Below are 43949 nucleotides of genomic sequence, written 5' to 3'. Positions count from 1 at the left end.
GGCCGACGTGGAGCGGCGTATCGCCGTAGGGAGCAGCGCCGAGCGGGGGGTGTACGACGCGTTCGCCTCGTACCGCGCTCTGCTTGCCAACGCCGGGGAGTATCTGGCGGGGCGGGTCGCGGACCTGGACGACGTGCGGAACCGTATCGTCGCCCGGCTGCTGGGCGTGCCGATGCCCGGGGTGCCGGACAGTGACGAGCCGTACGTCCTGATCGCCCGTGACCTCGCCCCCGCCGACACGGCGTTGCTCGATCCGACCCTGGTGCTCGGTTTTGTGACCGAGGAGGGCGGGCCGACCAGTCACAGCGCGATTCTGGCGCGGGCGCTCGGGGTGCCGGCCGTGGTGGCGTTGCCGGGGGCCGTCGAGTTGGCCGAGGGAACGCTGATCGCGGTCGACGGGAGTACGGGCGAGGTCCATGTGGAGCCGTCGGCCGGGCGGCAGGCGGAGCTGGAGGAGGCCGCGGCGGCGCGGAAGGCGGCGCTGTCGGGGGTCACCGGGCCCGGCGCCACCTCGGACGGGCACAAGGTGCCGCTGCTCGCCAACATCGGTGGGCTCTCCGACGTCCAGGCCGCGGTCGAGGCGGGGGCCGAGGGGGTGGGGCTGTTCCGTACGGAGTTCCTGTTCCTGGACGACAGTGAGCGGGCGCCGTCGGAGGAGAAGCAGGTCGAGGTGTACCGGTCGGTCCTGGAAGCGTTTCCCGAGGGCCGGGTGGTCGTGCGGGTGCTGGACGCGGGGGCGGACAAACCCCTGGCGTTCCTGACGCCGGCCGATGAGCCGAATCCGGCGCTGGGGGTGCGGGGTCTGCGGAGTCTGCTGGATCACCCGGACGTGCTGCGGACGCAGTTGACGGCGCTGGCGAGGGCGGCCGAGGGTCTGCCGGTGTATCTGGAGGTCATGGCGCCGATGGTGGCGGACCGTGCGGACGCGAAGGCGTTCGCGGACGCCTGCCGTGCGGCGGGGCTGCACGCCAAGTTCGGTGCGATGGTGGAGATTCCGGCCGCGGCGCTGCGGGCGCGGTCGATTCTCCAGGAGGTCGAGTTCCTTTCGCTGGGGACGAACGACCTGGCGCAGTACACCTTCGCCGCCGACCGGCAGGTGGGGGCGGTGGCGCGGTGGCAGGACCCGTGGCAGCCGGCGCTGCTGGATCTGGTCGCGCTGTCGGCCGAGGGTGCCAAGGCGGAGGGCAAGAGCTGCGGGGTGTGCGGGGAGGCGGCGTCGGATCCGCTGCTGGCGTGTGTGCTGACCGGGCTCGGGGTGACGTCGTTGTCGATGGGCTCGGCGTCGATTCCCTATGTGCGGGCGACGCTGGCGAAGCACACGCTCGCGCAGTGCGAGCGTGCCGCGTCGGCCGCGCGGGCCGCCGACTCCGCCGAGGGTGCCAAGGCCGCGGCGCAGGCGGTGCTGTCCGGCGAGTGACGGAGAGGAACTCCTGGGGGCTTTCCGCCGTGGTCCGGCGGGAAGCCCCCTTCGGCGTTCAGTGGTGGGTGTCCGTGGTGTCGATGCCCAGGTCGTAGCCCGCGCGGTATTCGACGCCGGATTCCGGGGAGAGTGGCTCTCCGGTGTCCGCGTCCGTGCAGTAGGCGCTGAAGACCTCGGCCTCGGTGAGGGGGACGAGGTGTCCGTGCAGGAGGCGCCAGCCGTGGAGGCGGTCGGGGGTGTCGGGTGCTGTCGTACGGAGCACCACTCCTCCCGGTCGTTCCAGCGCGATGCCCGCGGCGAGGACCGAGACGAATTCGGCTCCTTCCGCGGGGTCGACGGCGGCGGAGGTGTCGCCGGTGTGGTCGGCCTGGAGGGCGGCCAGGAGTTGTTCGTCGGCCGCGGGGACGCTGCACACCATGTGGTGGGTGCCGGGTCCCGCCGCTTCGAGGAGCGCGAACAGGAGGCGGGATGCCCGGTCGAAGGCCGCTCGTCCGATGTCCTGGCCGCAGTCCGCGCAGTCCCCGAGGTCGGCGAGCAGCGCGGTGACGTACTCCCAGGTGGCCTTGCGGACCGCGGTGTTGATGAGCAGCGGGACCAGGGTGTCGAGGGGCTGGCCGGTGTAGGCGACGGCGGCGCCGGTCGCGGGGATGGTGGCGGTGAAGCGGCTGCGGCTGGCGGTACTGTCGGGGTCGTGGCCGCCGGCCGCGCAGAACTCCGCGTATTCGTCGGGGTCGAAGAGGGCGACCGTGGTGTGGACGCCCTGGGCGGTGAGGGATCTCAGCAGGGCTTCGATCTGCCGCAGGTAGGTGGCGTGGTCGTCGAAGGTGAAGGTGTCGTACCGCCGCATCGCGGTGAAGTCCTGCTCGTCGGCCAGCAGGCCGACGGTGCTGGGGACTTCGCGCCGCAGCCGGCGGCGCCGGGTGCGGTCGGTCTCGGTGTGCTTGCTGTGGTCGGTGTGCGCCATGACTCCCCCTGAGCGCTGTTGATCATTGCTCACTCAGCGTAATCGGGGGGTCTGACAGCGGGGCGTCCGCCGGGGCCGTCAGCGGCGCTCGCGGGCCAGGTCCGCGTAGAAGTGGAGGAGTTCGACGTGGTCGACGGATCCGGCGTTGACGGCCTGGTCGAGGCTCGCGCCCTGGAGGAGGCGTTTGACGGGGACCTCGATGCGCTTGCCGGTGAGGGTGTGGGGGACGCCGGGGACCTCGATGATCTCGTCGGGGACATGGCGGGGTGAGAGCTCCTGGCGGATGGTTGTCGCGATGCGGGCCCGCAGTCCGTCGTCCAGCCGCTGTCCTTCCGCGAGGTGGACGAAGAGGGGCATCCAGTAGCCACCGTCCGGTTCTTCGACGCCGATGACCAGGGATTCGCGGATCTCGGCGAGACGTTCGACCACTTCGTAGATGTCGGCGGAGCCCATCCGGACGCCCTGGCGGTTGAGGGTGGAGTCGGAGCGGCCGTGGATGACGACCGAGCCGCGGTCGGTGAGCGTGATCCAGTCGCCGTGGCGCCAGACGCCGGGATAGGTGTCGAAGTAGCTGTCGTGGTAGCGGCTGCCGTCGGGGTCGTTCCAGAAGCGGACCGGCATGGACGGCATGGGCCGGGTGACGACCAGTTCGCCGACCTCGTCGGTGAGGGGACGGCCCTGGGGGTCCCAGGCCTGGAGGTCCGTGCCGAGGCACGCCGCCTGGAGCTCGCCGATGTGGACGGGCAGGGTCGGTACGGCGCCGGCGAAGCAGCTGCAGATGTCGGTGCCGCCGCTGACGGAGGCGATCCACAGGTCGTCGCCGGCCTCGTCGGCCAGCCAGCGGAAGCCGTCGGGCGGCAGGGGTGATCCGGTGGTGGCGACGCAGCGCACGCGGGAGAGGTCGTGGTCACGGGCGGGGTGGACGTCCGCCTTGCGGCAGGCCATGACGTACGCGGCGGAGGTGCCGAAGAAGGTGGCTCCGGTCCGGTCGGCGACGCGCCACTGGGCGTCGACGGCGGGGAAGCCGGGGCTGCCGTCGTACAGGACGATCGTGGTGCCGGTCAGCAGGCCGCTGACCAGGAAGTTCCACATCATCCAGCCGGTGGAGGTGTACCAGAAGAGGCGGTCCTCGGGGCCGAGGTCGCAGTGGAGGCCGATCTGCTTGAGGTGTTCGAGCAGGATGCCTCCCTGGGACTGGACGATGGCTTTGGGGAGGCCGGTGGTGCCGGACGAGTAGAGGACCCACAGGGGGTGGTCGAAGGGGACCTGTTCGAAGACCGGCGGTGCGGGGTCGGTGTCGATGTCAGCGTCGGCGTCGGCGTTCTCAGCGGTCCGCTCGACCAGGGCGGACCATTCGAGCGTGCCCTCGGGGGCCGGGGTGCCGAGCAGCGGGACGTGGACCACGGCCCGGACGGTGGGCAGTTCGCGGCGGAGTTCGGCGACGGTCTCCGTACGGTCGTGTTCCTTGCCGCCGTAGCGGTAGCCGTCGACGGCGAACAGGACGACCGGTTCGACCTGCTGGAAGCGGTCGAGGACGCCGCGGGCGCCGAAGTCGGGGGCGCAGGAGGTCCAGACGGCGCCGACGGCGGCGGTGGCGAGCAGGGCGGTGACGGCCTGCGGGATGTTGGGGAGGTAGCCGCTGACGCGGTCCCCGGGGCGTACGCCGAGGTCGCGCAGCGCGGCGGCGAGCGCGACCACCTCGCCGCGCAGTTCGGACCAGGAGACGGAGCGCTGTTCCTGTGTCTCGTCCACGTGCACGAGCGCGGGGGTGTCGGCGCGGGCCGGGTCCATGGCGGTGCGCAGCGCGTGTTCCGCGTAGTTGAGGGTGGCGCCGGGGAACCACTCGGCGCCCGGCATGGTCTCCGCGCCGAGGACCCGTTCGTACGGGGCGGTGAAGCGTACGTCGAACCAGTCGGCGAGCGCGGTCCAGAACGTGTCGAGCTCGTCCACGGACCAGCGGTGCAGCGCCGCGTAGCCGCCCTCGGCCGGGGCTCCGTACCGTTCGGCGGCCCACGTCTGGAAGCGGGTGACCCCGGCGGCGGCGATCCGTGCGGGGTCGGGCTGCCAGAGCGGTGCGGGGCTGGCGGCTGTGGTCATGTGCGGCTCCCGGTCTTGACGCGGCTCACAGGGACGATGCCATGTGATCGTCTTTCGCACCAGATGTCGTTCTCTCCCCGTCGACGGGGGCGGACGGGTGCCCCCACCTCGGGTGAACGGAAGTTGAACGAACGCCTTCCCGTGGCGGGCGAGTGGCAGGCTGAGCAGCATGGACGGTCGTGAACTGGTGCGTTCGATGAAAGTGGTCGGGTCGGTACAGGGGCTCCGCTCGGTGCGGTCGGCCTGGCGGCAGCGGCGTACGGATGCGAGGGCGCTGCCGGTGCGCGGCGCCGAGCGGGCCAGGGTGCCGGGGCAGGCGGCGGGGGCGCGGCCCGGGCCCGGCGGGGGTGTCGTGCGGTTCGCGCGGGCGGAGCTGCGGGTGTGCGTGACGGTGGGCGGTGCGGTGTTCTGGGGGTGGGACGGCGCGGAGCCGCTGCCGTCGTACGCGCTGGCGGGTTCTCCGCCGGATCCCGACCCCCGGGCGGTGCTGGAGCCGAATACGGACGGCGGCTGGCGGGTGGTGTCGGAGCGCGTGATGGTGACGGTGTCGCGTCACGGCGGGGTGGAGATCCGTACGCCGGGCGGGGTGGTGCTCCGCCGTGAGCTGCCGCCGCGCTGGTGGGAGCCGGTCGCGGGGGGTGTGGCGCGGTGGGTGCAGCGGACGGAGGTGGCGGCGGACGCACGGTTCTTCGGGTTGGGCGGGCGGGCGCGGGGGCCGCGGCTGGCGGACGGGACGTACCGGCTGTGGAACACGGACCCCGGGGGCCGGTTCGGTCCCGAGGACGATCCGCTGTACGTCACGATGCCGGTGCAGCTGGTGGTGGCGGACGCGGGGACGCATCTGGCGTTTGTCGACAACTCGTGGGACGGGCGGGTGACCCTGCGGGAGGGTGAGGAGGGCGCGGGCTCGGGGCACGACCGGCCGGGGACGAGCGAGCTGCGGATGGACGGCGGGCCGCTGCGGTGCTGGGTGGTGATCGGCACGCCGGCGCGGGTGCTGCACGGCTGGACGGCGCTGACCGGGGCGCCCGTACCGCCGCCGGCCTGGGCGCTGGGTCCGCAGCACGCGCGGTGGGGGTTCGGCAGTGAGCGGGAGGTGCGGCGGATCGTCGCCGGGTACCGGGAGCGTGGTCTTCCGCTGTCGGCGGTGCATCTCGACATCGATCACTACGACGCGCATCAGGTCTTCACCGTGGACCGGGAGCGTTTCCCCGATCTGCCGGGGCTGGCCGGGGAGTTGCGGGCGGAGGGGGTGCGGCTGGTGTCGATCGTGGATCCGGCGGTGAGGGCGGCGGCCGGGAACGCGGTGTACGAGAGCGGGCGCGCGGCGGACGCCTTCGTACGGGACGCGCGGGGCGGGGAGGTCCGGGGCGAGGTCTGGCCGGGTGAGTGCGTGTATCCGGACTTCACGGATCCGGGGGTACGGGAGTGGTGGGGCGGCCTGTACGCGGAGCGGCTGGCGCAGGGGTTCTCCGGCGTGTGGCACGACATGAACGAGCCGGTGTCCTTCGCGCCGTTCGGTGACACGACGCTGCCGCGCTCGGCCAGGCACCGGCTGGAGGGCAGGGGCGGTGACCACCGGGAGGCGCACAACGTCTACGGGCTGGAGATGGCGCGGGCCGGTTTCGAGGGGCTGCGGAAGCTGCGCCCGGACGAGCGGCCGTTCCTGTTCTCACGCTCGGGCTGGGCGGGGATGCAGCGGTACGGCGGCACCTGGTCGGGCGATGTGGCGACGGGCTGGCCGGGGCTGCGGGCCTCGCTGGCGCTGGTGTTGGGGCTGGGCCTGTGCGGGGTGCCGTACTCGGGGCCCGACGTCGGTGGTTTTGACGGGAGTCCGACGCCGGAGCTGTATCTGCGGTGGTTCCAACTGGGTGCGTACATGCCGTTGTTCCGTACGCACGCGGCGATCGACGCGGGGCGCAGGGAGCCGTGGGAGTTCGGCGCGGAGGTGCTGGAGCACGCGCGGGCCGCGCTGGCCGAACGGGAGCGGCTGCGGCCGTACTTCATGACGCTGGCGCAGCTCGCCCGGCTGACGGGGGCTCCTTATGTGCGGCCGGTGTGGTGGGGGGCGCCGGAGGACCGGGCGCTGCGGGACTGCGAGGACGCGTTCATGCTGGGCGACGGTCTGCTGGTGGCGCCGGTGCTGGCGCGCGGGGAGGACCGGCGGGCGGTGCGGCTGCCCCGGGGGCGGTGGTACGACACGGCGACCGGGAAGGCGTACGAGGGGCCGGGCCAGGTGTTGATCGACGCGCCGCTGTCGCGGGTCCCGGTGCTGGCGCGGGCGGGTGCGGTGATACCGGTACGGGGCGGGGACGGGGCGGTGGAGCTGGAGGCGTGGGCCCCGGCGCCCGGGCGGACGGGGGGCGGGCTGGTGATCGGCGATCCGGGCGACGGCTGGGGTACGGCGGAGGTGGAGCGGTACACCTCGCGGCTGGTGGACGGCCGGGTCCGGGTGGAGCGGGTGACGGACGGGGGGAACGTGGAGCCGGAGCGGACCGTACGGGTGCGGGGTGTGGCGTCCGGGGGGTGAGGGTCCCCGGGGCGGCCCGGTGAATGGACGGGGCCGCCCCCGCCCCGCGTGGGTCAGCGGCGGGGTCCCGTGTCGTAGCGGCCGGCGAACCAGGACCGTACCGCCTCGGTGTGGAGCGGGAACGCCAACTCCGCCGGGGCGCGCAGCAGATGCCAGCCCGTCGTCTCGTCCGTGGCTGCGGACGGGGGCAGTTGGCCGGCGGGCCGCCCGGGGAGCAGGCCGAAGACCAGGATGTGCCCGTCAGGGGAGCTGAGCGTGTCGGCCAGCCGTACGTCCTCCTCGGCCGCCTCGATGCCCGTCTCCTCCCTCAACTCCCTTACGAGGGCGTGCTGCCAGGCCTCGCGGTGGTCGATGAACCCGCCGGGCAGGGCGACTCCCCCGCGCATGGGTTCGATCGTACGGGTGATGACCACCAGCGCCCGCCCCCCGGCGTCCGTCACCGGGAGCAGCGCGACGGCGACGGGCAGCGGATTGCGGTAGGCGGTGACGCCGCAGACCTCGCAGGTACGGGGCCAGCCGGCGTCCGCCGGGTACGGCGCGCCGCAGCTGCCGCAGTACGCGTTCATCGGAGGCTTCTTCTCGGGCTCGGACACGCGCGGACTGTATCCGATCACCCTTCCGCCGTTCCCGGGAACCTGATAGATGAAAGGGCTCATGAGCCCTCTTGTGTCACTCCTGCGGGTGCTGACCGCCTCCGCCGTCGCCCTGCTCGCCCTTCCCGCGCAGACGGCCGGCGCCGTCACCGAGCCCCGGGCTCCGGAGGAGTTCGTGGCGCTGCGCTCGGCCGCGCCGACGATCATCCAGGAGATGCGCTACAGCACGCCCCACGACTTCATGGGGGTGCCGGTGGACGGTTACCGGCAGCCGGTCTGTCTGGTGACCCGGCCGGCCGCCGAGGCGCTGCGCCTGGCGCAGCGGAAACTGCTGCGGCAGGGCTACTCGCTGAAGATGTACGACTGTTACCGGCCGCAGCGGGCCGTCGACCACTTCGTCCGGTGGGCGGAGGATCTCCAGGACGAGGCGATGAAGGCGGAGTTCTATCCGCGCGTCGACAAGTCGCGGCTGTTCGAGGACGGTTACATCGCGGAGAAGTCCGGGCACAGCCGGGGGAGCACGGTGGATCTGACGCTGGTGAAGCTGCCCGCGCCGCCGACCCGGGCGTACGTGCCGGGCGAACCGCTCGTCCCGTGCTACGCCCCGCAGGCGGAGCGCTTCCCGGACAACTCCGTGGACATGGGCACGGGTTACGACTGCTTCGACACGCTCGCGCACACCGACGACCCGCGGATCCAGGGGGTGGCGCGCGCCAACCGGCAGCTGTTGAAGAGCACGCTGGCGGAGGTCGGGTTCACCAACCTGCCCGAGGAGTGGTGGCACTTCACGCACCGGCCCGAGGTCTTCCCCGACACCTACTTCGACTTCCCCGTGGCGTGGCGGTCGGTGGCCGGGTCCTGACGGGCGTACGACTCGCCGGCGTGCCCGTACCCCGGTGGTCGGGGGTACGGGCCGCTGTGCCCGGTCCGGGTGACCCGGGTCAGGTGACGGCGTGTTCGCGGTGGCGCTGCGCGCGGTTCAGCGCGTGCTCCACGACCGTCACGAGGACTTCCTTGACGGATTCCCGCTCGCGCGCGTCGCACATCACCAGCGGGACCTCGGGGTCGAGGTCCAGCGCCGCGCGGACGGTCTCGCCGGGGAAGCGGTCCGCGCCCTCGAAGCAGTTGACGGCGACCGTGAAGGGGATCCCGCGCCGTTCGAAGTAGTCGACGGCGGCGAAGGAGTCGGCGAGGCGCCGGGTGTCGGCGAGGACCACCGCGCCGAGGGCGCCCTGGGCCAGCTCGTCCCAGAGGAACCAGAACCGGTCCTGGCCCGGGGTGCCGAACACGTACAGGACCAGGTCCTCGCGGAGGGTGATCCGGCCGAAGTCCATGGCGACCGTGGTGGTCGTCTTCTCCTCGACGCCGTCGACGTCGTCGACGGGCCGGCCGGCCTCGCTGAGCCGCTCCTCCGTACGGAGCGGCCTGATCTCGCTGACGGCGCCCACCAGGGTGGTCTTGCCGACCCCGAACCCGCCGGCGACCAGGATCTTCAGTGTGACCGGGTCGACCGGGCGGGGCCGGTGGCTAGTGCGCCCGAGGGTCATGGCTCTCTTCTTCCCCGGAGGGGTGGGTGCGGTTCGGATACATCGTGGGTCCCAGGTGGTCGGTTGACGTGCGTCAGAGCGCCCTCAGGCCGTCGATCACGTCGCGGAGGATGCTCACGTCGGGCAGTTCGGCCGGCGGGACGGGGCGGGTGACATGGACGATCGCGTCCTCGACGAGGTCGCCGACCAGCACCCGTACCACCCCGACCGGCAGGTCCAGGCTCGCGGAGAGCTCGGCGATCGACTGGGGGCTGTCGTTGCAGCGGTCGACGATCTCCACATGCTCGGGTGAGAGCATCTGGTCCCGGCCGGGGTCGTCCGCCTTGGGCTCGGGAATGACGATCGCGATCAGGTCGAGCCGGTGGCGGGTCGCGGTGCTGGTACGGCCGCGCGTCATGGCGTACGGGCGTACCACCGGTCCGGCTTCGCCGTCGAACCAGTGCTGCGCGTCCTGATCTTCGTCACTCATGTCGGCCCCCACTCACCCTCCGGCGGGCAGACCGGACCGCGGCCTCGTGGCGAGGTGGACGCCGACCCGCTTGACCATCAGCGTCATCTCGTAGGCGACCTGGCCCACGTCGGAATCGGCGTCGGACAGGACGGCCAGACAGCTGCCGTCACCGGCGGCGGTGACGAAGAGGAACGCCTCGTCCAGCTCCACGACGGTCTGGCGGACGCTGCCGGCGTCGAAGTGCCGGCCGACGCCCTTGGCGAGGCTGTGGAAGCCGGAGGCGACGGCCGCGAGGTGCTCGCCGTCCTCCCGGGTGAGGTCCTTGGACGTGCCGGTCGCGAGTCCGTCACCGGAGAGCACCAGGGCTTTGCGGATACTGGCGACCCGTTCGACGAGCTCGTCGAGGAGCCAGTTGAGCTCTCCGGCGCCGTCCCGGTCGGCGGAGTTGCGTGCTGCGGCGTTCGGTGCGGTCATCGACCGTCCCCCTCCGATGTGGTTCTGTCTGTCTCGCCGGGGCCGGTGGTCTCTTCGGCGTCGTTCTGCCGGCGACCACGCTGCCAGCCTCGCTGGAGCGAGGCCATACGGTTGCGTACTTCGTCCGCGTCCCGCTCGCCGTCCTGCCGGCCGGTGGGCGCCTGTCCGGGGACACGCTCGGGAGCGCTGTCCCTCAGCTGGGGTGCGAGGCTGGCCTGCCGTACGCGGCGGGGCAGGCCGCCGAGAAGGTCGGGGGCCTCGTCGGTCGTGTCGGTCCTGGCGGACCTGTCCGTCCTGGCGTCTCCCCGGGTGGCCGGCGAGCGGCCCCTCAACGGGGCGGGGACACCGGACAGCGGTCCGCCCGACGGCGGTTCGGCCGGTCCGCGGCCGGGCTCGGCCTGTCCGCGAGCGGCTTCGGCCCGGGTACGGCCGGTCTCGTCGACCCGCCTGCCGCGATCGGCCACCAGGGTCGGCGGCTTGCGGCGGGGCAGCGAGAGGGGATCGTCGGATCCCCCGGACGCCGGCCCCGACAGGGGCTCGTACGGCTCGTGGAGGTCGTGCGGCTCCGGGGTGGGCGGGCGGCCGTCACGCCGGTCGCGGGCCTCACGGGCCTCGTCGCGTGCGCTGCGGACGCCGTCCCGCGCGGTCCGTACCTCGTCGTGCGAGAGCCGTACGTCCTCGCGGACCTGCCAGGACTCGCCCGCCTCGCGGCCTCCCGCGTCGCGCCCGCCGAGGCCCAGATCGAGGTCGAGGTCGCGCAGGTGCTCGCGGGGACGGAAGATCCCGCCGCGCTCACTGTCCGGATCCTCAAGACCGGCGATGCCGTCACCTCCGCCACGTATCGGCCTGGTGTCCCTGCCGAGCGGACCCACGGGTGGTTCGAGCTCGACCGGTCCGTCGAGCACGGAAGGACCGCTGCCCAGTCCGGTCGGGATCTGCGCCAGCGCGGTGAGCCGGCCGGTGGAACCGCTCTCGGCGCGGCCCCGGCCACGCTCGGCCGTGCCCTTGCGGTCGAGCCGGAAGCCCACGCCCTCGGTCTCCGGCGCGTCGGTGAGCAGCGCGACCGGGAGGAAGACGACGGCGGTGGTCCCGCCGTACGGGGAAGGCTGGAGCGAGACGCGGACGTTCTGGCGCTGGGCGAGCCGGCTGACCACGAACAGGCCCAGGCGGTCGGTGTCGGAGAGCTCGAACTCCGGTGTCTCCGCGAGCCGCAGGTTGGCGTCCAGCAGCATCTCCGCGGCCATGCCGAGGCCGCGGTCGTGGATCTCCAGGGTGAAGCCGTTGGCGACCCGCTCGCCGTGCACCTGGACGGCGGTGTGCGGGGGTGAGAACACCGTGGCGTTCTCCAGCAGTTCGGCGATGAGGTGTGTGAGGTCGGCGACGGCCGGGCCGCCGACGCCGATGCGCGGGAGCCTGCGGACCTCGATGCGCTCGTAGTCCTCGACCTCGGCGACCGCGGCGCGGACCACGTCCATCAGCTGGACGGGCTTGCGCCACTGCCGGGAGGGGGCCGCGCCGGAGAGGATCACCAGGCCCTCGGCGTGGCGGCGCATACGGGTGGTGAGGTGGTCGAGCCGGAAGAGGTCGGCCAGTTCCTCGGTGTCCTCCGTACGGCGCTCCATGGTGTCCAGGAGCGTGAGCTGACGGTGGAGCAGGACCTGGTTGCGGCGGGCGAGGTTGACGAACACCTCGGAGACCCCGCGGCGCAGGTCGGCCTGTTTGACGGCGGCCTCGACGGCGGCGCGCTGGAGCGTGTTGAGTGCCTGGCCGACCTGGCCGACCTCGTCCTTCTCGTAGTCGAGGCGCGGCGCCTCGGTCTCGACGTCGACCTGTTCGCCCGCGGCGAGGCGGCGCATGACGCTGGGGAGGCGGACGCCGGAGACCTCGTGGGCCTCCTTGCGGAGCTGGGAGAGGTCGCGGATCAGGTCGCGGCTGACCCGTACCGACACGATCACGGAGACGAGCAGCGCCAGGAAGCCGAGCACGCTGGCGAGGCCGGCGCGGAAGTAGGTGCCGCTGCGCAGGGGGTCGATGTGCGCCGCGTAGAGGGTGTCGGCGCGGTTGCTCTCCTGGTGCAGGTCGTCGAGGACGGGGCCGGTCAGCTTCTGCCAGCCCGCGACGTCGATCACGCGGGGGCTCGCGCCGGAGCCGGCGGTGATCAGGCTGTCCTCGGTGGAGCCGAGCGTCAGGGTGGAGGGCGTGCGCCAGTACTGCTCCAGGATCGCGCGGTCCCGGGCGGGCAGGTCGGAGAGGTTGGTGCGGTAGAGCAGGGTGCGGTTCGCGACGAGGTCGGAGACCCGGCGGATCTCCTGCGCGTTGATGCTGCCGGTCATCAGCGCGGAGGTGACCAGCGCGTCCTCGCGGGAGAGCATTTCGCGGGCGAGGGCCATACCGACCAGCGCGCGGCCCCAGTTGTCCGCGTCCACTTCCTGGAGACCGTGCAGGGTCGAGAGGAAGGTGAAGCCCGGGTCGACGATCCGGCTGTAGAAGTCCAGGGCCCCGGAGCGGGAGATCTTGTTGTTGTCCACCGAACGGCGGGTGGTCGCCAGGTCGTCCAGTCCGCCGATGACGGCGGTCAGTTGCTGGGCGGTGACGGCGTCGAGGTCGGAGCGGACGTCGGGCGTCGCGTTCGCCTTGACCCGCGCGGCGACCTTGTCCGTGTCGGTACGGCTCTTCTGGAGGGTGACCCGGGCGTCGGGCGCGCGGGGGTCCGCCAGGTAGATCAGGGTCTGCCTGCGCTCGTTCTGGACGACGCGGATCGTGTCCTCGACGGGGCCGCCGACCTTGCCTATGACGTAACCGACGTCCAGGAGCCGCTTGGCGTCGCTGCCGGTGAGCGTCGTCGCCAGGGCCCAGAGGGCGGTGAGCGAGACGAGCGGCACGAGCAGCAGCGCCACGATCTTCCGGCGGATCGACTTCCCGCGAAAGCGCATGGCCTCCCCCTGCTCGATCCCCGCCCGGTGCGGGGGTCTCCCGGTGAACTTCCGTCAACAAACGGCGCGAGCCTACTACTGTCACACCGACAACTCGAAGGCACGTCCGGATGTTTTTCGGCCGACTCCCTACGACTTGATCATGAGTTGTCCCGGTATTCGGCGAGTTGCCGTCCGTTACTGGGACGAAAATCGGCAGGCCGGACGACGTATGAACTCTCAAGCAGTTGGCCGGAATCGTTCCGCGGCGGTCACGCTCGGGAATCTTCCCGCGTCGCCGGTCGTCCTTGTGTACGGAGATGTCCTGTGTGCGGGGTCTCCTTGGGGGCGCGGACGTCCTGGTGTCGTAGGTGCGGATGTCCTGGTGTCGTGTGTGCGGATGTCGTTGTGGGCGGGCGTGAAGCGGCGTAAGTCGGGCAGTCACCCTTGAGGCCGGACGTACGGGGGGCCTCGGGGCCGGAGTGGTGGTCGGACAGTGGTGGGGAGTGACGGGTCCATGGATACGGATCAGCGGCGGGGTGCGGCGCCGGCGGACGACTTCTCGGGGGTCTCACAGGGGTTCCCGGGAGGCTCGCGGCAGCTCTGGGTGGAGGAGCCCGCGCTCAGGTACCGCATGCCGGATCCGGTCAGGAGGGCGGCGGTCCGCGCGGTGATCATCGCGGCGGTGACGCTGATTCAGGCCATGATTGCGTTTCTCGGCACGCTCAGCGCCTCCTGGCTGGCGTTCCCGATGGTGATCAGCAGTGTCGCGTCGACGGTGGTGGCGACCTGGTCGGTGCTGGACGTCTGGGTGACGCGGCAGGTGTGGAACCAACGCAACGGCGTGGTGTCCGTACCGAGCAGCACGGCACGGCAGTTGCGCCGGGAGCGGCGCAGGGCCCGGCGTACCGCGCGGAGTTCGGCGCGGGACGCGGAGCGTGCCGGAGGACGCATACGGACGCCCCGCGCCGACCGGGCGCCGGAGCGGAGCCACGGCCTGGGAGGCGAGCGGGGGCGCGAGCGCGGCGGCAGTCGGCTCAGCCGGGCGTGAGGGCCTGAGGGCCTCCTGCTGGGCAGGGCCCACTACTGCTGGGTGGCGTCCGCTCCCTCGGTGGCGATGGCGTCCTGACTCCGTTTGAACATGCGGGTCGCGGTGATCTCACCGTGGACGACCTCGCCGTCAAGGTCCTGCTTGGGCAGACCGGGGCGCAGGTGTTCCTCCACGCTGATGTACTTCAGCCCGGCGCGCAGGTCCGCGTCGTTGCGCAAGCGGATGACGAGGGGGAACTCGGCGAGCGCCGTCGTGTCGAAGAGGCCCGTGGTGTAGAGGAGTTGCACGCCGAGGGCGTCCGACACCGCGCGCTGGAGCTCCAGCAGATACGTGGCGTTGGCGCGGCCGATCGGATTGTCGAGGAAGAGCGTCCCCGCGTGGCGGTGCTTGTCACGGCCCCGGTCGTTGCTGCGCAGCGCCGCCATCGTGCAGTAGAGGGCGATCGCCGCGGTGAGCAGCTGGCCGCCGGAGAAGACGTCGCCCATCTGCCCGACGGGGACGCGCTCGGCGCGCAGCACGGCGTCCGGCTTGAGGATCTCGACGGCGATGCCCTTGGGCTGGAGCGCCGCCTGAACACCGCGCAGGAGAAGGGACATGCCGTCCCTGCGGAGGTCGGCGTTCTTCTTGAGGGCGGCGCGGGTCGCCTCGTCGACGACCTCGCCGAGCCGCTCGGTGAGGGTCGTACGGTCCGGCTCCTCGAAGCGGATCCGCAGGAACTCCTGCCCGGACCACTCCCCCAGGCCCTCCGGCAGCCGGGACAGCCGCTGGGCGGACCGGAGGGTGGTCAGGGCGGACTCGACCAGGCCGCGCAGCCGGTCGACGATGGACTCGCGGTTGCGCTCCAGCTGCGCCAGCTCGTCCGTCAGGACGCGGAGCCGGGGGGCGAAGGCCGCCGCCCAGCGTTCGGCGTGTTCCGGCAGGGCGGACGCGGGCAGCTCCCTGATCTGCTGGCGGGCCGGGGTCCGGACCTGCTCGTAGCGGGTGGAGTTGGCGTGCCGTACGAGCACGTCGCAGGTCTCCCGCAGGGCGGCGTCCGCCGTGGAGAGGTCCTGGGCGCATCCGCGCAGGGACCGGCGGGCCTCGGCGGCGGCCTGCCTGGCGTCCTCCAGGCCGCCGGGGTACGGCTCCGGAGGCTCGGCCGTCTCGTCGGCGGCGGTGTCGTCGGCGACCGCGCCGCGCAGCAGGTCGCGCAGGAGGGCGCTCGTCTCGTCGAAGCCGCCCGCCGCGTCCTCGGCCGCGCGGTGGGAGTGGAGCAGCTCGCCGTGGGCGGCGCGGGCGGTGTCCAGCGCGTCGGTGCGCAGGGCCCGTTCGGTGGTGGCCGTACGGAGCATGCTCTGCGCCTGCTCGACGTCGGCGGGGACGAGGTCCTCGGGCAGTTCGGTGTGCGCGCCGCCGTCGCCCTCGCCGTCGGCCGGGGCGAGGCGTTCGGCCTCGCCGCGCAGGCGGCCGAGTTGCTCGCTGGCGGTGGTGGCGCGGGTCTCCAGCATCTGGACGAGTGATTCGGCGCGGGCGGCGGCGGCCTGGCGGGACGGGCCGTCGGCACCGTCGGTGGATTCGAGGAGTTGGGCGGCGCGGGTGCGGACCTTGTTGCTGAGCCGGTCCAACTCGGTCACGGCGGCGCTCTCGTCGCTCTCGGCGCGGGACTGTTCGGCGCGGAGGTCGGCGCCGACGCCGACCTTCTCGTACAGCTGGGAGGCGGCGCGGTAGGCCTCGCGCAGGGCGGGCAGGGCGATGCGGGGGGCGTCGGGGGCCGGCTCCGGGAGGGTTTCGGGCGCGCCGGCGATCTCGGCGCGTTCGGCGCGCAGGGCGCGGGCGGTGCGGCGGGCGTCGTCGGCGGCGCGCTGGGCGGCTCTGCGGTCCTCGTCCGAGGCGCGGGCCCGTTCCAGACAGGCGGCGGCCCTGGCCTCGGACTCGGCGGCGTCGTCGGCCAGTTCGCGGAGTTTCGCCTGCCAGGCGGCGCGTTCGCGGAGGCGGAAGGCGAGGCCGGCGAGGGCGTCGGCGACGCGGCGGGCGCGCTGGGCGGTCTCCTGCCGTTCCTCGCGGACGCGGGCGGTGTCGGCGGCGGCCTCGTCCGCCTCGGCCCGTACCGTACGGGCTTCGGCGAGCGCGGCCTCGGCCGTCACGGCGGTCCGCCGGGCGGTCTCGGCCGCCTCGGCGAGTTCGGTGAGCATGCCGGGCGGGCAGTCGGCGCGCCAGGAGCCGAGGCGGGCGGCCAGGGATCGGTCGCCGGCCAGGCGTGCGGCGAGCTGCTTGATGTCCTCGTCGCGGACGGTGGCACGGGCGCGGAGGGCCTGGCGCTCTTCGTCGGCGGCGTGTTCGTCGTGCATGGCGGGGTTCGGCGGTACGAGGAACACGCCGCCCTCGTCCAGGCCGGCCGCGCCGGGGCCGGGGACGGGCGCGAGCAGCGCGGCGGCCGTCCCGACGGCGACGGCGGAGCGGGGCAGCAGGGCGGCACCGGCGAGGACGTCGCGGGCGCGGGCGTGCGAGGCGGGGTCGGTGATCACGACGCCGTCGACCAGCTCGGGCCGGGCGGCGAGGACGGCGGCGTGGTCGCCGGGGTCGACGGCCTGGGCGAGGTAACGCCAGCCGGGGAGGGCGGGGATGCCGTGCTCGCCCAGGTACTCGACGGTGGCCAGCACGTCGGGCCCGGGCGGCAGCAACCCGCCGTCACCGAGCGCGCCGAGGATCCGGGAGTCGTCGGCGGCGACGGTCCGCAGATCGAACAGCTGCCGCTCGGCGGCGGCGATGCCCTGGTCGAGCAGCTCGCGCAGTTCGTCGGCGAACCGGTCCAACTCGGCGGGGGTGAGGGGCGCGTCGGACGCGCGTCGGGGGGCGGAACGCCTGCGGTGGGCGGGGGCCGGGTGACCGCCGTCGTGGCCGGCGGGGTCGTCTGCGTCGGCCGAGGGGCCTTGGGGGTCACCGGCGCTGACCGGAGCCGTGGCGCTGGACGCGTCGGCGCCGGCGGACATGGCCGCGGGAGCGCCCATGAGGTCGTCGTGACCCTCACGACGTCGGCCGCCGGACGCCGTACCGGACGCGCCGGCGGCGCCAGCGGTCACCTCGTCGGTCCGACGGACGTCGCGCGAGCCGGTGGCGGTGCCACCCGGGTCGCCCTCCTGGCCGCTGAGCGGGCCTCGGTCCAAGGCCGCCCCGGCGGGACCGGACGCCGCCCCGTTCTCACCGGAACCGCCGCGGCCTGCGGCGGAGTTCGTTGCGGGATGGCCCTGGCCCGCATGTCCGGCGCCGCCGGGGGCACTGCCCGCTCCGCCGCCGGACCAGTGGCTCGGACCGGGCCCCGTACCCGGCGAACCACCCGAGCCTGCGCCGGGCGCGGCCGAAGTGCGGCCCTGACCTTCCGGACCGGCAACGCCAGAGGCCCCGAACGGCCGGTCACCCGACCAGGCGTCCGCGGCGGACGCCGTACCCGACGAACCGCCCCGGGCTTCCCCGGCCGTCGTCGAAGAGCGGTCCTGGGCCGCTGGGCCGGGCTCGCCCGAGGCCCTGTTCAGGCGGTCGCCCGACCGGTCGCTCTCGCTCGTCGGCGTACCCGCCGAGCCGTCCCCGCCGGGCACCGCCGAAGCACCGCCCCGGCCCGGCGAAACGGCCTCGCCGGAGGCACCGAACGGTTCCCTGCCCGTGCGGGCGTCCCCGGCGGGCGCCGTGCCCGACGAACCGTCCCGGGCTCCGCCCGGGATCGATGAAGTGGCACCAACGCCCGGAGGAACGGCCCTGCCTTGTGCCCTCTCTTGGGTGGGCTCCCCCAGCGGGACCTTCGCGGTGACCCTTGTGGCACGGGACGCGCGTTCATGGGTGGCGGCGCTCGTGCGGGGTGGGGGCTGGGCCGTGCGGGGCGCCGGGACTCCGGGTTGGGGGGTCGGGGGGAGGCTGAGCAGTTCCGCCAGGCGTTCGTCCTGGGCGAGGGACTCGGCCGCGCGGTGCTCCGCGTCGTACGCGTGCTCGGCGGCCAAGGCCGCGTCGGCGGCGCGGGCCGCCGTCAGTTCGGCGCGGGACTCCTCCGCCGCCGCCTCCCTGGCGCGCTCCGCGGCCGTACGGGCCGCCTCGCGGGCGCCGTCCCAGGCCGCCACCGCCGCCTTCTCGGCGTCCGTCGCGGCGAGCGCCGCGCGCGCCGGGTCCGCGTCCGGTGCGGAGTTGTCGAGCCAGCCGGCCCGTACCGCCTCGGTCGTCTCCTGCTCCACCTCGCCCAGTCGCTGCCGCAGATGGCCGATCTCGCTGCGGGCGCGCTGCGCCTCGGTCGCGGCGGAGGTCGCGTCGCGGTGGGCGGCCTCGCCGGTCTCCTGGAGGACGGCGGAGCGCTCCTCCTCCTCGTTCGCGAGCCGTTCGCCGTCCTCGGCGGCGGCGTGCAGCGCGCGGACGAGATCACCCGCCGCCGTGGCGCGCGCGGCCAGCGCGGGGGCCGCGTCCCGCTCGGCCTCGCGGATCGCGACGGCGACGCGGGCCGCGCGGTCGGCGGCGGCGCGGTGCCGCAGGACGGCCTCGGCGGCCTGCCAGGCGGAGTGGAGCGTACGGGCCTCGGTGAGTTCACGGCGCTGCGCGGCGGCGCGCTTCTCGGCGACGGCGAGGGCCAGGGAGGCGTGCCGGTAGGCCAGTTCGGCGGCGATGAGCGCGCTGCGGCCCCGCGCCTGCTCGGCCCCGGTCACGGTGTGCGCGGCGGCGGTGACCCGCTGGGCCAGCTCGGCGGCCCGGCCGCGCTCCTCGGCCGCGCGGGCGGCGATCCGCCGTACGAGCGTACGGGCCCGGCGCTCGGCGGCCGCATGGATGTCACGGGCCCGCGCGCGGGTCCCGGTGGTCTCGACGATACGGCCGAGCAGATCGACCGATCCCGCGGTGAAGTCGCGCTCCGCGGTCAGCTCGGCGCGGCGGCCCAGCTTGTTGCCGAAGCCGCCGACCAGGTCGGCGAGGCCGTCCGTGTCGCGGGTGTCGGTGACGGCGCGCAGCAGGAGGTCGGTGAAGTCGGAGTCCTTCTTGACGGCGAAGAGGCCGGCGGCCTCGCCCTCGTCGGCGTTCATCTCCCGCTGGTAGCGGAACAGTTCGGGGTCGAGGCCGAGGTCCCCGAGGTGTTCGTTCCAGCGGTCGTGGATCTCTTCCCAGTGGACGTCGAGGTGGGGGTAGAACTTGCCGGCCTCGGTGAGCGCGTCCCGGAAGCCCTTCATCGTGCGGCGCCGGCCGCGCGCGCCCGAGGCGCCCTCGGAGGGCGGCCGGACGGAGGTGGCCTCGGCGACGGGCAGGGAGTCGAGGCTGAGCCCGGGGCCGGGCCGGAAGGAGTACCAGCCCTCGGTGAACTTCCGCGGGTCGTTGGACACCTGGCGCCCGCGCCACTCACTGGCCTTGCCGACCACGACGAGTTCGCCGGTGAGGACGTGCTGCCACTCCAGGGCGACATGGCCGCAGTCGTCGGCGAGGAGGAACTTGCGCAGAACGCCGGAGCTGGCGCCGCCGAGTGTGTTGCGGTGTCCCGGCAGCATCACCGAGAAGATCAGCTTGAGCAGGACGGACTTGCCGCCGCCGTTCTCCAGGAAGAGCACGCCGGCGGGGGCGGGCCGGCGCGGCGGCCCGACGGGTTCCTCCTCGAAGAACTCCGCCTGCGCGGGGGCGGGGTGCGGCACGGGCGCGCCCACTCCGCGCAGGTCGAGCACGGTGTCGGCGTAGCGCGCACCGGCGGGGCCGATGGAGTAGAGGCGGACCCGGGACAGCTCGTACATGGCGGCGGACTCTCGTCTGGTGAACGGTGCGGGTGTGGGGGGCGGGTGACGGGGGGCGGGTGACGGGGGGCGGGTGACGGGCCGGCGAGGCGCCGATCAGGAGTGGAAGGGCAGTCCCGCGTCGGCGACCAGGTCGAGGTCGTCGCCGTCGCGTGGCGGCAGCAGGGTGGCGGAGCCGTCGGTGACCGGGACGATGCCCAGCTCCAGCAGCTCCGTCATGGCGGCGTGGCCGGCCATGTCCCGTACCTGGAGCTGGTAGCGGGCGGTGGTCCGGTACGCGCCTCCGGCGTCGTCGCCGGTGCGCTGGAGGAAGCCGGACTCGGTGAGGAAGGCGACGGCCTTGCCGACGATGCCGGTGGTGGAACCGGCGAGCCGCCGCGCGTCCTTCGTGGCGCCGGTGGCGCTGCGCCGTGAGTAGATCCGCCAGGCGACTTCGAGGCCGGGGGCGTCCGTGGACGGGTCGGTGTTCTCGCCGTCCTCCTCGGCGCGCTCCTCCAGTCGCCGGCAGGCCTGGCGGACGAACCCGTCGACCCCGTTGACCGTGATCCGGCCGATGTAGCCGTCGTCGGCGAGGTCCTCGGGCCGGGGGAACGACATGGCGGCGACGGCCAGATGGGCGAGGCCGTGCAGGAAGCGGTCGGCCGAGTCGGTGGCGGCGCGGCGCGCGTAGTCGCCCATCCGGACGGCGAAGACGGAGTCCTCGGCGGCGGTGACGGCCATGCCGGCGCGGGGGGAGACCTCCAGGACGACGAGGCCGAAGCCGGTGGCGACGGCGTCGGCGATCCGGGCGAAGGCGGTGTCCTCGCGGTAGCGGCGCAGCAGTTCGGTGTATTCCGCGTCGCGGGCGGGGAGCAGCTTGGGCTGGAGGCCGAAGGAGACGAGCCGGGCGGCGTCGGCCGCGTCGGCGGGGGTGACCGCGCCGCTCGCCGCCGGGACGGCGCGCTCGGCCGTCTCCACGACGGCGGGCTCGCCCCACGCGCCGGAGTGCTCGGCGTGGTGGTCGCTCACGGGGACTGCTCCTTGCGGTGGGGGGTGGCTGTGACGAGAACGACCCGGCGCCCCGGCCAGGCACGGCCACCGCGCCATGGGGATCGGGGCCCCGGTCCTGCCGCTCCTACTGCCTTCTTTCTTGTACGGCTCCGATCCGCCCCGTCCCTCGCCCGGCGGGGCCACGTCGGCATTCCACCGCGGCGAGGAGTGCGCTCACCGGGGCGCACCCGGGCCCGCGCCGGCCACGCGGCGGCCACAAGCCGTACCGGCGGAAGCACGTCCGCCGGACGGTAAGCGGCCCGAAGCGGGTCCGCCGGACGCGGTGTCGTGGCGTTCACGCCGCCTCCGTGCGGGACGCCGTCATGCCTGCCGCGTCCAGGAGTGCCGTGCCCACTATCAGGTCGGCGCCGCCGAACTCCTGGTCGTGGAGGGGGGTGCCGTCGTCCACGGCGAACAGGAGGCGCTCCTCGCCCTGGCGGTAGGCCGTGCCCACGGGTGGGCTGGCCGCGTGGATGGCCAGGAGGATGACCAGGTAGGGCAGTTCGGGGTCGCGGAGGCGGGCCTCGGCGAGGAGGCCCGAGAGGCGGCGGGGGGCGTCGGGTTCCAGCGTGAGCAGTTCCATCGCGCTCGCCAGCTGCTCCTCGCTGAACCGGCTGTCGTCCGGCGTCGCGATGAGGTCGGGCTCCGGCATCTCCGCGCCGAGGTGGTCGCGCTCGACCGGGGGCGTCAGCAGGAGGTCGATCAGGTCGCCGACCCGGACGGACACCGGCGTGCGCAGTCCGGTGCCCCGGGCGAAGAACGCGTCCGTCACGCGCGTCGCCCGCTCCACCGGCAACGGCAGCAGCGGGGCGACCAGCTGGCCGTAGAGATCGAGGCCCGTCCGCCCCGACGGGCCCGCGAACGCCTGGCGGTCCTGCTCCGCCCGGAACAGCGGTCCGGCCTCCAGCAGCCGGGACTGGAGCTGGGTGTGCCGGCGGATGCAGTCCTTGACGATGTCGACCAGCTCGGCGGCGCGCCGCTTGTGCTCGGCCGTCTTGGGGTCGTTGCCCGTCTCGGCCTCGTCGCGGGCCTTGCGGATGTTCGTGAGGATCGCGTTCTCGTGGCGGTACCGGTCGGCGACATGGTCGAGCGCTTCGTCGATCATGTCCGGCACGGCGTTCAGCCAGTCGACCGCGCGGACGTTGCGCCGCGTCGCCTCCAGCGTCCGCCGCAGCGTCTCCGCGTACTGCACCGTGCGGTACCTCGCCTGCTCGGCGGCGAGTTGCGCGTCCGCGAGCCGGCCGCGGTTGATCAGGACCTCCAGCTTGACCTCGGCGGCGATCTGCGCGCTGGTGACGTCCGTGTCCAGGGCGCCCACCAGCACGTTGACCGCTTCGTCCGTCGTACGGAGGTAGACGCTCCCGCCGTGCCCGGGGACTTCCTCGATGAGCTTGAAGTCGTAGTCCCTGCGGGTGTAGACGCCGTCGGTGCCGAACGTCCCGTACACCGCCCGGAAGCCGCGGTCCACGCTGCCGACGTTGATCAGGTTCTCCAGCACCCACCGGGCGACCCGCTCGTGCTCGGCGGCCGGGCGGCGCGGGGCCTGCGCGGCGACGCGCGGCAGCAGCCTCGCCACGATCTGCTCGTGGTCGGCGCCGGTGTCGAAGTCCATGTTCAGCGTGACCAGATCGATCGCGGAGAGCGCGACCTCGGCCATCGCGTATATCGAGTACTCCCCCGCGAGGTTGGCCTTACGCGTGTCCAGATCGTGCAGGGGCGCCGTGCACGCGAGCGCGCGCAGCCGCCGCGCCAGCCCTTCGTCGGCGGCCGGGCCCTGTGCGGGCCGCGGCCCCGCGCTGAGCTGGGGCGGAACGAATTCCGGCGAGGCAGGCGAAGTCACGTTGCACAGATTAGATCCTCGGACTGACAACGGTCGAAACGGCGCAGAAGCGACCCGTGCGGTGGCCGGTCCGTGTCGGGTCGTGTGCTCATCTTCGCCGAGACCCCGGCTACGGCTGCGCCACCCGGCGCGCGTACACCTCCACCAGCTGCTCGCGCGAATCGTCCAGATACGCGGCCAGCAGCCGCTCCGTCCGCTCCCTGTCCCCCGACCCGAGCGACTCCAGCAGCACGCGGTTGCGGACCAGATACGGCTGGTGCAGCCGTTGCGGATCGTCCACGACGTGGAAGGCGAGCCGCAGTTCGGCCAGGACCCCGCGCATCAGTTCGTCGGTGCGCGCGCTGCCGGCCAGGGCGACCAGTTCGCGGTGGAAGTGGATGTTGGCCGTCGCTACACCGGTCCAGATCCCGTCCCCGGCCGCCTGTTCGCCCGTACCGACGGCCGCCTCCAGCCCGCTCAGGGCGTACGGCGGCTCGCCGAGCCCGCGCACGACCGCGCATTCGACCAGCCGGCGGGTGCGGTAGATGTCCTCGACGTCGGGGCGCCGCGCGTTCGGCGGCGCGTTCGGCGGATACGGCCTGGATTCCTACGACTTCTTCACCCTGCCGCTCAGCATGGTCGCGATCGCCGCCTATTTCGGGCTCGACAGCGGCCAGACCGGCCTCCTCACCACCGTGACCCTCGTCGTCTCGGCCGTCGGCGGAGCCCTCGCGGGCATTCTGGCCGACCGCATCGGCCGGGTGAGGGCCCTGATGATCACCGTGGGGACGTACGCGGTCTTCACCGTCCTGTGCGGCTTCGCACCCGACTACGAGACCCTGCTGCTCTTCCGTGCCTTCCAGGGCCTCGGTTTCGGCGGCGAGTGGGCCGTCGGCGCGATCCTGGTCGCGGAGTACGCGAGCGGCAAGCACCGGGGCCGTACCCTCGGCGCCGTCCAGAGCGCCTGGGCGGCCGGCTGGGCGCTCGCCGTGCTCGTCTACACGCTCGTGTTCCAGTTCCTCGACGCGGACACCGCCTGGCGGGTGATGTTCTGGACAGGCGCGCTGCCGGCGCTGCTGATCATCTACGTACGGCGCAACGTCGAGGACGCCCCGGAGGCCGCCCGACAGCGGCGCGAGAGTCCGGAGAAGGGCAGCTTCGCCACGATCTTCCGTACGGGCCTGCTCCGCACGACACTCTTCGCGACCCTCATGTCCGCAGGCGTACAAGGCGGTTACTACACGCTCGCCACCTGGGTGCCCACGTACCTCAAGACCGAGCGCGGACTCAGCGTCGTCGGCACCGGCGGGTATCTCACGTTCCTGATCTCCGGGGCCTTCCTCGGCTATCTGACGGGCGGTTACCTCACCGACCGGCTGGGCAGGAAGAAGAACATCGCGATCTTCGCCGTCCTGTCCGCGCTCGCCATCCTGGTGTACGTCAACATCCCCGGATCGGCGGACGGCCTGCTGCTCGTCCTCGGATTCCCGCTCGGCTTCTGCATGTCGGCCATCTTCAGCGGCTTCGGCTCCTTCCTCAGCGAGCTGTATCCGACCGCCGTGCGCGGTACCGGCCAGGGCTTCACGTACAACACCGGGCGCGCGGTCGGCGCGTTCTTCCCCACCCTCGTCGGTTTCCTGGCCACCGGCTGGGGTGTCGGCGGCGCCCTGGTCTTCGGGGCCGTCGGTTACGGTCTCGCCGTACTCGCGCTGCTCGGCCTCCCGGAGACCCGTGGGCGCGAACTGCTGTGAATCGCAGGACTGTTACGACCGGAAGGTGACTCCATGACCTGGGCGTCCATCGATCTCAACGCCGACCTGGGCGAGGGCTTCGGCCGCTGGCGGCTGACCGACGACGAGGAACTGCTCTCCGTCGTCACCAGCGCCAACGTGGCCTGCGGCTTCCACGCCGGGGACGCGGCCACCATGCGGCGGGTCTGCGCGTGGGCCGTCGAGCGGGGGGTACGGATCGGCGCCCAGGTCTCCTACCGGGACCTGGCGGGGTTCGGACGGCGGTCGATGGACGTGCCGCCGGACGAACTGGCCGCCGAAATCGCTTATCAGATCGGCGCGTTGGAGGTCTTCGCGAAGGCGGCCGGCGCGCGGGTCGCGTATGTGAAGCCGCACGGCGCGCTCTACAACCGGGTGGTGCACGACGCGGAACAGGCGGAGGCAGTCGTGGAGGGCGTCAAACTCACCGGCGAGCGGCTGCCGTTGCTCGGCCTGCCGGGGTCGCGGCTGCACGACCTGGCGGAGAAGGCCGGACTGCCCGCTGTCACCGAGGCGTTCGCGGACCGCGCGTACACACCGGAGGGCACGCTGGTGCCCCGTGGCCAGGAGGGCGCGGTGGTCACCGACGCGGCGGCCGTGGTCGAACGGTCCGTGTCCATGGCCCGGTTCGGGGTGGTGACCTCGCGGTGCGGGCAGTCTGTCAACGTCCGGGCGCGCTCGCTGTGCCTGCACGGGGACACGCCCGGCGCCGTCGGTCTGGCCCGGCGCGTGCGGAGCCAGCTGGAGGCGGCGGGGGTCCGGGTGGAGGCCTTCGTATGAGTGCGACCGCCCGTATGAGGAGGAGTGCGACCGCGCGGGCCTATCGCGGTACGGCCCTGCCCGTCGGCGACCGGGCGCTGCTCGTGGAGCTGGCCGGCGGCGAGGAAACAGCGGCCTTCCACGCCGAGTTGCTGCGCCGGCGCGCCGCCGGGACCCTCCCGGCCGTACGGGAGATCGTGCCGGCCGCGCGCACGGTGCTGCTCGACGGACTGGACGACCCGGCCGGTTTCGCGGCCGGGCTGCGCACCTGGGAGCTGTCCCCTCCCGACTCCCGGGAGTCGGACACGGTCACCCTGCCGGTCCGCTACGACGGCCCCGATCTCGCGGAGGTCGCGGCGCTCTGGGGGGTTTCGGAGCAGGAGGTGGTACGGATCCACACGGCGGCCGAATTCCGGGTCGCCTTCTGCGGGTTCGCGCCCGGCTTCGGCTATCTCACCGGGCTCGGTGAGCGGTACGCCGTCCCGCGCAGGGCCACGCCCCGGACGGCTGTCCCGGCGGGCTCGGTCGGTCTCGCGGGACCGTACACCGGGGTCTACCCTCGCTCCTCGCCCGGTGGTTGGCAGCTGATCGGGACGACGGACAGCGTGCTGTGGGACGCGACGCGCGAGCCCGCCGCCCTCCTCTCCCCGGGAACACGCGTGCGTTTCGCGGCGGTGGAGGACGACGGACACGGGGGCAAGAGCCCGTGACGGACCGGGCGTTGGCCGTCGTACGGGCCGGGGCGCTGACCAGCGTCCAGGATCTCGGGCGGCACGGCCACGCGCACCTGGGTGTGCCCCGCTCCGGGGCGCTGGATCCGCCCGCGCTGCGGCTGGGCAACCGGCTGGTGGGCAATCCGGAGGGCACGGCGGCGCTGGAGACAACCCTCAACGGCTGTGCGGTCCGGCCGCGTTGCACGGTCGAGGTGGCTGTGACGGGCGCGCCGTGCGGGGTGACCGTGGACGGCCGCCCGGTGGCGTGGGGGCAGTCCGTACGGGTCCCAGCGGGGACGGTGCTCGAAGTGGGGCCCGCGGTGTCCGGGGTCCGGAGCTATCTGGCGTTCGGCGGCGGGGTCGCGGTGGAGCCCGTACTGGGCAGCCGGTCCACCGACCTCCTGTCGGGCCTCGGACCGGCAGTCCTGCGCGACGGTACGGTCCTGGCGCTGGGTCCCCGACGGGGTCCGGCGGCCCCGGCCGACGCCGTACCGGCGCAGGCGCCGCCCGCCGAACTGGTGTTGCGGGTACGGCTGGGGCCGCGCGACGGCTGGTTCACGGACGCGGCCCTGCGGACGCTCGCCTCCGCCGTCTACCGGGTGTCCTCCGCCAGCAACCGCATCGGCCTGCGCACGGAGGGGCCGGCGCTGGAGCGTGCGGCGACCGGTGAACTGCCCAGCGAGGGCATGGTGCTCGGCGCGGTCCAAGTGCCGCCGGACGGACTGCCGTTGGTCTTCCTCGCCGACCATCCGACCACCGGGGGCTATCCGGTGGTCGCGGTGGTACGGGAGGCGGACCTCGCGGCGGCCGCGCAGGCGGTCCCCGGTACGCCGATCCGCTTCGTCCCGGTCGGCCGACCCACGCCCCGTACCGGCCGGCCCACCCCCCGTACCGGCTGATCTCAGGCCCTGTCCGCCGTCCCGTACCCACCGCCGCCCGGTGTCCGCAGCACCAGGACGTCGTCCGGTCCTGTCTCCACCGAGTCGACCCCTTTCAGCGGGGTGACCGAACCGTTCGCGCGCTCAAGGGAGTTGTCGCCGAGCGCGCCGGGACCGCCACCTGCCATCCCGTACGGCGCCGTCCTGCGGTGTCCGGTGAGGAGGGTCACCGTCATCGGCTCCAGGAAGCGGATGCGCCGTACGACTCCGTCGCCGCCCCGCCACCGTCCCGCGCCCCCGCTGCCCTCCCGGACGGCGAAGCTGTCCACCCGTACCGGATAGCGCCACTCCAGCACCTCGGGATCGGTGAGGCGGGAGTTGGTCATGTGGGTCTGTACGGCGTCGGCGCCGTCGAAGCCGTCGCCCGCGCCCGAGCCGCTGGCCACGGTCTCGTAGTACTGCACCCGGTCGTTGCCGAAGGTGAGGTTGTTCATGGTGCCCGAGCCCTCCGCCTGGACCCCGAGCGCCGCGTACAGCGCGCCCGTGACGGCCTGGGAGATCTCCACGTTGCCCGCGACGGTCGCCGCCGGGTAGGCGGGCGCGAGCATCGACCCGTCCGGTACGCGCACCTCCAGGGGCACCAGGCAGCCGCTGTTGAGCGGGATGTCGTCGGCCACGAGCGTCCGGAAGACGTACAGCACGGCCGCCATCACCACGGACCGGGGCGCGTTGAAGTTGCCGGGCTGCTGCGGCGACGTGCCGGCGAAGTCCACGACCGCGCTGCGGGCCGCCCGGTCGACCCGCAGGGCGACCTCGATCACGGCGCCGGAGTCGGTCTCGTAGCGGTACGAACCGTCGTGGAGGCCGGCGACGATGCGCCGCACGGACTCCTCGGCGTTGCGCCGTACGTGTCCCATGTACGCCCGCACCACGTCGAGTCCGAACTCCCCCACCATGGCGTGGAGTTCGGCGATGCCCTTCTCATTCGCCGCGATCTGGGCGCGCAGGTCGGCGAGGTTGGTGTCCGGGTCGCGGGACGGATGCCGGGCGCCGGTGAGCAGGTCTCGCGTCTCCTCCTCCCGCAGCCGGCCGTCCCTGACGAGCAGCCAGTTGTCGAACAGCACGCCCTCCTCGTGGATGTCGGTGCTGAAGGCAGGCATGGAGCCGGGGGTGATGCCGCCGATCTCGGCGTGGTGGCCCCGGGAGGCCACCAGGAACCGGAGCTCCCCGCCCCGCTCGCCGAAGACGGGGGTCACGACCGTCACGTCCGGCAGATGGGTGCCGCCGTGGTACGGATCGTTGATGGCGTATACGTCACCAGGGCGCAGCTCGCCCGCGTTGCGCCGCAGCACCTCCTTGATGGATTCGCCCATCGACCCCAAATGGACCGGGATGTGGGGGGCGTTGGCGATCAAATTGCCCTCGGCGTCGAAGAGCGCGCAGGAGAAGTCCAGCCGCTCCTTGATGTTGACCGAGTGGGCGGTGTTCTCCAGGCGCACGCCCATCTGTTCGGCGATGGCCATGAAGAGGTTGTTGAAGACCTCCAGCAGCACCGGGTCGACGTCCGTGCCGACCGCGACGCGCGTGGGCCGGGGCCGTACACGGGTCAGCAGCAGATGCCCCGACTCCGCCGCCCCCGCCTGCCACCCGGGCTCGACGATCGTGGTGGCGTCAGGCTCGGTGATCACGGCGGGGCCGGTGACGGTGGCGCCCGTACGGAGGTCGGCGCGCCGGTGGAGCGGGGTGCCGCGGACCTGGCCGTCCACGAACATGCCGGTCAGGGCATACGGTTCGGGCTCCGCCCCGGCATCGGTGGGAGCCCTCCCCGCCGGCCCGCGCGGACGCTCCCCGCCCGCCGCCCCGACCGCTTCGACCGAGACCGCCTCCACGACCAGCGGCTTGTCCATCGTGAAGGCGTAGCGCGAGCGGTGCTCGGCGACGAAGGCCTCCGCCATCGCCGGGACGGTGTCCAGGGCGACGGGCAGGCTCGCGTCCGTACCGGCGTACCGCAGGAGCACACGCGCGTGGGTGGTGATCGCGTCGTCCGGTACGGAATCGGCGCGCAGATCGGCGCGGGCCCGGGCGGCCAGGCCGTCACACACCTCGCGCACGCGGCGCAGCGCCGGTCCGGTCAACTCGGCCTCGACGGACTGCTCGCGCATGGCGGTGGCGTCGGCGAGGCCGATGCCGTACGCGGACAGGACCCCGGCGAGCGGAGGCACGATCACGGTGTCGATGCCCAGGGCGTCGGCGACCGCGCACGCGTGCTGGCCGCCCGCGCCGCCGAAACCGGTGAGGGCGTAGCGGGTGATGTCGTGTCCGCGCTGTACGGAGATCTTCTTGACGGCGTTCGCCATGTTGAGGACGGCGATCTCCAGGTAACCGGCGGCGACTTGCTCCGGCGAGCGGTGGGCACCGGTGGCCTTGGTCACGTCCCTGGCCAGTTCCGCGAAGCGGGTCCGTACCACCTCGGCGTCCAGCGGCAGGTCGCCGCCGGGGCCGAACACGGCCGGGAAATGCGCCGGTTGGATACGGCCGAGCATCACGTGGGCGTCGGTGACGGTGAGCGGCCCGCCGCGCCGGTAGCAGGCGGGGCCCGGCACGGCGCCCGCCGAGTCGGGACCGACGCGGTAGCGCTGTCCGTCGAAGCGCAGGACGGATCCGCCGCCCGCGGCGACGGTGTGGATGTTCATCATGGGGGCGCGCATCCGGACGCCGGCGACCTGGGTGCCCAGTTCGCGCTCGAACTCGCCCGCGTAGTGGGAGACATCGGTGGAAGTGCCGCCCATGTCGAAGCCGATGACGCGGTCGAAGCCGGCCTGTTCCGACGTACGGACCATGCCGACGACACCGCCGGCCGGTCCCGACAGCACGGCGTCCTTGCCCCGGAAGTGGGCGGCTTCGCGCAGTCCGCCGTTGGACTGCATGAACATGAGCCGGATGCCGCGCAGTTCAGCGGCGATCTCCTCGACGTACCGGCGCAGGATCGGGGAGAGGTAGGCGTCCACGACGGTGGTGTCCCCGCGCGGGACCAGCTTGATCAGGGGGCTGACCTCGTGGGAGCAGCTGACCTGGGTGAAGCCCACGGCGCGGGCGGCGTCGGCGACGGCGGTCTCGTGGGCGGGGTGGCGGTAGCCGTGCACGAGGACCACGGCGGCGCTGCGGAAGCCGTCGTCGTGGGCGGCGCGCAGGGCATCGGTGACGGGGTCCAGGTCGAGCGGCCGGACGGTGGCGCCGTGCGCGTCGATCCGTTCCGGGACCTCCACGACCCGCTCGTACACCGCCTCGGGCAGGACGATCCGGCGGTCGAAGAGCCGGGGGCGGTTCTGGTACGCGATCCGGAGGGCGTCGCGGAAGCCTTCGGTGATCACGAGGACGGTGGGCTCGCCGCGGCGTTCCAGCAGGGCGTTGGTGGCGACGGTCGTGCCCATCTTCACGATGCGGACCCGCTCGGCCGGGACGGGTTCACCGGGGGCGAGGCCGAGGAGGAGCCGGATGCCGGCGACGGCCGCGTCCTGGTGGCGTTCCGGCTGGTGGGAGAGGAGTTTGCGGGTGACGAGCCGGCCGTCGGGGCGCCTGCCCACCACGTCGGTGAAGGTGCCGCCCCGGTCGATCCAGAATTCCCAGCGTCCGGTACCGGTCATTCCCCCATTCTCGCAAGAGATGGCCCGGCTGACCGGGCACCGAGCGCGGCGAGCGCGCCGGAGAGCGCGTGTTCGGCGTGGAGGTCGAGGCGGGCGGTGGTGCCTCTGGCCCAGTGTTGTACCTCGTCACCGGCGAGGCGCAGCAGTTCGGGCAGGAGGTCCTGGCACCGCCGTACGACCCAGCCGGTGCCCGCGGTGGCGAGCCAGGCCAGTGCGGCCGTACGGGTCGGGGGCGGCCGGTCCGCCTCCAGAGAGGGGGCCGGGCCCGGGGCGAGGCCGCGGGCGGCGAGCAGGTCGTGGAAGCGGGCGGCGGTCATCCGGTGACCGCGCTCGCCCGGGTGCAGCCGGTCGGCGCTCCAGAGGGTCCGGTCGGCGACCCAGGCGGCGTCCGCCATGTGGAGGTGGACCGCGCCGTGGCGCTCGGACAGGGCGTGCACGACGGCGTTGACGGCACGCTGGCGCCGGGCGAGCGGGCGGGCGAGCGGCGCGGGCAGGCCGAGCATGGTGCCGGGGTCGGGGAGGCAGGCGGTCAGCAGGAGGGTGCCGCGTGCGGCGAGGTCGCGGCAGACGCGGTCGAGGCGGCGGGCGAGGTCCTGGATGTCGAAGGCGCAGCGCAGGGTGTCGTTGACGCCGACGACGACGGAGGCGAGGTCGGGGGCGAAGTCGAGGACGGCGGGCAGCTGGTCCTCCTCGACGTCGCGGGTGAGCGCGCCACTGACGGCGAAGTTACGAAACTCGGCGTCACCGCCCAACCCGCCACCGAGCAGCGCGGCCCACCCCCGCCAGCCCCCGTCCACGGGGTCACCGACCCCGGCGGTCAGAGAATCCCCGAGCGCGGCGAACCGAATCCCGCGCGGCGAAGCGACCACCTCGGGCTCCGGCACCCCGACCCCGGCCGGTTCGCGGGACGCGGCCCGGCTGCCGGTGAGCGGCTGGGCAACGGCCCCTGGTACGGCCCAACCGACCGAGGCCGCCTCGGCAACGCCCCCCACTGCCGTCCGGCTGACGCGAGACGCCTCGGCACCGGCCCCCGGCGCGGTCCGGCTGACCGGCGACGGGGCGGCCACCGGCCCCACCGGTGTCCGACCGGGCCGAGACGGCTCGGCGACGGCTCGCGGCGCGGTCCGACGGACTGGCGACGGGTCGGTTACGGCCCCGAAAACCGGTCGCGGGCCCGCGAGAGCAGCGGCCACCAGACCCCGCGCACGCGGAGGCGCGACGGACTCCGACGTCGGCACCATGGCCGGTCCGCCGGCCGGAGACGGCTCCGTGGCGGGCACCGCCGTCGGGCCGGCGGCCGGAAGCTGGTCCGCAGCGGCCCCAGGGACCGTCCGTGTGCCCGTGCGGGTGGCTCCCGGGCCCCTCGGCGTGGGGGAGATGCCCGCCCTGGCGGGCCGCAGTGGCGGCTTCGTGGGGGCGGCGGGCGCACCGGCGGGCGCCGTGTCGTCGCGTACCGCCGGCCGCGTGCACGTCGGCTCGCCCGGTGCCTCCCGCGTCGCGGGTCTCCCCGGCCCGCTCACCGTGGCGCCCCGTCCGGGTGGTGGAGTGGGGGCGCGATGGACACCGGATCGGGCAGCCGTTCGGCCGGGCGCAGTGGCTCGGCGTCGTGGGCCGCCAGGAATGCGGCCACCGAGCGGTCCCAGCCGAACAGTTCCGCCCTTGTCCTCGCCGCCGTGCGGCGCTCCGGCTCCGGGCGGGTCAGCAGTGCCTGTACGGCGTCGGCGAAGGCCGCGCCCGTGTCCGCCGCCGACCTGCCCGCGTCGCCGATGACCTCGGGCAGCGCCGACGACGCGCTGGCGACCACCGGTGTGCCGCAGGCCAGCGCCTCCAGGGCCGAGAGCCCGAACGTCTCGGCGGGCCCCGGCGCCAGGCAGATGTCCGCCGCCGCCTGGAGATCCGCCATGGCGGCCCGGTCCCGTACGTGGCCCAGGAAGAGGGCGGGCAGCCGCTGCGCCTGCGCCCTGCGGACCAGTCCGGCCCGCAGCGGGCCCTCGCCCGCCACGACCAGCACCACCCGCACGCCCCGCGCCCGCAGCTCCGCCAGCGCGTCCAGCGCCGTGCCGGGCCGCTTCTCCACCGACAGCCGGGAGCCGAGGAGCAGCAGAACGTCCGCCCCGCGCGCGTACCGCTCCCGCAGCGCCGGGTCGCGCCGCTCCGGCCGGCACCGCGCCAGGTCCACCCCCAGCGGCGCCCGCACCACGTTCCGCGCGCCGATGCGCAGGAACTCGCGCTCCGACCACTCCGTGGTGCAGACGATCCGGGAGTACGCCCACGCGCTGCGCAGGTTGATCCGGTCGGCCGTCCGCCCGGCCGCCGCCCCGGGCACGCCCCAGGTCCGCAGCACCCCGTCGGCGGTCTCGTGGGAGACCATCACGGACGGCACGCGGTGGCGGCGCGCCCACTCGCCGGTCCAGCGCAGGGTGGTCCTGTCGGACACCTCCAGCCGGTCGGGACGGATCTGTTCGAGCACCTCCCGCAGCCGCCGCCGCGCGGTCAGGACGCGGTAGCCGCCGGTGCCGGGCAGCACCGGGCCCGGCAGGGTGATCACCCGTCCCTGCGCGGTGTGCTCGTCGGTCTCCCGCTCGCCCGGCACGATCAGCACCGGTTCGTGCCCGGCCGCCAGGTAGCCGCTGCCCAGCTCCTGGAGCGCGGTGCGCAGGCCGCCGGAGGCCGGGGTGACGAAGTTGGCCAGCCGTACGATCCGCAGGCCGCCTCCTACAGAGGCAGAGGCGGAGGGGAAGGACGAACCCGCCGCGTTCACGCGACCACCGCCGTGCGGGCGCCCAGCACGTCCGCGTAGTGGTCGATCAACTGGTCCCCGACCACCGCCCAGGTGCGCCCCTCGACGGTGGCCCGGGCCACGTGTCCGTAGGAGGCGCGCAGGACGGGCGCGTGGGCGAGGTCTTCCACGGCCCGGGTCATGGCGTCGGCGTCGAGGGGCGTCACGAGCGTTCCCGTACGGCCGTGGTCGACGAGGTCGAGCGGTCCGCCCGCCGCGGGCGCGATCACCGGCACCCCGCTGGCCATGGCCTCCTGCACGGTCTGGCAGAAGGTTTCGTAGGGACCGGTGTGCGCGAAGACGTCGAAGGACGCGAAGGTCCTGGCCAGTTCGTCGCCGGTGGTACGGCCCAGGAAGAGCGCGCCGGGCAGCGCGCCCCGCAGGGACGCCTCGCTGGGTCCGTCCCCGACGATCACCACCCGGACTCCCGGGAGCGCGCAGACGCCCGCGAGGAGTTCCACGTGCTTCTCGGGCGCCAGCCGGCCGACGTAACCGACGATCAGCTCACCGTTCGGCGCGAACCGCCGCCGCAGCGCCTCGTCGCGCAGCTCCGGCCGGAACCGTACGGTGTCCACTCCGCGCGGCCAGAGGCTGACCCGGGGGATGCCGTGGGCGGCAAGATCGCTGACGGCGGCGCTGGAGGGCGCGAGGGTGCGGTCGGCGGCGGTGTGGACGGCGCGGATGCGCCGCCAGGCGGCCGCCTCGCCGGCGCCGACGTACGTCCTGGCGTACCCGGCGAGGTCGGTCTGGTAGACGGCGACGGCGGGGACCCCGAGCCGGGTGGCGGCCGACATGCCGCGCACGCCGAGGACGAAGGGGCCCGCGAGGTGGACCAGGTCGGCGCGGTGCGCGGCGATCGTCGCGGCCACCCGCCGGCTGGGGAGTGCCACCCGGACCTGCGGGTAGCCGGGGAGCGGGAGTGAGGGCACGCGTACCACGGGGCACGGTGAGTCGATCTCGTCGTCGCCGGCGACGGCCGGGGCGATGACGAGCGGGTCATGACCGCGCGCGGCGAGGTGCCGGGCGGTCTGGAGGGCGCAGTGGGCCACGCCGTTGACGTCGGGCGGGAAGGACTCGGTGACAATGACGACACGCATGCTCGTGTTGTCGTCCTGCCGGACGTGTCCCTGCCAACGTGGATCTTTCCGCCCGACGAACGCCCCATGAGCATTGGACTCCGGGGTGTCCCGGAGGGCGCCGCGGCCTCGGACGTCGTACGGAAACGCACATGGAACGCACACAGAGTCACGCGCGCCCCGACCGGGGGCACCGCCCCGGCGCTCCGCCGGACGCCCACGCCCCTGAGGTCATCGCGAGGTCATGAGCGTCCGGTGGTCACAGAGCGGCGGCGTCGGGGCCGATCCTGCTCCGTACGGCGGTCTGCACCTCGGCCTCCTCGGCCGGATCCGCGGCCAGCCTCCGCAGCCGCTCCGCCACCCGTACGTCGGCGGTCTCCGCGTGCAGCGCGGCGACCTCCCTGGTGGTCTCCTCGCAGTCCCACAGGCATTCGACGGCGAATCCGGTGGCGTACGAGGGGTCGGTGGCGGCCAGCGCCCTCGCCGCGCGTCCGCGCAGCTGGGAGGAGGCGGTCTCGCGGTAGACGTGCCGCAGGACGGGAGCGGCGCAGACGATCCCGAGGCGTCCCGCCCCGTCGACGAGGGTCCACAGCAGGGGCGCGTCGGGCCCCTCCGACCGTACGGTCTCGCGCAGCGCGCCGAGGACGAGCTGGGTGTCCTGCGTGCCGCCCCGGCCGGCGAGCACCCCCGCGGCGGAGGCGCCGAGGGCGTCGGGCCGGTGGACCCAGCCCCGGGCCCGGTCGACGGCGTCCTCGCCGCACATCCGCTCGAACGCGGCGACGGAGGCCTCCGCGACCGTGCGGTCCGTACTCGACGCGGCGGCCTCGATCAGGTCGAGGACCACCGGGTCGCGGATCTCGGCGAGGTAGTGGAGCGAGGCGCACCGGGCCGCGTCGGGTCCGTTGCGCGCGGCCTCGACGATCGCCTGCCGGTCGTCGGGCCCCGCGACCGCCGTGAGGCAGCGCGCGGCGGGCACATGGAGGGGCGTGCCCCGGTCGAGCGCCTGTTGCGCCCAGTCGAAGACGGCCTGGACGCTCCAGCCCGGCCGGGGACCGCTCGGCCGCATCTGGCGCTGCCAGCGGTCGAACGAGCCCTGTTCTCCCGCGGCCTTGATCCGGCCGCCGACCGCCGCGCGGGGATCATCGGCCCAGAGCCGCCAGGGGCGGGGTTCGAAGGCGTCCCGCACGGCCGAGGCCAGTTCGGCCTCGCCCTCCGGGGTCGCCGGGAAGCGGGCGAGCACGGGCAGCGCGAGGGAGCGCAGGCCCGTGTCGTCGTCGCGCAGCGCCAGCTCGTCCAGGGCCCAGGCCCAGTTGGAGCCGGTCGCGGCGTAGCGCCTGAGGAGGTCCAGGGCGTCGCGCCTGCCGTACGAGGCGAGGTGCCCCAGTACGGCGAGGGAGAGCCCGGTTCTGGACTCCTCGGTGTCGAAGTGGTCCTCTGCCCGGAAGAGATGGTGGTCGATGGCGTCAAGACCGCCGTGGAGATCCAGGTAGAGGCGTGCGTAGTACAGCGAGCGGTTCTCGACCTGCCAGTCGTGGCGCGGGTCGGTCAGCACGCAGTGGTTGAGGGCGGCGAGCGCTTCCGCGCGGGGCGCGGCGAGCGCGTGCAGCGTGCCGTCGCCGCGGCCCCTCTGCAACAGGCCGAGCAGCGTGCCGCTCGGCGCTATGACTGGATCGAACATGGGGAAAGCCTCACTCAAGCTGTCGACGCAACCGGGGGGTATGGATACCTAGGCCGCGCGGCAACAAGTTCGGCCGACCGTCGTCTGTCGCTTGGTGTGGACCATCTTCCTCTGCCTCTCGTCGGGGACCCGTACGGGCTCGACGTCATGATGACCCAGCCATTTCGCCTCCGCGACCACATTTCGCCTCCCGCCCGTTCCCGCGCCCGTCCTGGGGACGCTCCCGCCTCACACGGCGGGACCCTCCCGCCTCACTGTGCTCCGAAGAGCTCCAGGAGGTCCGCCTTCCCGAACATCCGCGCGGTATCCACGGCGGAGGGGGTGCCGCCCGCCGGATCGGCGCCGCCGGCCAGCAGGGCGCGGATCACCGCGTCCTCGCCCTTGAAGACCGCGCCGGCGAGCGGGGTCTGGCCACGGTCGTTGGCCCGGTCCGGGTCCGCGCCACGCGCGAGCAGGAACTCCACGGCGGGGGCGTGTCCGTGATAGGCGGCGAGCATGACGAGGGAGTCGCCCCGGTCGTTGGAGAGGTTCGGTGACACTCCGGCGTCCACGAACGCGGCGAGGGCGTCGCCCTCACCCCGCCGGGCGTGCTCGAAGATCCTCGTCGCCAGCTCCACCACCGCCGGATCGTGGGCCTCGCTCATCGGTGAACCGCCTTTCACGCCGTTGACCTGGTGCGGACGGCGTACGCAGCCGTCCGGGTGAACGAAAGAGTACTGCTCAGCGGCAAGGTCGGGCGGTCCGCCACCCGGGCGGGGCCCCGATGTGGGCCAGTGAGGTGAAATACCAAATATTTCACCCATTTACACCTTTTGTCGCATAGATACTTTCGGTGATCCTGGAAGAACTCATGGTGACTGTCCCCTCAACCAGGAGAATCCTCATGATCCTGTCCATCTCAGGTGTCGTGCTGCTCGGAATCATCGTCTTCCTCTTCTTCAGGAAGGACGGACTCAAGGCGTCGCATGCGTTTGTGAGCGCCCTCTTCGGTTTCTACCTCGCGGGCACCGCCATCGCTCCGAGCATCACGGCCGGCGGCGCCTCCCTCGCCGGTCTGCTGGGCGGGATCAAGTTCTGACCCCCGCCTCCCTCCCTTCCCGCATCCCCCCAGGAGACAGACGTGGCCCGGCGACCGCTCCCCCGCATTCTGAGCAGCGGCAGTGCCCAGCTCGCTCGCAGCCGCGAGATGGCCCGCACGGCCGCCGACGGCGCCACGGATGTTCTCCATCCGCTGATCACGATCACCCGTGGTCTGCGGGTGCTGGCCGCCACCGGGCGCCAGAAGTGGGCCGGCACCCCCAAGGAGCGGCGCGGTCCCGCGCTGTTCCTGGTGGCGGCCTGCGGCCTGGTGGTCGCGCTCGTCCCGTACGGGCCGCTGCTGGCCCTCATCTCGGTGATGGCCGCGGCCGCCTGGAAGGGACGGGACCGTACGCCGAAGCGGACGGGGCCCGACGAGGCGGAGACGGAGCGGCTCCGGTCCCTCTACGAGGCGCTGGTGCCCTACTTCTCCGTGCCGGAGGACCCCAGTCCGCTCTTCTCCCACGGCGGGGAGTGGGAGTCGGCGTTCGACGAGTACACGTTCGACGGTGACGGACGGCTCACCAGGCTGCGGATGAAGTACCCCCCGTACTTCACCGACGGTGAGCCGGCCGCCCGCGCCAGGATCGAGCAGCTCCTGCACGCCAAGTCGGGGCGCGGGCGCGAGTACCTCTTCGACTGGGACGAGGAGGGCAACCAGCTGGTGCTGACCGTCCTCGCCGCCCTCCCCACCGCCATCGCCGCGCAGCGTTTTGTCACCGTCCCCGGTGAGACGGTGCTCGGCTTCACCGACGACGACGCGGTGCAGCGCACCGTGCCGGTCCTGGCGGGCGACGAGACCCACGATGCCCCGCCGGTCGTGTGGCGTACGGGTCCGCGCTCCACGGAGCCGCACCTGCTGGTGGCCGGCCAGCCGGGCAGCGGCGCCACGAGCCTGCTGCGCTCGCTCGCGCTCCAGGCCCTCCAGCACGGCGACGTGCTGATCGTGGAGGGCAGTGCCACGGGCGAATTCGCGTTTCTCTCGGGGCGCCGGGGGGTGCTGTCGGTGGAGTCCTCCCTGTCCGGCGCGCTGTCCAGCCTCGAATGGGCCTCGCACGAGACGGAACGGCGGCTGATCGCGGCGAATCGCGCACGGCAGTCCGGGCATCCCACGCCCGACGACGTGAAGTGCCCGCTGTGGATCTTCGTGGACCGGCCGAGCGTGTTCGGGCAGCTGGCTGCGGCGGGCGGGCGGCCCGATCCGCAGGAGCACCTCCAGATCCCGCTCCGCCACGGGCGGGCCGCGGGGGTGACGGTGGTCGTCGCGGAGCAGCTCGACTGCCTGGACGCGCTGGGCGACGCCGTACGGTCGCACACGCGCGCCCGGGTCGTCCTGGGGCCGGTGGCGGCGGCGCAGGTGGAGGGGGTGCTCGGGGCTCCGCCGCACACGACGCCCACGCCGGACGTGCCGCCGGGGCGGGGGTACGCACGCCTCGGTACGGGGCCGGTGCTGAGGCTCCAGGTGCCGGCGACGCCCGATCCCTACGACGACGCGACGAGCGAGGGGCACCGGCGGGCGGTGCTGGAGCTGCTGCCCGACGCGGTGACGCCTCCGGCTGGGGGGCCTGTTCCTGAGCGGGCGGTGGAGCGGGTGGCCTCTGCGGGGCCGGTCGCTACGGGGGTGCCGGTCGAGGGCTGAGGCTGCACGACCGGGTGCGGCCCGGTGACCGTTCGTCCTCAAACGCCGGACGGGCTTGATCGGGCCGGACATGATGACCGGGTGCCGCCCGGTGGGCGGTGTCCTCAAACGCCGGACGGGCTTGATGTGCCCCGCACCCGGTCGTCATGTCCGGCCCGCGAGGAACGGCGGACCCACGCGCGGCAGCGCGTTACGCCACGAAGGACTTCGGGGTGTCCGTGCCCGTGCCCGCGCCGCCTCGTACCAGGCGCGCCGCCGTCGCCAGGCGTGTCGCCGCCTCGGCCGCCACCGGGCCTCCCACCGTGAACGGGAGGCGTACGTAGCCCTCGAAGGCGCCGTCGACGCCGAAGCGGGGGCCCGAGGGGACCCGTACGCCCACCCGTTCGCCCACCTCCGCCAGGCGCGAGCCCGACAGGCCGCCCGTCCTCGCCCACAGGGTCAGGCCGCCGCGGGGCACCGCGAACTCCCAGTCCGGCAGCTGCTCCCGTACCGCCGCCACCATCGCGTCCCGGTTCCCCCGCGCCTGCCCTTGCCGGAAGGCGACCGCGTCCTCCCACTCGCCGCTGCGCATCAGCCAGTTCACGGCGAGCTGTTCCAGCACCGGCGTGCCGAGGTCCGCGTACGCCCTCGCCGACACCAGCGACCGGATGACCTCCGGCGCCGCCCGCACCCACCCGATGCTGAGCCCCGCCCAGAACGCCTTGCTCGCCGAGCCCACCGTCAGGACCGTGCTGCCCGCCGGGTCGAACGCGCAGACCGGCCTCGGCATCTCCAGGCCGTCGTCCAGCGGCAGCTCGACCATGGTCTCGTCCACGACGAGCACCGTCCCCGCCGAACGCGCCGCGTCGACCAGCTGGCGCCGCTGGTCGTCGTCGGCCAGCGCCCCGGTCGGGTTGTGGAAGTCGGCCACGACGTACGCGATCCGGGGCGCCGCGTCCCGCATCACCTGACGCCAGCGCGGCAGGTCCCAGCCGGCCAGCCCCTCCGCCATCGCGACCGGCACCAGCCGGGCGCCCGCCTGCCGCATCAGCTGGAGGATGTTCGCGTACGACGGCGACTCCACCGCGATCCGCTCCCCCTGGCCCGCGAAGAGCTGGCAGATCGCGTCGATCGCGCCCATCGCGCCCGTGGTGATCATGATCTGTTCGGGCATGGTCGGGATGCCACGGGCCGTGTAGCGGTCCGCGACCGTCTGCCGCAGCGCCAGCAGCCCCGCCGGATAGCGGCCGTGCGTGTGCGCGTACCTCGGCAGCTCCTCCAGAGCCCCCTGGACGCCCCGGGTGAGCCAGGGCTCCGGCGCGGGCAGCGCGGCCGTACCCAGGTCGATCATCGAGCCCAGTGCCTCGGGCGGCAGCGGTTCCAGCCCGCGCGCCGGCAGCGGACTGCCCGCCGGGACCGCCGTCCAGCTGCCCGCGCCCCTGCGGGACTCCAGGAAGCCCTCGGCGCGCAGCGCCTCGTACGCGGCGGCCACCGTCGTACGGCTCACCGACAGCGCGACGGCCAGCTCCCGCTCGGCGGGCAGCCGTGCCGCGACCGGCACCCGGCCTTCCAGCACGAGCAGCCGGACCCCCTCCGCGAGCGCCCGGTACGCCGGCGGCCGGCGGCTGTTCGGCCCCGCGGGCCGGTCGTGCTGCGCCTTGAGCTGCCGGGCGAGCTGCGCCGCGCCGACAGCAGAGGTCCACTGCGCCATAGAAGTCAGTCCACCTTCACCGGATTGGCCATGGTTGGCGAGGAGGAGCCAGCCACAGAGTGATGCGTACCAGTCCACCATCGCATCAGGAGACCCCTTCATGTCCACCACCGCCGGCCTCCGGGGCGTCCATCTCAGCCGTCGGCTGTTCCAGCTCTCCACCGGACTCGCGCTGTACGGGGCGAGCGCGGCGCTGCTGGTGCGCGGCGGGCTGGGTCTGGAGCCGTGGGGAGTGCTTCACCAAGGACTGTCCGAGCGCACCGGCCTGTCCATGGGCGTCGTCTCGATCATCGTGGGCGCCACCGTCCTGCTGCTGTGGATACCCCTCCGCCAGCGCCCGGGGCCCGGCACGGTCTCCAACGTCTTCGTGGTCGGCATCGCCATGGACGCCACCCTCGCCCTCGTCCCCGACGCCCACGGCGCGCCCGCCAGGATCACCCTGCTGGTCGCGGGCATCGTCCTCAACGGGGTCGCCACCGGCCTGTACATCGCGGCCCGCTTCGGCCCCGGCCCGCGCGACGGTCTGATGACCGGGCTGAACCGGGTGACCGGCCGCTCGATCCGGCTCGTCCGTACCTCCATCGAGATCGCCGTGGTGGCCACGGGCTTCGCCCTCGGCGGCTCGGTCGGGATCGGCACGGTGGCGTACGCCCTGGCCATAGGCCCGCTCGCGCAGCTCTTCCTTCGTGTCTTCGCCGTCCCGGCGGCGCCCGCAAGCAGCCCCGTCGTCGCCGCCGGGTCACCGGAGCAGGCCATACTGCGGCCGTGACCCACCCACGCCATCCGTACCTGGACCACCCGGGCCCGATCCCCTTCGCGCACCGCGGCGGCGCGGCCGAGGGCCTGGAGAACACCGCCGCCGCCTTCCGCCGCGCGGACTCCCTCGGCTACCGCTACTTCGAGACCGATGTCCACACCACCGCCGACGGCCGTCTGGTCGCCTTCCACGACACGACCCTCGACCGCGTGACGGACGGGCACGGCCGGATCGCCGACCTCCCCTGGGAGGAGGTACGGCAGGCGCGGGTGGCGGGCAAGGAGCCGCTGCCCCTCTTCGCCGACCTGCTGGACGAATTCCCGGACGCCCGCTGGAACGTGGACATCAAGGCCGCCCCCGCGCTCGTCCCGCTGGTCGACCTGATCCGCAGGACGGGCAGTTGGGACCGGGTCTGCGTGGGGTCCTTCTCCGAGCGCCGGGTGGCGGCGGCGGCGCGGCTCGCGGGCCCCCGCCTGGCCACCTCGTACGGCGTACGGGGCGTGCTGGGCCTGCGACTTCGCTCGTACGGGGTCCCCTTCCCTGTCCGGGCGGGGGCGGTGTCGGCGCAGGTGCCCCAGGCGCAGAGCGGCATCCCGGTGGTGGACGAGCGTTTTGTACGGACGGCCCACGCGCGGGGTCTTCACGTGCACGTCTGGACCGTCAACGAGGCGGATCGCATGGAGGCCCTGCTGGACCTCGGCGTGGATGGCATCATGACCGATCAACTGGAAACGCTGCGCACGGTGTTCACCGCGCGGGGAGCCTGGCACTGAACGCCGGACACCGGACGCCGCACAGGGAACGCCGGGCACTCAACGCCGGGAACTGATCGAGGGGGCGCGGGTGACCGCCGAGACCGTGGACCGTACCGAAGAGCCGGACGGCCCGGGCGGGCCGGACGGGGTGCGCGACCGCAGGCGCGAGCAACGAGGCTGGTACTTCTACGACTTCGCCTGCTCCGTCTACTCCACGAGCGTCCTCACCGTCTTCCTCGGCCCGTACCTCACCTCGGTGGCCAAGGCCGCCGCCGACGCGGAGGGGTTCGTGCACCCGCTGGGCATCCCCCTGCGCGCGGGGTCGGTCTTCGCCTACTCCGTCTCCGTGTCGGTCGTGGTGGCGGTGCTCGTGATGCCGCTGGCGGGCGCGGCGGCCGACCGTACGGGACGCAAGAAGCCGCTGCTGGCGGCCTCCGCGTACCTGGGCGCGACCGCCACGGCCGGCATGTTCTTCCTGGACGGCGACCGCTATCTGCTGGGCGCGCTGCTGCTGATCGTGGCGAACGCCTCGCTGTCCGTCTCGATGGTGCTCTACAACGCGTTCCTGCCCCAGATAGCCGGGCCCGAGGAGCGCGACGCCGTCTCCTCCCGGGGGTGGGCGTTCGGCTACACCTCGGGCGCCCTGGTGCTGGTGCTGAACCTCGTCCTGTACACGGGCCACGACACGTTCGGCGTCTCCGAGTCGACGGCGGTACGGATCTGCCTCGCCTCGGCCGGCGTCTGGTGGGGCGCCTTCACGCTCGTCCCGCTGCGCCGGCTACGGGACCGCGCGGTGCCGGCGCACGGCGAGGGGTCGGTCGGCACCGGCTGGCGGCAGCTGAGGAACACCCTGCGGGACATGCGCCGCCATCCGCTGACCCTGTCGTTCCTGCTCGCCTATCTGGTCTACAACGACGGCATCCAGACGGTGATCTCACAGGCCTCGGTCTACGGCTCCGAGGAACTGGACCTGGACCAGACGACGCTGATCACGGCCGTGCTGCTGGTGCAGATCCTGGCCGTGGCGGGCGCGCTCGGCATGGGCAGGCTGGCCAGGTCGTACGGTGCCAAGCGGACCGTCCTCGCCTCCCTGGCGGTGTGGACGCTGATCCTCGGGGCAGGCTATTTCCTGCCGGCCGGGACGCCGGTGGCGTTCTACGCACTGGCGGCGGCGATCGGACTGGTGCTGGGCGGCAGCCAGGCGCTGTCCCGCTCGCTCTTCTCCCACCTGGTGCCGCGCGGCAAGGAGGCCGAGTACTTCTCCGCGTACGAGATGAGCGACCGGGGGCTGAGCTGGCTGGGACCCCTGGTGTTCGGGCTCGCGTACCAGCTCACGGGGAGTTACCGGGATGCGATCATCTCCCTGGTGGTGTTCTTCGTCGTGGGGTCCGTCCTGCTGGCGAGGGTGCCGGTGGGGCGGGCGATCGCCGCCGCGGGAAACCCCGTACCGGCACGGATTTAGACGTTGAAGTCAAAGGGCGGTAGTGTACGCGTTTGGCCTGCCGGGCGGACCGTTCCTGCGTAGTGGAGAAATGAATTCGCCGGGTGACATCTTCTGTCAGAGGTGACAAAGCGGTCACTGGTGGGTACAACAAGGGGCGGCACGACGGGCGACGCAAGACCCGGCACGGGAATCTTTACCGCGGACCGGACGTTGACCGGATGACGACGACAGCGACACCTGTCCTGTGGGCGACAAGCCCGGGAGGCACGATTCATGAGTGAGCGAGCTCTCCGCGGCACGCGACTCGTGGTTACCAGCTACGAGACGGACCGCGGCATCGATCTGGCCCCGCGCCAGGCGGTGGAGTACGCATGCGAGAACGGACATCGATTCGAGATGCCGTTCTCGGTGGAGGCGGACATCCCGCCGGAGTGGGAGTGCAAGGCGTGTGGCGCCCAGGCACTCCTGGTCGACGGAGATGGCCCCGAGGAGAAGAAGGGCAAGCCTGCGCGTACGCACTGGGACATGCTCATGGAGCGGCGCACACGCGAGGAGTTGGAGGAGGTGCTGGCCGAACGGCTGGCAGTCCTGCGCTCCGGCGCCATGAACATCGCCGTGCACCCGCGGGACAGCCGGAAGTCGGCCTGACCGCGAGCATGTAACCACCGCACAAAAGTCATAAGA

31 protein-coding genes and 1 pseudogene (1 of these 32 only partly in view) are annotated in these 43949 nt (G+C 73.4%); 14 read left to right on the top strand and 18 right to left on the bottom strand.

Features of this window, described 5'->3' with window-relative positions:
- Window positions 1-1417, top strand: partial view of a phosphoenolpyruvate--protein phosphotransferase gene (ptsP, locus tag OG349_RS30365; protein ID WP_327237616.1) — the 3' portion only. It extends 254 nt beyond the left edge of the window; 1417 of the gene's 1671 nt are visible here — the last part of the coding sequence; the start codon falls outside the window, past its left edge; its stop codon occupies window positions 1415-1417.
- Between the two features lie 58 nt (window positions 1418-1475).
- On the opposite strand, the gene OG349_RS30360 is transcribed toward ptsP, so the two are convergent.
- Together OG349_RS30360 and OG349_RS30355 are read right to left on the bottom strand one after the other, a co-directional pair.
- The gene (locus tag OG349_RS30360; protein ID WP_327237615.1) at window positions 1476-2384 is read right to left on the bottom strand and encodes a hypothetical protein; all 909 of its coding nucleotides are present in this window, start codon (window positions 2382-2384) and stop codon (window positions 1476-1478) included.
- Between the two features lie 78 nt (window positions 2385-2462).
- A complete protein-coding gene (locus OG349_RS30355; RefSeq protein WP_327237614.1) occupies window positions 2463-4481 on the bottom strand; it encodes an acetoacetate--CoA ligase in 2019 nt (672 codons plus the stop codon).
- Window positions 4482-4650: 169 nt separating this feature from the next.
- Between OG349_RS30355 and OG349_RS30350 the strand changes: the two genes are divergently transcribed.
- Complete coding sequence (locus OG349_RS30350) at window positions 4651-7011, top strand: glycoside hydrolase family 31 protein (RefSeq protein ID WP_327237613.1); 2361 nt, start codon at window positions 4651-4653, stop codon at window positions 7009-7011.
- 53 nt (window positions 7012-7064) lie between these two features.
- Here OG349_RS30350 and OG349_RS30345 read toward each other — a convergent pair whose 3' ends face one another.
- Entirely contained in the window at window positions 7065-7577 is a 513-nt protein-coding gene (locus OG349_RS30345) for an NUDIX domain-containing protein (protein ID WP_327238787.1), read from the bottom strand.
- Window positions 7578-7665: 88 nt separating this feature from the next.
- Between OG349_RS30345 and OG349_RS30340 the strand changes: the two genes are divergently transcribed.
- Window positions 7666-8466, top strand: a complete 801-nt coding sequence (locus OG349_RS30340) for a M15 family metallopeptidase (protein ID WP_327237612.1) — start codon at window positions 7666-7668, stop codon at window positions 8464-8466.
- Window positions 8467-8545: 79 nt separating this feature from the next.
- On the opposite strand, the gene OG349_RS30335 is transcribed toward OG349_RS30340, so the two are convergent.
- The 4 genes from OG349_RS30335 to OG349_RS30320 form a co-directional block, all read right to left on the bottom strand.
- A complete protein-coding gene (locus OG349_RS30335) occupies window positions 8546-9151 on the bottom strand; it encodes a GTP-binding protein (protein WP_161312777.1) in 606 nt (201 codons plus the stop codon).
- A gap of 73 nt (window positions 9152-9224) precedes the next feature.
- A complete protein-coding gene (locus tag OG349_RS30330) occupies window positions 9225-9620 on the bottom strand; it encodes a DUF742 domain-containing protein (RefSeq protein WP_327237611.1) in 396 nt (131 codons plus the stop codon).
- Between the two features lie 12 nt (window positions 9621-9632).
- Window positions 9633-10076 carry a roadblock/LC7 domain-containing protein gene (locus tag OG349_RS30325; protein WP_161312779.1) on the bottom strand — a complete coding sequence of 148 codons (444 nt, stop codon included), beginning with the start codon at window positions 10074-10076 and terminating at the stop codon, window positions 9633-9635.
- A complete protein-coding gene (locus tag OG349_RS30320) occupies window positions 10073-13009 on the bottom strand; it encodes a sensor histidine kinase (protein ID WP_327237610.1) in 2937 nt (978 codons plus the stop codon). Before OG349_RS30320 ends, OG349_RS30325 begins: the two co-directional genes overlap by 4 nt.
- A 496-nt stretch (window positions 13010-13505) precedes the next feature.
- Between OG349_RS30320 and OG349_RS30315 the strand changes: the two genes are divergently transcribed.
- Window positions 13506-14039 (top strand): hypothetical protein, encoded by a 534-nt coding sequence (locus OG349_RS30315; RefSeq protein ID WP_327237609.1) that lies wholly within the window; start codon window positions 13506-13508, stop codon window positions 14037-14039.
- A gap of 32 nt (window positions 14040-14071) precedes the next feature.
- Here the strand turns inward: OG349_RS30315 and OG349_RS30310 are convergent, their stop codons facing one another.
- From OG349_RS30310 to OG349_RS30295, 4 genes and pseudogenes are all read right to left on the bottom strand, one after another.
- Window positions 14072-19759 carry a hypothetical protein gene (locus tag OG349_RS30310; protein ID WP_327237608.1) on the bottom strand — a complete coding sequence of 1896 codons (5688 nt, stop codon included), beginning with the start codon at window positions 19757-19759 and terminating at the stop codon, window positions 14072-14074.
- 96 nt (window positions 19760-19855) lie between these two features.
- The gene (locus OG349_RS30305; RefSeq protein WP_327237607.1) at window positions 19856-20767 is read right to left on the bottom strand and encodes a hypothetical protein; all 912 of its coding nucleotides are present in this window, start codon (window positions 20765-20767) and stop codon (window positions 19856-19858) included.
- Between the two features lie 316 nt (window positions 20768-21083).
- A complete protein-coding gene (locus tag OG349_RS30300; protein ID WP_327237606.1) occupies window positions 21084-22628 on the bottom strand; it encodes a hypothetical protein in 1545 nt (514 codons plus the stop codon).
- A gap of 109 nt (window positions 22629-22737) precedes the next feature.
- Window positions 22738-23166: pseudogene (locus tag OG349_RS30295) on the bottom strand (FCD domain-containing protein); the annotation flags it as partial.
- Between OG349_RS30295 and OG349_RS30290 the strand changes: the two are divergent.
- Genes OG349_RS30290 through OG349_RS30275 form a run of 4 tightly spaced genes read left to right on the top strand, consistent with a single transcriptional unit; the run spans window position 23153 to window position 26747 of the window.
- Entirely contained in the window at window positions 23153-24358 is a 1206-nt protein-coding gene (locus OG349_RS30290) for an MFS transporter (RefSeq protein ID WP_327237605.1), read from the top strand. The pseudogene OG349_RS30295 and the gene OG349_RS30290 sit on opposite strands and share 14 nt — an antisense overlap.
- A 33-nt stretch (window positions 24359-24391) precedes the next feature.
- Window positions 24392-25156, top strand: a complete 765-nt coding sequence (locus OG349_RS30285; protein ID WP_327237604.1) for a LamB/YcsF family protein — start codon at window positions 24392-24394, stop codon at window positions 25154-25156.
- On the top strand, window positions 25153-25845 hold the full coding sequence (gene pxpB / locus OG349_RS30280; protein WP_442806336.1) for a 5-oxoprolinase subunit PxpB: 693 nt from the start codon (window positions 25153-25155) through the stop codon (window positions 25843-25845). Before OG349_RS30285 ends, pxpB begins: the two co-directional genes overlap by 4 nt.
- Window positions 25842-26747, top strand: a complete 906-nt coding sequence (locus tag OG349_RS30275; protein ID WP_327237603.1) for a biotin-dependent carboxyltransferase family protein — start codon at window positions 25842-25844, stop codon at window positions 26745-26747. Before pxpB ends, OG349_RS30275 begins: the two co-directional genes overlap by 4 nt.
- A gap of 2 nt (window positions 26748-26749) precedes the next feature.
- On the opposite strand, the gene OG349_RS30270 is transcribed toward OG349_RS30275, so the two are convergent.
- The 6 genes from OG349_RS30270 to OG349_RS30245 all read right to left on the bottom strand — a co-directional run bounded on the left by OG349_RS30270 (window position 26750) and on the right by OG349_RS30245 (window position 36547).
- Window positions 26750-30370 carry a hydantoinase B/oxoprolinase family protein gene (locus OG349_RS30270; RefSeq protein WP_327237602.1) on the bottom strand — a complete coding sequence of 1207 codons (3621 nt, stop codon included), beginning with the start codon at window positions 30368-30370 and terminating at the stop codon, window positions 26750-26752.
- Complete coding sequence (locus tag OG349_RS30265; protein ID WP_442806435.1) at window positions 30367-31254, bottom strand: SGNH/GDSL hydrolase family protein; 888 nt, start codon at window positions 31252-31254, stop codon at window positions 30367-30369. Before OG349_RS30265 ends, OG349_RS30270 begins: the two co-directional genes overlap by 4 nt.
- Window positions 31255-31886: 632 nt before the next feature.
- Window positions 31887-33131 carry a glycosyltransferase gene (locus tag OG349_RS30260; RefSeq protein WP_327237601.1) on the bottom strand — a complete coding sequence of 415 codons (1245 nt, stop codon included), beginning with the start codon at window positions 33129-33131 and terminating at the stop codon, window positions 31887-31889.
- Window positions 33128-34246 carry a glycosyltransferase family 4 protein gene (locus OG349_RS30255; RefSeq protein ID WP_327237600.1) on the bottom strand — a complete coding sequence of 373 codons (1119 nt, stop codon included), beginning with the start codon at window positions 34244-34246 and terminating at the stop codon, window positions 33128-33130. Before OG349_RS30255 ends, OG349_RS30260 begins: the two co-directional genes overlap by 4 nt.
- A gap of 238 nt (window positions 34247-34484) precedes the next feature.
- On the bottom strand, window positions 34485-35903 hold the full coding sequence (locus OG349_RS30250; protein WP_327237599.1) for a HEAT repeat domain-containing protein: 1419 nt from the start codon (window positions 35901-35903) through the stop codon (window positions 34485-34487).
- A 251-nt stretch (window positions 35904-36154) separates the two neighbouring features.
- Window positions 36155-36547, bottom strand: coding sequence for an ankyrin repeat domain-containing protein (locus tag OG349_RS30245; RefSeq protein ID WP_327237598.1), 393 nt, complete (start codon window positions 36545-36547; stop codon window positions 36155-36157).
- Window positions 36548-36786: 239 nt separating this feature from the next.
- Between OG349_RS30245 and OG349_RS30240 the strand changes: the two genes are divergently transcribed.
- Together OG349_RS30240 and OG349_RS30235 are read left to right on the top strand one after the other, a co-directional pair.
- Window positions 36787-36981 carry a hypothetical protein gene (locus OG349_RS30240; protein WP_161307554.1) on the top strand — a complete coding sequence of 65 codons (195 nt, stop codon included), beginning with the start codon at window positions 36787-36789 and terminating at the stop codon, window positions 36979-36981.
- Between the two features lie 42 nt (window positions 36982-37023).
- Window positions 37024-38619 carry a hypothetical protein gene (locus OG349_RS30235; protein WP_327237597.1) on the top strand — a complete coding sequence of 532 codons (1596 nt, stop codon included), beginning with the start codon at window positions 37024-37026 and terminating at the stop codon, window positions 38617-38619.
- 190 nt (window positions 38620-38809) lie between these two features.
- Here the strand turns inward: OG349_RS30235 and OG349_RS30230 are convergent, their stop codons facing one another.
- Window positions 38810-40309, bottom strand: a complete 1500-nt coding sequence (locus tag OG349_RS30230; RefSeq protein ID WP_327237596.1) for an SCO1417 family MocR-like transcription factor — start codon at window positions 40307-40309, stop codon at window positions 38810-38812.
- 100 nt (window positions 40310-40409) lie between these two features.
- On the opposite strand from OG349_RS30230, the gene yczE reads away from it, so the two are divergent.
- The 4 genes from yczE to OG349_RS30210 all read left to right on the top strand — a co-directional run bounded on the left by yczE (window position 40410) and on the right by OG349_RS30210 (window position 43913).
- Window positions 40410-41078, top strand: coding sequence for a membrane protein YczE (gene yczE / locus OG349_RS30225; RefSeq protein ID WP_327237595.1), 669 nt, complete (start codon window positions 40410-40412; stop codon window positions 41076-41078).
- A complete protein-coding gene (locus OG349_RS30220; RefSeq protein ID WP_327237594.1) occupies window positions 41075-41839 on the top strand; it encodes a glycerophosphodiester phosphodiesterase in 765 nt (254 codons plus the stop codon). The genes yczE and OG349_RS30220 overlap by 4 nt, the downstream gene beginning before the upstream one ends.
- 70 nt (window positions 41840-41909) lie before the next feature.
- Window positions 41910-43283, top strand: coding sequence for an MFS transporter (locus OG349_RS30215; RefSeq protein WP_442806335.1), 1374 nt, complete (start codon window positions 41910-41912; stop codon window positions 43281-43283).
- Between the two features lie 255 nt (window positions 43284-43538).
- The gene (locus OG349_RS30210) at window positions 43539-43913 is read left to right on the top strand and encodes an RNA polymerase-binding protein RbpA (RefSeq protein WP_161311542.1); all 375 of its coding nucleotides are present in this window, start codon (window positions 43539-43541) and stop codon (window positions 43911-43913) included.
- The last annotated feature ends 36 nt before the right edge of the window (window positions 43914-43949 follow it).

The sequence above is a fragment of the Streptomyces sp. NBC_01317 genome (assembly GCF_035961655.1).
Lineage (GTDB): Bacteria > Actinomycetota > Actinomycetes > Streptomycetales > Streptomycetaceae > Streptomyces.
Note: the sequence above shows the minus strand (reverse complement) of the source record. Positions and strands in the feature narration are given on the sequence as shown.

What these genes read in the sequence shown, in the direction of transcription:
- OG349_RS30285 (WP_327237604.1), top strand. Translation starts at nt 24,392, where the DNA reads ATGACCTGGGCGTCCATCGATCTCAACGCCGACCTGGGCGAGGGCTTC.
- OG349_RS30250 (WP_327237599.1), bottom strand. Translation starts at nt 35,903, where the DNA reads ATGTTCGATCCAGTCATAGCGCCGAGCGGCACGCTGCTCGGCCTGTTG.
- OG349_RS30325 (WP_161312779.1), bottom strand. Translation starts at nt 10,076, where the DNA reads ATGACCGCACCGAACGCCGCAGCACGCAACTCCGCCGACCGGGACGGC.
- OG349_RS30335 (WP_161312777.1), bottom strand. Translation starts at nt 9,151, where the DNA reads ATGACCCTCGGGCGCACTAGCCACCGGCCCCGCCCGGTCGACCCGGTC.
- OG349_RS30340 (WP_327237612.1), top strand. Translation starts at nt 7,666, where the DNA reads ATGAGCCCTCTTGTGTCACTCCTGCGGGTGCTGACCGCCTCCGCCGTC.
- OG349_RS30240 (WP_161307554.1), top strand. Translation starts at nt 36,787, where the DNA reads ATGATCCTGTCCATCTCAGGTGTCGTGCTGCTCGGAATCATCGTCTTC.
- OG349_RS30355 (WP_327237614.1), bottom strand. Translation starts at nt 4,481, where the DNA reads ATGACCACAGCCGCCAGCCCCGCACCGCTCTGGCAGCCCGACCCCGCA.
- OG349_RS30320 (WP_327237610.1), bottom strand. Translation starts at nt 13,009, where the DNA reads ATGCGCTTTCGCGGGAAGTCGATCCGCCGGAAGATCGTGGCGCTGCTG.
- OG349_RS30245 (WP_327237598.1), bottom strand. Translation starts at nt 36,547, where the DNA reads ATGAGCGAGGCCCACGATCCGGCGGTGGTGGAGCTGGCGACGAGGATC.
- OG349_RS30255 (WP_327237600.1), bottom strand. Translation starts at nt 34,246, where the DNA reads ATGCGTGTCGTCATTGTCACCGAGTCCTTCCCGCCCGACGTCAACGGC.
- OG349_RS30330 (WP_327237611.1), bottom strand. Translation starts at nt 9,620, where the DNA reads ATGAGTGACGAAGATCAGGACGCGCAGCACTGGTTCGACGGCGAAGCC.
- OG349_RS30345 (WP_327238787.1), bottom strand. Translation starts at nt 7,577, where the DNA reads ATGAACGCGTACTGCGGCAGCTGCGGCGCGCCGTACCCGGCGGACGCC.
- OG349_RS30230 (WP_327237596.1), bottom strand. Translation starts at nt 40,309, where the DNA reads ATGGCGCAGTGGACCTCTGCTGTCGGCGCGGCGCAGCTCGCCCGGCAG.
- OG349_RS30315 (WP_327237609.1), top strand. Translation starts at nt 13,506, where the DNA reads ATGGATACGGATCAGCGGCGGGGTGCGGCGCCGGCGGACGACTTCTCG.
- yczE (WP_327237595.1), top strand. Translation starts at nt 40,410, where the DNA reads ATGTCCACCACCGCCGGCCTCCGGGGCGTCCATCTCAGCCGTCGGCTG.
- OG349_RS30210 (WP_161311542.1), top strand. Translation starts at nt 43,539, where the DNA reads ATGAGTGAGCGAGCTCTCCGCGGCACGCGACTCGTGGTTACCAGCTAC.
- OG349_RS30350 (WP_327237613.1), top strand. Translation starts at nt 4,651, where the DNA reads ATGGACGGTCGTGAACTGGTGCGTTCGATGAAAGTGGTCGGGTCGGTA.
- OG349_RS30270 (WP_327237602.1), bottom strand. Translation starts at nt 30,370, where the DNA reads ATGACCGGTACCGGACGCTGGGAATTCTGGATCGACCGGGGCGGCACC.
- OG349_RS30360 (WP_327237615.1), bottom strand. Translation starts at nt 2,384, where the DNA reads ATGGCGCACACCGACCACAGCAAGCACACCGAGACCGACCGCACCCGG.
- pxpB (WP_442806336.1), top strand. Translation starts at nt 25,153, where the DNA reads ATGAGTGCGACCGCCCGTATGAGGAGGAGTGCGACCGCGCGGGCCTAT.
- OG349_RS30310 (WP_327237608.1), bottom strand. Translation starts at nt 19,759, where the DNA reads ATGTACGAGCTGTCCCGGGTCCGCCTCTACTCCATCGGCCCCGCCGGT.
- OG349_RS30290 (WP_327237605.1), top strand. Translation starts at nt 23,153, where the DNA reads ATGTCCTCGACGTCGGGGCGCCGCGCGTTCGGCGGCGCGTTCGGCGGA.